Source organism: Streptomyces sp. NPDC033178 (assembly GCF_055577685.1).
Map to the genome: position 1 here is coordinate 168,006 of NZ_JBVIPT010000020.1, position 57,421 is coordinate 225,426.

51 protein-coding genes and 1 tRNA gene (2 of these 52 only partly in view) are annotated in these 57,421 nt (G+C 70.8%); 24 read left to right on the forward strand and 28 right to left on the reverse strand.

The window, feature by feature from the left end; all coding sequences use genetic code 11:
* Positions 1–47 carry the 3' end of a 1-phosphofructokinase gene (gene pfkB, locus ACZ5VQ_RS39250; RefSeq protein WP_469109183.1) on the forward strand. 901 nt of this gene lie to the left of the window's left edge, so 47 of the gene's 948 nt are visible here — the last part of the coding sequence; its start codon lies off the left edge, out of view; it ends in the stop codon at positions 45–47.
* Positions 48–318: 271 nt separating this feature from the next.
* On the forward strand, positions 319–2,454 hold the full coding sequence (locus ACZ5VQ_RS39255) for a PTS fructose transporter subunit IIABC (protein WP_469109184.1): 2,136 nt from the start codon (positions 319–321) through the stop codon (positions 2,452–2,454).
* A 199-nt stretch (positions 2,455–2,653) separates the two neighbouring features.
* On the opposite strand, the gene ACZ5VQ_RS39260 is transcribed toward ACZ5VQ_RS39255, so the two are convergent.
* From ACZ5VQ_RS39260 to ACZ5VQ_RS39280, 5 genes are all read right to left on the reverse strand, one after another.
* Positions 2,654–3,412, reverse strand: a complete 759-nt coding sequence (locus tag ACZ5VQ_RS39260) for a DUF6227 family protein (RefSeq protein ID WP_469109185.1) — start codon at positions 3,410–3,412, stop codon at positions 2,654–2,656.
* Between the two features lie 157 nt (positions 3,413–3,569).
* Positions 3,570–4,796 (reverse strand): L,D-transpeptidase, encoded by a 1,227-nt coding sequence (locus ACZ5VQ_RS39265; RefSeq protein ID WP_469109186.1) that lies wholly within the window; start codon positions 4,794–4,796, stop codon positions 3,570–3,572.
* 147 nt (positions 4,797–4,943) lie between these two features.
* A complete protein-coding gene (locus ACZ5VQ_RS39270; RefSeq protein WP_469109187.1) occupies positions 4,944–5,234 on the reverse strand; it encodes a hypothetical protein in 291 nt (96 codons plus the stop codon).
* Positions 5,235–5,287: 53 nt separating this feature from the next.
* Positions 5,288–6,316 (reverse strand): P1 family peptidase, encoded by a 1,029-nt coding sequence (locus ACZ5VQ_RS39275; RefSeq protein WP_469109188.1) that lies wholly within the window; start codon positions 6,314–6,316, stop codon positions 5,288–5,290.
* A 20-nt stretch (positions 6,317–6,336) separates the two neighbouring features.
* Positions 6,337–7,587, reverse strand: a complete 1,251-nt coding sequence (locus ACZ5VQ_RS39280) for a low temperature requirement protein A (protein ID WP_469109189.1) — start codon at positions 7,585–7,587, stop codon at positions 6,337–6,339.
* Positions 7,588–7,856: 269 nt separating this feature from the next.
* On the opposite strand from ACZ5VQ_RS39280, the gene ACZ5VQ_RS39285 reads away from it, so the two are divergent.
* The gene (locus ACZ5VQ_RS39285) at positions 7,857–8,051 is read left to right on the forward strand and encodes a hypothetical protein (protein ID WP_469109190.1); all 195 of its coding nucleotides are present in this window, start codon (positions 7,857–7,859) and stop codon (positions 8,049–8,051) included.
* Positions 8,052–8,154: 103 nt separating this feature from the next.
* Here ACZ5VQ_RS39285 and ACZ5VQ_RS39290 read toward each other — a convergent pair whose 3' ends face one another.
* The 6 genes from ACZ5VQ_RS39290 to ACZ5VQ_RS39315 all read right to left on the reverse strand — a co-directional run bounded on the left by ACZ5VQ_RS39290 (position 8,155) and on the right by ACZ5VQ_RS39315 (position 13,995).
* Entirely contained in the window at positions 8,155–8,583 is a 429-nt protein-coding gene (locus tag ACZ5VQ_RS39290) for a large conductance mechanosensitive channel protein MscL (RefSeq protein ID WP_362083319.1), read from the reverse strand.
* Positions 8,584–8,772: 189 nt separating this feature from the next.
* A complete protein-coding gene (locus tag ACZ5VQ_RS39295) occupies positions 8,773–9,330 on the reverse strand; it encodes a hypothetical protein (protein WP_469109236.1) in 558 nt (185 codons plus the stop codon).
* Between the two features lie 197 nt (positions 9,331–9,527).
* On the reverse strand, positions 9,528–10,370 hold the full coding sequence (locus ACZ5VQ_RS39300; protein WP_469109191.1) for an S-methyl-5'-thioadenosine phosphorylase: 843 nt from the start codon (positions 10,368–10,370) through the stop codon (positions 9,528–9,530).
* 93 nt (positions 10,371–10,463) lie between these two features.
* Positions 10,464–10,808, reverse strand: a complete 345-nt coding sequence (locus tag ACZ5VQ_RS39305; protein WP_469109192.1) for an FmdB family zinc ribbon protein — start codon at positions 10,806–10,808, stop codon at positions 10,464–10,466.
* Positions 10,809–10,876: 68 nt separating this feature from the next.
* Positions 10,877–12,166, reverse strand: a complete 1,290-nt coding sequence (locus ACZ5VQ_RS39310; protein WP_469109193.1) for an MFS transporter — start codon at positions 12,164–12,166, stop codon at positions 10,877–10,879.
* A gap of 320 nt (positions 12,167–12,486) precedes the next feature.
* Positions 12,487–13,995: a potassium/proton antiporter gene (locus ACZ5VQ_RS39315; RefSeq protein WP_469109237.1), complete on the reverse strand. Its 1,509-nt coding sequence runs from the start codon at positions 13,993–13,995 to the stop codon at positions 12,487–12,489.
* 303 nt (positions 13,996–14,298) lie between these two features.
* Here ACZ5VQ_RS39315 and ACZ5VQ_RS39320 point away from each other — a divergent pair, with 303 nt between their 5' ends.
* Positions 14,299–17,061, forward strand: coding sequence for a penicillin acylase family protein (locus ACZ5VQ_RS39320; RefSeq protein ID WP_469109194.1), 2,763 nt, complete (start codon positions 14,299–14,301; stop codon positions 17,059–17,061).
* 51 nt (positions 17,062–17,112) lie between these two features.
* On the opposite strand, the gene ACZ5VQ_RS39325 is transcribed toward ACZ5VQ_RS39320, so the two are convergent.
* Positions 17,113–17,739, reverse strand: a complete 627-nt coding sequence (locus ACZ5VQ_RS39325) for a 5-formyltetrahydrofolate cyclo-ligase (RefSeq protein WP_469109195.1) — start codon at positions 17,737–17,739, stop codon at positions 17,113–17,115.
* A gap of 94 nt (positions 17,740–17,833) precedes the next feature.
* Here ACZ5VQ_RS39325 and galU point away from each other — a divergent pair, with 94 nt between their 5' ends.
* The 7 genes from galU to ACZ5VQ_RS39360 all read left to right on the forward strand — a co-directional run bounded on the left by galU (position 17,834) and on the right by ACZ5VQ_RS39360 (position 23,609).
* Positions 17,834–18,736 (forward strand): UTP--glucose-1-phosphate uridylyltransferase GalU, encoded by a 903-nt coding sequence (gene galU, locus ACZ5VQ_RS39330; RefSeq protein ID WP_469109196.1) that lies wholly within the window; start codon positions 17,834–17,836, stop codon positions 18,734–18,736.
* 4 nt (positions 18,737–18,740) lie between these two features.
* A complete protein-coding gene (gene glp / locus ACZ5VQ_RS39335) occupies positions 18,741–20,063 on the forward strand; it encodes a molybdotransferase-like divisome protein Glp (RefSeq protein WP_469109197.1) in 1,323 nt (440 codons plus the stop codon).
* Positions 20,064–20,126: 63 nt separating this feature from the next.
* Positions 20,127–20,606: a cyclic pyranopterin monophosphate synthase MoaC gene (gene moaC / locus ACZ5VQ_RS39340; protein ID WP_143638866.1), complete on the forward strand. Its 480-nt coding sequence runs from the start codon at positions 20,127–20,129 to the stop codon at positions 20,604–20,606.
* Entirely contained in the window at positions 20,603–21,169 is a 567-nt protein-coding gene (locus tag ACZ5VQ_RS39345) for a MogA/MoaB family molybdenum cofactor biosynthesis protein (protein ID WP_469109198.1), read from the forward strand. The genes moaC and ACZ5VQ_RS39345 overlap by 4 nt, the downstream gene beginning before the upstream one ends.
* A 26-nt stretch (positions 21,170–21,195) precedes the next feature.
* Positions 21,196–21,825 carry a GNAT family N-acetyltransferase gene (locus tag ACZ5VQ_RS39350; protein ID WP_234048271.1) on the forward strand — a complete coding sequence of 210 codons (630 nt, stop codon included), beginning with the start codon at positions 21,196–21,198 and terminating at the stop codon, positions 21,823–21,825.
* Positions 21,826–22,002: 177 nt separating this feature from the next.
* A complete protein-coding gene (gene sepX, locus ACZ5VQ_RS39355; RefSeq protein ID WP_469109199.1) occupies positions 22,003–23,427 on the forward strand; it encodes a divisome protein SepX/GlpR in 1,425 nt (474 codons plus the stop codon).
* A gap of 108 nt (positions 23,428–23,535) precedes the next feature.
* Positions 23,536–23,609: transfer RNA gene (locus ACZ5VQ_RS39360), tRNA-Ala, on the forward strand.
* A gap of 70 nt (positions 23,610–23,679) precedes the next feature.
* Here the strand turns inward: ACZ5VQ_RS39360 and ACZ5VQ_RS39365 are convergent.
* Together ACZ5VQ_RS39365 and ACZ5VQ_RS39370 are read right to left on the reverse strand one after the other, a co-directional pair.
* A complete protein-coding gene (locus tag ACZ5VQ_RS39365; RefSeq protein WP_469109238.1) occupies positions 23,680–23,943 on the reverse strand; it encodes a hypothetical protein in 264 nt (87 codons plus the stop codon).
* A 434-nt stretch (positions 23,944–24,377) separates the two neighbouring features.
* Positions 24,378–24,854, reverse strand: coding sequence for a GNAT family N-acetyltransferase (locus tag ACZ5VQ_RS39370; RefSeq protein ID WP_469109200.1), 477 nt, complete (start codon positions 24,852–24,854; stop codon positions 24,378–24,380).
* Positions 24,855–24,972: 118 nt separating this feature from the next.
* Here ACZ5VQ_RS39370 and ACZ5VQ_RS39375 point away from each other — a divergent pair, with 118 nt between their 5' ends.
* Entirely contained in the window at positions 24,973–25,773 is an 801-nt protein-coding gene (locus ACZ5VQ_RS39375) for an exodeoxyribonuclease III (protein WP_469109201.1), read from the forward strand.
* A 204-nt stretch (positions 25,774–25,977) separates the two neighbouring features.
* Positions 25,978–28,239, forward strand: coding sequence for an ATP-binding protein (locus ACZ5VQ_RS39380; protein ID WP_469109202.1), 2,262 nt, complete (start codon positions 25,978–25,980; stop codon positions 28,237–28,239).
* On the opposite strand, the gene ACZ5VQ_RS39385 is transcribed toward ACZ5VQ_RS39380, so the two are convergent.
* Together ACZ5VQ_RS39385 and ACZ5VQ_RS39390 are read right to left on the reverse strand one after the other, a co-directional pair.
* Entirely contained in the window at positions 28,140–28,739 is a 600-nt protein-coding gene (locus ACZ5VQ_RS39385) for a hypothetical protein (RefSeq protein WP_469109203.1), read from the reverse strand. The genes ACZ5VQ_RS39380 and ACZ5VQ_RS39385 overlap by 100 nt on opposite strands.
* Positions 28,732–29,997: a hypothetical protein gene (locus ACZ5VQ_RS39390; protein ID WP_469109204.1), complete on the reverse strand. Its 1,266-nt coding sequence runs from the start codon at positions 29,995–29,997 to the stop codon at positions 28,732–28,734. Before ACZ5VQ_RS39390 ends, ACZ5VQ_RS39385 begins: the two co-directional genes overlap by 8 nt.
* Before the next feature lie 309 nt (positions 29,998–30,306).
* On the opposite strand from ACZ5VQ_RS39390, the gene ACZ5VQ_RS39395 reads away from it, so the two are divergent.
* Entirely contained in the window at positions 30,307–33,648 is a 3,342-nt protein-coding gene (locus ACZ5VQ_RS39395) for an AfsR/SARP family transcriptional regulator (protein ID WP_469109205.1), read from the forward strand.
* A gap of 134 nt (positions 33,649–33,782) precedes the next feature.
* On the opposite strand, the gene ACZ5VQ_RS39400 is transcribed toward ACZ5VQ_RS39395, so the two are convergent.
* Positions 33,783–33,998: a hypothetical protein gene (locus tag ACZ5VQ_RS39400; RefSeq protein ID WP_469109206.1), complete on the reverse strand. Its 216-nt coding sequence runs from the start codon at positions 33,996–33,998 to the stop codon at positions 33,783–33,785.
* A 153-nt stretch (positions 33,999–34,151) separates the two neighbouring features.
* Complete coding sequence (locus ACZ5VQ_RS39405; RefSeq protein WP_469109239.1) at positions 34,152–34,850, reverse strand: MerR family transcriptional regulator; 699 nt, start codon at positions 34,848–34,850, stop codon at positions 34,152–34,154.
* Between the two features lie 165 nt (positions 34,851–35,015).
* On the opposite strand from ACZ5VQ_RS39405, the gene ACZ5VQ_RS39410 reads away from it, so the two are divergent.
* The 4 genes from ACZ5VQ_RS39410 to ACZ5VQ_RS39425 all read left to right on the forward strand — a co-directional run bounded on the left by ACZ5VQ_RS39410 (position 35,016) and on the right by ACZ5VQ_RS39425 (position 38,668).
* Positions 35,016–36,545: a flavin-containing monooxygenase gene (locus ACZ5VQ_RS39410; protein ID WP_469109207.1), complete on the forward strand. Its 1,530-nt coding sequence runs from the start codon at positions 35,016–35,018 to the stop codon at positions 36,543–36,545.
* Positions 36,542–37,465: an alpha/beta fold hydrolase gene (locus ACZ5VQ_RS39415; RefSeq protein ID WP_469109208.1), complete on the forward strand. Its 924-nt coding sequence runs from the start codon at positions 36,542–36,544 to the stop codon at positions 37,463–37,465. The genes ACZ5VQ_RS39410 and ACZ5VQ_RS39415 overlap by 4 nt, the downstream gene beginning before the upstream one ends.
* Positions 37,462–38,346, forward strand: a complete 885-nt coding sequence (locus ACZ5VQ_RS39420) for an SDR family oxidoreductase (protein ID WP_469109209.1) — start codon at positions 37,462–37,464, stop codon at positions 38,344–38,346. The genes ACZ5VQ_RS39415 and ACZ5VQ_RS39420 overlap by 4 nt, the downstream gene beginning before the upstream one ends.
* 85 nt (positions 38,347–38,431) lie before the next feature.
* Positions 38,432–38,668, forward strand: coding sequence for a hypothetical protein (locus ACZ5VQ_RS39425; protein WP_362083157.1), 237 nt, complete (start codon positions 38,432–38,434; stop codon positions 38,666–38,668).
* An 88-nt stretch (positions 38,669–38,756) separates the two neighbouring features.
* On the opposite strand, the gene ACZ5VQ_RS39430 is transcribed toward ACZ5VQ_RS39425, so the two are convergent.
* Positions 38,757–41,984: a S41 family peptidase gene (locus ACZ5VQ_RS39430; RefSeq protein ID WP_469109240.1), complete on the reverse strand. Its 3,228-nt coding sequence runs from the start codon at positions 41,982–41,984 to the stop codon at positions 38,757–38,759.
* Positions 41,985–42,345: 361 nt separating this feature from the next.
* On the opposite strand from ACZ5VQ_RS39430, the gene ACZ5VQ_RS39435 reads away from it, so the two are divergent.
* From ACZ5VQ_RS39435 to ACZ5VQ_RS39445, 3 genes are all read left to right on the forward strand, one after another.
* Positions 42,346–42,936 (forward strand): TetR/AcrR family transcriptional regulator, encoded by a 591-nt coding sequence (locus tag ACZ5VQ_RS39435; RefSeq protein ID WP_469109210.1) that lies wholly within the window; start codon positions 42,346–42,348, stop codon positions 42,934–42,936.
* A 143-nt stretch (positions 42,937–43,079) separates the two neighbouring features.
* Positions 43,080–45,326, forward strand: coding sequence for an MMPL family transporter (locus ACZ5VQ_RS39440; RefSeq protein ID WP_469109211.1), 2,247 nt, complete (start codon positions 43,080–43,082; stop codon positions 45,324–45,326).
* Between the two features lie 210 nt (positions 45,327–45,536).
* The gene (locus ACZ5VQ_RS39445) at positions 45,537–46,091 is read left to right on the forward strand and encodes a cysteine hydrolase family protein (RefSeq protein ID WP_469109212.1); all 555 of its coding nucleotides are present in this window, start codon (positions 45,537–45,539) and stop codon (positions 46,089–46,091) included.
* On the opposite strand, the gene ACZ5VQ_RS39450 is transcribed toward ACZ5VQ_RS39445, so the two are convergent.
* Positions 46,081–46,902: a methyltransferase gene (locus ACZ5VQ_RS39450; RefSeq protein ID WP_469109213.1), complete on the reverse strand. Its 822-nt coding sequence runs from the start codon at positions 46,900–46,902 to the stop codon at positions 46,081–46,083. The two genes, ACZ5VQ_RS39445 and ACZ5VQ_RS39450, sit on opposite strands and share 11 nt — an antisense overlap.
* Positions 46,903–47,102: 200 nt before the next feature.
* On the opposite strand from ACZ5VQ_RS39450, the gene ACZ5VQ_RS39455 reads away from it, so the two are divergent.
* Positions 47,103–47,609, forward strand: a complete 507-nt coding sequence (locus tag ACZ5VQ_RS39455; protein WP_469109214.1) for a YbaK/EbsC family protein — start codon at positions 47,103–47,105, stop codon at positions 47,607–47,609.
* Positions 47,606–48,451, forward strand: coding sequence for an EamA family transporter (locus ACZ5VQ_RS39460; protein ID WP_469109215.1), 846 nt, complete (start codon positions 47,606–47,608; stop codon positions 48,449–48,451). The genes ACZ5VQ_RS39455 and ACZ5VQ_RS39460 overlap by 4 nt, the downstream gene beginning before the upstream one ends.
* 107 nt (positions 48,452–48,558) lie before the next feature.
* Here the strand turns inward: ACZ5VQ_RS39460 and ACZ5VQ_RS39465 are convergent, their stop codons facing one another.
* The 6 genes from ACZ5VQ_RS39465 to ACZ5VQ_RS39490 all read right to left on the reverse strand — a co-directional run bounded on the left by ACZ5VQ_RS39465 (position 48,559) and on the right by ACZ5VQ_RS39490 (position 53,487).
* Positions 48,559–49,743, reverse strand: a complete 1,185-nt coding sequence (locus ACZ5VQ_RS39465) for a serine hydrolase domain-containing protein (protein ID WP_469109216.1) — start codon at positions 49,741–49,743, stop codon at positions 48,559–48,561.
* Positions 49,744–49,834: 91 nt separating this feature from the next.
* Positions 49,835–50,284 carry an organic hydroperoxide resistance protein gene (locus ACZ5VQ_RS39470; protein ID WP_469109217.1) on the reverse strand — a complete coding sequence of 150 codons (450 nt, stop codon included), beginning with the start codon at positions 50,282–50,284 and terminating at the stop codon, positions 49,835–49,837.
* 102 nt (positions 50,285–50,386) lie between these two features.
* Positions 50,387–50,818: a MarR family winged helix-turn-helix transcriptional regulator gene (locus tag ACZ5VQ_RS39475; RefSeq protein ID WP_469109241.1), complete on the reverse strand. Its 432-nt coding sequence runs from the start codon at positions 50,816–50,818 to the stop codon at positions 50,387–50,389.
* A gap of 83 nt (positions 50,819–50,901) precedes the next feature.
* Positions 50,902–51,687, reverse strand: coding sequence for an energy-coupling factor ABC transporter ATP-binding protein (locus ACZ5VQ_RS39480; protein WP_469109218.1), 786 nt, complete (start codon positions 51,685–51,687; stop codon positions 50,902–50,904).
* A complete protein-coding gene (cbiQ, locus tag ACZ5VQ_RS39485) occupies positions 51,675–52,436 on the reverse strand; it encodes a cobalt ECF transporter T component CbiQ (protein ID WP_469109219.1) in 762 nt (253 codons plus the stop codon). The genes ACZ5VQ_RS39480 and cbiQ overlap by 13 nt, the downstream gene beginning before the upstream one ends.
* Position 52,437: 1 nt before the next feature.
* Positions 52,438–53,487, reverse strand: a complete 1,050-nt coding sequence (locus ACZ5VQ_RS39490) for an energy-coupling factor ABC transporter permease (protein ID WP_469109220.1) — start codon at positions 53,485–53,487, stop codon at positions 52,438–52,440.
* Between the two features lie 178 nt (positions 53,488–53,665).
* Here ACZ5VQ_RS39490 and ACZ5VQ_RS39495 point away from each other — a divergent pair, with 178 nt between their 5' ends.
* Positions 53,666–54,007 (forward strand): SsgA family sporulation/cell division regulator, encoded by a 342-nt coding sequence (locus ACZ5VQ_RS39495; RefSeq protein ID WP_307522214.1) that lies wholly within the window; start codon positions 53,666–53,668, stop codon positions 54,005–54,007.
* 60 nt (positions 54,008–54,067) lie between these two features.
* On the opposite strand, the gene ACZ5VQ_RS39500 is transcribed toward ACZ5VQ_RS39495, so the two are convergent.
* Positions 54,068–55,765, reverse strand: coding sequence for a penicillin-binding transpeptidase domain-containing protein (locus tag ACZ5VQ_RS39500; protein WP_469109221.1), 1,698 nt, complete (start codon positions 55,763–55,765; stop codon positions 54,068–54,070).
* Between the two features lie 125 nt (positions 55,766–55,890).
* Positions 55,891–57,421, reverse strand: the 3' portion of a protein-coding gene (locus ACZ5VQ_RS39505; RefSeq protein WP_469109222.1) for a penicillin-binding transpeptidase domain-containing protein. The gene runs 107 nt beyond the window's last position; 1,531 of the gene's 1,638 nt are visible here — the last part of the coding sequence; its start codon lies off the right edge, out of view; it ends in the stop codon at positions 55,891–55,893.

Consider the following 57,421-nt stretch of genomic DNA (forward strand, 5'->3'; position numbering starts at 1 on the left):
CTTCCGAGATCCCCGTGGACCGCGTACTGACGGAGCCGGTGTCATGACCGGCCGCCGACTCCCGCGTACGGGCTGTCCACTTCCGCGCACGGGCTTGCGCGCGACCCCCGAACCGGCCCTGATGCGGCGGGGACTCCCCTTACCCGCCGCAGCCGCCGCCGCACGGAGGCGGGGCCTCCCCGGCCCTGTCCCCGGCCCCGGCCCCGTCTCAGCACACCCCGTAGTCCCCGTAACCGTCGCGGTTCCCGACCGCGGCACCCCCGTCCCCACCCTCGCCCACAGATCTCCCCGGGCGATACGCGTGCGAAGGAGCCCGCGATGAGCGAGATGATCACCGCGGACCTGGTCGATCTCGACCTGTCCGCCGATACGAAGGAAGCGGCGGCCCGCGCCCTCGCCGAGCGCATGGTGTCCCTGGGCCGGGTGACCGACCTGGACGGCTTCCTTGCCGACGTGGCCGCCCGTGAGGCCCAGATGCCGACCGGCCTCGACGGCGGCATCGGCATCCCGCACTGCCGCAGCGAGCACGTCACCGAGCCGACGCTGGCCTTCGGGCGCAGCACGGCCGGGATCGACTTCGGCGCGCCGGACGGCCCGGCCGACCTGATCTTCCTGATCGCCGCCCCGGCCGGCGCGGACGACGCCCACCTCACGATCCTGTCGTCACTGGCCCGCCAGCTGATGAACGCCGAGTTCACCTCGGCGCTGCGGTCGGTGGGCGACGCGGCGGGGGCTGCCGCCCTGATCAGCGGCGAGGAGCCCGCGACCGCGACCGCATCCGCGGCCGGGACTACGGCTGCGGCTGCCGGGTCGGGGGCCGACGGCTCCTCCGAGGGCTCCGGTGACCCGGACGCCTCCGAGGCGGCGTCCGGCACCGCCCCCGCGCCTGCCCCGGCCCCCGCACCCGCCGGTACGGACGACGAGGGTGTCGCCGACGGGAAGGGCGGGCGACCGTTCCGTATCGTCGCCGTCACCTCCTGCCCCACCGGTATCGCGCACACCTACATGGCAGCCGAGTCGCTGGAGAACGCGGGCCGTGACGCCGGAGACGTCGAGATCGTCGTCGAGACGCAGGGCTCGGCCGGTTTCACCCGGCTCGACCCGGCCGTCATCGCCGCGGCGGACGGCGTGATCTTCGCGCACGACATGCCCGTACGGGAGAAGGACCGCTTCGCCGGGAAGCCCACCGTGGACGTCGGCGTGAAGGCGGGCATCAGCAAGGCCGCCGAGCTGATCACCCAGGTGCGCGGCAAGGCCGAGCGCGGCGAGGTCACGGCGGCCGCCGGGCCACGCGGCGGTACGCCGGTGGAGCGGGCCGGCGAGCCCGGTGAGGGCTACGGCACGAAGCTCCGCAAGTGGCTGATGTCCGGCGTGAGTTACATGGTCCCGTTCGTGGCCGCGGGCGGTCTGCTGATCGCGCTCGGGTTCGCGATCGGCGGCTACCAGATCAACGAGGCCAAGCCGGTCACCGAGGTCTTCGACTGGGGACAGGTCGACAGCTGGGCCGCGCTGCTCTTCCAGATCGGCGGCGTCGCCTTCGGCTTCCTGATCCCCGTCCTCGCCGGCTACATCGCATACGGCATGGCCGACCGGCCAGGTCTTGTGCCCGGCTTCGTCGGCGGCATGATCTCGGCCAACATCGCCGCGGGCTTCCTCGGCGGTCTGGCCGCGGGGCTGCTGGCCGGTGGTGTCGTCCTCGCCATCCAGCGGATCAAGATCCCACCGGTGCTGCGCGGCATCATGCCGGTGGTCGTGATCCCGCTGATCTCCTCGATCATCGTCGGCTTCCTGATGTTCATCGTGATCGGCAAGCCCATCGCCGAGGCGCAGAAGGCCATGACGGACTGGCTCTCCGGCCTCTCCGGCACCAACGCCGTCCTGCTCGGTGTGCTGCTCGGCCTGATGATGTGCTTCGACCTCGGCGGCCCGGTCAACAAGGTCGCGTACGCCTTCGCCACGGGCGGTATCGCCGTCCAGGACCCGAGCGGGTCCGCGATGAAGATCATGGCGACGGTGATGGCGGCCGGCATGGTCCCGCCGCTGGGCATGGCCCTGGCCACCACGATCCGCAAGAAGCTGTTCACCACGGCGGAGCGGGAGAACGGCAAGGCGGCCTGGGTCCTCGGCGCCTCCTTCATCTCCGAGGGCGCCATTCCGTTCGCGGCGGCCGACCCGCTGCGGGTCATCCCCGCCTCGATGGCGGGCGGCGCGGTCACCGGCGCCCTCACCATGGCCTTCGGCTCGACCCTGCGCGCCCCGCACGGCGGCATCTGGGTCACCTTCCTGATCGGCAAGCCGTTCCTCTACCTGCTCGCCATCGCGATCGGCACGGCGGTCACGGCGGGCCTGGTCATCGTCCTGAAGGGCATGCGCAAGCAGACCCCCGAGGGCGAACCGGACAAGACCCCCGAGACCCCGACGACCACAGAGAAGAAGCAGCCGATAGCGGCCTGAACGCTCCGCCGAGAGCAACAAACACTGTGGGCCGGGACTGAGAAGTCCCGGCCCACAGTCACGCTCTTTCAGGGACGCGGCGCTGCCTGTTCAGGCGAGCAGCGGCCTTTTCAGGGGTGCGGGGCTGTGTCGATCCGCGGCTCCGCCGCGTGTGGGCGCGGCCGGCCACAACGAACCCGCGGACGACCCACCGGCCTTGCTAAGCCGCTGAACTGCCGGAGGCAGACGCCCGCCGTTCCATGGCGTCCCGCGCATCCTCCTCCGACGGATACACCTCACACATGTGCCGCCCATCGGGCGTAGCCGTGTGCTCGACCTCCCACAGGGACAGCTCCTGCCCGTCGTGGAGCAGAAACGCGTGCTCGTAGAGCGAGAAGCACATCCCCCGCTCACCGGCCCGGCACGGCCGCCCGAAGGCCTGGGTGATCTGGTGCGCGAACGCCGTCCGCAGCAGATCCGCCATGTCCTCGCCCGGCCGGTCCGAGTTCTCCGCGCGCCGCAGCAGCCGCCGCCCGTGATCCGCGGAGTCGTCGGGAACGTACGCGTGCAGCGGCTCGGGGACGTGCGACACCCGCACCAGCACCGGCAGTTCGAAGTCCGGCGCGTCCGCCGGAAGCGGCAGGCGGCTCGTCGCGGTGCGCAGCTCGTCCTCGTCCTCGTACACCTCGTGCTGCGTGTCGCGGCCCGGTGCGGTGTTGTGGACGAGCTCCCAGAGCGTGAGCGCGCTCCCATCGGCCAGCAGCCAGGTGTGCCGGTACGTCTCGCGGTGCAGGCCCGCGCTGTGGTGCGCGGAGTGCAGCGAACTGTCGTGGGCCAGTGCCCGGTCCAGCCGCCGTATCGTCTCGTCCGGCAGCTCGAAGGAGTTCAGGGCACGGCCGAGGAGTCGCGCGAGATGCTCCTCCGGAGACTCGGGCGACTCGGCTGGCTCGTACGCTGCCGTCTCGTACGGAACGCTCAAGGCTTCTCCCGGCGTTGCTGCATGTCACCTTGTGGGTGCATACCGTAGCCCCTCGGGCGGACATCATGTCCGGGAACCGAGAAAACGTACGCACAGAAAACGCCGGGGCCGTGTGAGGAGTTCCCACACGGCCCGCCGAAACGTCAAAACCCCTTGGTCAGAGGGCACTTCCCGCGGTCCAGGCACTCCATGCCATGTTCCAGCCGTTGAGACCGTTGTCCGGTGCGACCGTCGTGTCGGGGGAGTTCTCGACGGTCACGACATCCCCGACGAGCGAGTTGTCGAAGAACCACTTGGCGACCGTGTCGCCGCCGGCGCCCTGCACGTCCGCCATCCCCACGCAGCCGTGGCTGGTGCCCTGCTTCCCGAAGGGCGGATTGCCCTTGTTGTACCAGTAGTTGCCGTGGATGAAGGTCCCCGAGGTCGTCAGCCGCATCGCGTTCGGCACATCCGCGATGTCGTACTCGCCGCCGTAGCCGACCGTCGACCCGTTCATCCGCGTCTGCCGGAACTTCTCCGAGATCACCATCTGCCCGTTGTACGTGCTGTTGTCCGGGCTGCCCGCCGAGATCGGGATCGTCTTCACGGTCCTGCCGTCCCGAACCACCGTCATGGTCTGCGTGTTGACGTCGACCGTGGACACCTGGGAGCGCCCGACCGTGAAGGTGACCGTCTTGTCCTGCACCCCGTAGACACCGTTCGCGCCCTCGACGCCGTCCAGGTCGATCTTCATCGTGACCTTGGAGCCGGCCTTCCAGTACGCCTGGGGCCGGAAGTCCAGCCGCTGCGCGCCGAACCAGTGCCCGACCACCTTCTGCCCGCTGCTGGACGTGACGGTGATGTGCGACTGCACGTCCTTCCTGAACTTCCCGTCGCCGATCGCCTTGTCGAAGGTGAACGACACCGGCATCCCGACGCCGACCTTCGCGCCGCCGTCCGGCGTGTACGTCCCGATGAAGCTGTTGTCCGTGGACACCGTCGTGAAGATGGAGTTGGCCGCCGCCGGCTTCCCGTCGCCGTCCTTCGCGGTGGCCGATATCTGGTACTTGGTCCCGCGCTCCAGCTGCTCCTTCGGCTTCCAGCTCTTCCCGTTCGCCGCGATCGAACCCGGTACGGCCGCCCCCGTGGCCGACGCCTTCATCGCCACCTCGGTCAGCCTGCCGTCGCTGACCTTCACCCCGGTCGAGTTGATCGACGCCGCCGTCGAACCGTCCTTCGCGGAGATGAGGATCTTCGCCGCCGAGGTCTTGGTGTCGCCGTTCTTGTCCTCGGACCTGTTGTCGGCATTGGCGTCGCCGCCGCACGCGGTGAGGGTCAGGGCGCCGACCATCAGGGCGGCACAGGCCACCAGCGCGCGCCTCGCTGTTGTGTCCGGCGTTGTCACGGGCTGCTCCAGTTCTCGCGGTTGTGGGTGATCCGCTCCGTTCCGTGGAGAAAGATCGGATCCATGGAGAAGGAGGGGAACATCGCCCGCCCGGGTTCCCACAGCCCGCCATCAACACCATCGCGTGACAGATTCGGGACAATCGCCTTATGCGGCGGGGGCCTTGGTGGGGGCGTCGGCGGGGGCCTTGTCCGCGATGCGCAGCGCCTCGACCAGATCGCGGTAGAGGGAGTCCGTGGTGAGCAGTTCGTCATGGGTGCCCCGGGCGCGAACGCCGCCCGCGTCCATCACCACGATCGTGTCCGCGTCGATCACCGTCGACAGCCGGTGGGCGATCGTCACCACCGCGTGCTCCCGCGCCCGTCGCCGGACACAGTGGTGGACCGCCGACTCCGTGAGCGCGTCGAGCTGGGCCGTCGCCTCGTCGAGCAGCAGCACGTCCGGCTCCCGCCCCCGCCCCCGCCCTTCCGGCCTCCGCCCATCCCCTCCCGCTACGGCCGCCCGTACAGCTCCCCGTACGCCGGCCACCTTCCTCCCGGTCCCTCCACCGGCTTGGCGGCCCGTGCCGCTCGGACGATCGCGCGTGTCACGAGGTCCGCGCCGGCGGCGAGGATCTCGTTGAGGGCGAGCGGGTTCTCCTCCGCGAGGGGGCGCGCTCCTGTGGCGAGCGCGAACACCGTGTCACCGTCGTGGAGGAGATGCACCGGCCGGACGGCACGTGCGATGCCGTCGTGCGCCGTGCCCGCCAGCTTCTGGGCCTGCGCCTTCGACAGGTCGGCGTCGGTGGCGACCACCGCGAGGGTGGTGTTGAGCGGGGGAAGGCTGTTCTTCGCTGCGGCCTCGGCGAGCCGCGCCCGCGCCGCCTCGTGAACCTCCTCGGCCGGACAGCTCAAGATCCCCTGGACCAACTCCCCGTACAACGCCCCCGTCTCCGGCTCCACCACCGACCCCGCCGCGTTGGCCACGACCAGCGCCGCCACCGTGACACCCGATTCGAGCACGGCACTCGCGGTGCCGACCCCTCCCTTCATCATTCCGACGGCCGCCCCCGTCCCGGCACCCACGGACCCCTCCTGAACAGGCGCGCCCGGCTCGCTCGCCGCCGCGGCCTCCACCGCCTCGCGCCCGACCGCCGCGTCCGGCCTGGCCCGGAAGTCGCCGCCCCGGCCGAGATCGAAGACACAGGCCGCGGGCACGACGGGCACCACCTGCCGCGGATCGGGCCCGACCCGCACCCCGCGCCCTCGCTCCTCCAGCCAGGCCATCACACCCGTCGCCGAGTCCAGCCCGTACGCGCTGCCACCGGTCAGTACGAGTGCCTCGATCTTCCGCACCACATTGCGCGGATCGAGCGCGTCGGTCTCCTTGGTACCCGGCCCGCCACCGCGCACGTCCACCGCGGCGACCGCGCCACCTTCCGGGGCGAGGACAACCGTCGTACCGGTGAGCCAGCCGTCACCGATCCTCGTGGCGTGCCCCACTCGCAGCCCGGCCACATCCGTCAGAGCGTCAACTGTCATACGCCCAGTGTCGACCCGACCTACATGGCCGACGCGCCCGCCACGGCATCCTCGCGCTCCTCCCGCGCGGCCATCCGGGCGGTCAGCGTCACCCCCACGACCACCGCAAGCGCCGCCACGACGCCCGCCGAGAGCACCGCCCAGTCACCCAGGAACGTGCACAGGGCCACCGCCAACGCCGTGACCGGCAGCACCAGTTGCTGCGCCGTGCCCACCTTGTAGTGGCGGGCGTGCAGCGCCCAGACGGTCAGGAGGAACAACGCCGTCGGAAGTGTCACCGCGGCCGACGCCGCCGGAGTGGAGATGTGCGCCTTGCCGACCGTCTGCTCCACCGCGACCTCCAGCCCGGCACCGATCGCCGCCGCCGACGCGAAGATCACGTAGTGGCCGTACCCCCACAGGAACGCCTTCCTGCTGGAGCTGAGATGGCCGTGGATCGGCACGACGAAGTAGATCCACCACGCGGCGAAGATGATCAGTAGCCCGCCCGAGGCGATCGGGAGGAGCTCGCCCAACGCGTCGTTCTCGTCCACCCCCACCTTCACCGCGATCGTGGCCGCGGCGATGGTCTCGCCGAGGACGATGATCGTGAAGAGCCCGTACCGCTCGGAGATGTGGTGCGGATGCCAGACCGTGCTGAACTCCCTCTCCGCCAGCAGCGGGACGCACATCTCGGCGATCGCCATCACCAGGAACAGCCACGGCCGGCCGGACTCCGGCAGGAGCACCAGCCCCACCCAGCCGACCTGGCACACCACGACCCCGCCCGCGTACCGCAACGCCATCCGCCGCTCGGCGCCGTCCGCGTTCCGGGCCACGCGCAGCCACTGCACGGTCAGCGCCATCCGCATGATCACGTAGCCCAGCAGGACCAACAGGAAGTCGTGGTCCTCGAACGCCTGGGACACCCCGGCGGCCAACACCAGCACACCGGCGATCTGGATCAGGGTGACGACCCGGTACAGCGCGTCGTCGTTGTCGTACGCCGACGCGAACCAGGTGAAGTTCATCCACGCCCACCAGATGGCGAAGAACACCATGGCGTAGTTCAGGATGCCCTCGGCCGCGTGCGCCTCCGCGACGGAGTGCACCAGTTGCACTCCCGCCTGGGCGATGGCCACGACGAAACACAGATCGAAGAACAGCTCCAGCGGCGACGCCACCCGGTGCGCCTCGTCGCGACTGCGCGCGGTCATCCTGCGCAGCGGTCGGGAGGAGGGGACAGTTCGAGAGCGGTGAGGAGCGGCTTCGGAAGAGGCATCGGGCGTCATGCGACCAAGCACACCAGAAACGCCCCAAAAATCCAGAAGCACGCCGAGACCCGCACCCTGAGTCCGGACAGCGCCCGCACCCCGGGCCCGGCCCCTGCCCAGGACCGTGCCCGCACCCAGAGTCCGGGCCGAGCCCAGGACCGTGCCCGCACGCATAGTCCAGACCGCACCCAGATTCCGGACCGAGCACACGACCGTGCCCGCGCCCGGAAGCCAGTTCGCACCCAGAGTTCCGACCGAGCCCAGAGCCGGACCCGTACCCTGGACGTATGAGCTCTACCCCCGCCCCGCCCCCTCGCCCCGACGCCGAACCACGTGACCCCAAGGCTGCGCTGGTCTTCGACGACCCGCTGAGCCGGCCGTCCGCCGACGACACGGACCGCGGTTGGGGTGAGCGGCCCCCCGGCGACAGCGCGGCGGACCTGGCCCGCTTCCTTGACGAGAAGCCGCCCCACCACATCTGACCCCCGCACCACCCCCGAGCCCGGCGGCCCGCAGCCGCTGCGAGGCCCCGACGGACGGCCACCAGTACGGCAGATACCGCGGCCAGTACCGCGTCTGCCACGACTACTGCTCGTTGTGCCCCGAGCCGCGCTGGGCCACCAGGGCGTCGCGGATCTCCTTCAGAACCTCCAGCTCGCTCACCTCGATCACTTCCTGCGTACCCTCCTTCGCCTTCTGGCGGGCCGCCTGCTTGGCGAGGTACTTGGACATCGGCAGCACCATCAGGAAGTAGACGACGGCCGCGGTGATCAGAAAGGTCAGCGTCGCGCTGAGGACCGTGCCCCACATGATGGGGATACCGCTCGTCGCGGTCCCCGTCGCCTCGTCGAACCGGCACGGGTCCTTCAGGCACGAGCTGTACTGGTTGAGGTCCTTGGTGCCGAAGGCGCCGACCAGTGGATTGATCACGCCCTTGACCACGGAGTTGACGATGTTGGTGAAGGCGGCGCCGATGACCACCGCGACAGCCAGATCGACGACGTTCCCGCGCATCAGGAAGGCCTTGAAGCCGTCCCAGACGCCCGGTTCCTTCTTCTGCTCGCTCACCAGGGAGCCCCTCTTCAGCCGCACAAACTGTGGAATCAACAGCTCCGCAACCTACGTCAGGGCGTGGCAGCGCTGTCCAATTCTGTAACTCCAACGAGGGGCTTGACAGCCTGACGGCAGCCATCCTGGCCATGGTCAGCACAGGGTCACCGCCAACCGTGAGGTCGCGCCCGCCCCGGCCAGCAACGTAGCCGTCCGCCGCGGCACGGACAGGACGACCAACGCCCCACCCTCGGAGACACTGTCCGGCGACTCGGGAACTGTCGTCACGCGCGCACCGCGCGCCACGACGTGCGCGTCACCCGGCCCCACCGCGCCCTGCTCAGCGGCGACGACGTCCACCCGGTCACCGGGCCTGAGCAACCGCACGGTCGCACCGTCGGCGATCCGCACCGGCGCCGTAACCATCTCGACGGGCCGTCGCTCCCGCACCGCATCCGCCACCGGCCGCCCCTGGGGCGGTCCGGCCCCCCGCGCCTCCGTATCCCTGTCCCTGGGCCCTGCCGCGACGAGCGCCACGGCGGTCACCGCGAGACCGACCGCCAAGGCCCGCCTCCGATGCCGAACGAGACGCCGCACCTGATACCGCCCACCGCGCACCCGCACAGGAGCGAAATGCGGCACCTCACATGTGCCGGGCACGTCCGTGCCCAACGGGCGCGGGAAGGAGGAGAGCTGCGACACGGGTACCACCGCCTGTGGTCGAAAGATCGGCTTGCGACCCCAGCCTGCGGCCTCCTCCGGAATCCCGCCGAGCCCGGTGGACGACCACTCGGTTGTGGACAACTCCCTCACCCGAAGGGACAGTTCCGCCCCCACACGACCGGAGGCCACGTCAGGAGCCCATGACGGGACCCCACGACACGGCCACACGGCACGCGGCGCACCACCTACGGCAGCTCGACCCCCGGATCCATCCCACCCAACGCGCTCGTGCACAGGCAGTCCCGCGAAGCGTTCGCAGGCAGCCCCGCCACCGCGTCGAACAGAACGCCCCGCAGCCGATCCACATTCGCCGCGAACACCTTGAACACCTCGTCGTGCGAGACGCCCTCCCCGCTCTCGGCGCCCGCGTCGAGGTCGGTGACCAGCGTCAACGACGTATAACAAAGCTCCAGTTCACGAGCGAGCGCCGCCTCCGGATGCCCGGTCATGCCCACCACGGACCACCCCTGCGCCCGATACCAGAGGGACTCCGCACGGGTCGAGAACCGCGGCCCCTCGATGACCACCAGCGTTCCGCCGTCCACCGGCTCCCAGTCCCGCCCGCGCGCCGCGTCCAGCGCGACCTTGCGCCCGGTGGGGCAGTAGGGGTCGGCAAGGGACACGTGCACGACGTTCGGCACTTCACCCCCGGGCAGCGGCAGCCCGTCGAAGTACGACTGCGCCCGGGACTGCGTACGGTCCACGAACTGGTCCGGCACGAGCAGCGTCCCCGGCCCGTACTCGGGCCGCAGCCCGCCGACCGCGCACGGCCCGAGCACCTGACGCGCCCCGAGGGACCGCAGCGCCCACAGGTTGGCGCGGTAGTTGATGCGGTGCGGCGGCAGATGGTGGCCGCGCCCGTGGCGGGGGAGGAAGGCGACCCGCCGCCCGGCGATCTCGCCGAGGAAGAGGGAGTCGCTGGGCGGCCCGTACGGCGTGTCCACCTGTATCTCGGTCACGTCGTCGAGGAAGGAGTAGAAGCCCGACCCGCCGATGACGCCGATCTCGACGTTCTCCGTGTTCACCATGAACGGCACCCTAGCCGGGCCCGGAAACGCCGAAGACCCTGCCGTCGTACGACGACAGGGTTCGTGGGCGAAGATCCGTTGTGCGCGAGAGCGTTACGCGGCGTTGCTGCTGCCGGAGGACGAGCTCGTGGACGACGACTTCGAGTCCGAGGACGACTTGGAGCCCGACGAGGACGAGGAGTCCGACGAGGACGACGTCTTCGAGTCGGACGATCCGGTCGACGACTTCGTGGCCGGCGCCGGGCTGCTGCTCGACGACGAACCGCGGCTGTCGTTGCGGTAGAAGCCGGAGCCCTTGAAGACGATGCCGACCGCGGAGAACACCTTCTTCAGGCGTCCGTCGCAGCTCGGGCACACGGTGAGGGCGTCATCGGTGAACTTCTGCACCGCCTCGAGGCCCTCGCCGCACTCGGTGCACTGGTACTGGTAGGTCGGCACTTGTCTTCCTCCTGGCACTCTCACTCAGTGAGTGCTAACGACGGTCCATAGTGACGTATTCCTCGGGATCAGTCCACTGCCACCGGCACTCGGTGACCCACGCCACGTGCGACGGTCCGGCTCACGACCCGGGGCGAGAGCCGTGAACGCAGGGTCACGAGGGTCGCCAGGGCCAGCAGAGTGCCGCCCATCGGGACGAGGAATCCGGCACCGTCCCACAGGCGGTCCTCCATCTGCCCGGCGACCGTGACGGCCACCGCCTGCCCGAGCGCGACCGCTCCGGTGAGCCAGGTGAAGGCCTCGGTCCGGGCGCCCGCCGGCACCAGTCCGTCGACCAGGGTGTAGCCGGTGATCAGGGCGGGAGCGATGCACACACCGACGAGGAGGCCGATGCCCGCGAGGACGGTCACCGACTGGGCGGCCCACAGCCCGGAGGCGGCCAGGCCCAGGGCGGCGTACGCGACGACGAGGCGGCGGCGCGGGGCGACCTTCCAGGCGATCGCGCCGCAGACGACGCCGGAGAGCATGTTGCCCGCGGCGAACGTCCCGTACAGGACACCGTTCAGACCGGGCTCGCCGATGGACTCGCTGAACGCGGCGAGCGAGACCTGCATGCCGCCGAACACGGCGCCGATGCCGAGGAAGGCCACGATCAGCACCCGCACGCCGGGGACGGACAACGCGGAGGCGTGCTTCACGCGCGCGTGCCCCTTGAGACCGACGGCCGGCTGGGTGCCGCGCTGGGCGGCGAACAGCAGACCGCCGACCAGGGTCAGCGCGGCCTCCGTGAGCAGACCCGCGGCCGGGTCCACGGCGGTGCACAGCGCTGTCGCCAGCAGCGGCCCGAACACGAAGGTCAGCTCGTCGGTGACGGACTCGAAGGCCGCCGCGGTCGTCATCAGCGGCGAGTCCTGGAGCTTGACGCCCCAGCGGGCCCGCACCATGGGCCCGATCTGCGGCACCGAGGCGCCCGTCGGCACCGCGGCCACGAAGAGTGCCCACAGAGGCGCGTCCGAGAGCGCCAGCGCGGTCAGGGAGAGACCCGCCAGCGTGTGGACGAGGACCCCGGGCAGCAGCACGGCCCGCTGGCCGTGACGGTCGGCGAGGCGGCCGGTGAACGGCGCGAACAGTGCCAGGGAGACACCGGTCACGGCGGCGACGGCGCCGGCGGCCCCGTACGAGCCGGTGGTGTGCTGGACGAGCAGGACGATGGAGATGGTCAGCATCGCGAACGGCTGCCGCGCGGCGAAGCCGGGAAGCAGGAACGTCCACGCGCCGCGCGTACGCAGCAGTTGTCCGTATCCCGGGCGGGAGGAGACAGGAGTCCCGGGGGACTCCGAGGTGACCGTGGATGCCACGGCCCGTGCCTTTCTGCCGCCTGGTAGCGCGGCCCGTGTTACGGGGCCGGAGGCGCCGAGAGCTGTCCTCTTGCGCGGAACTGCGGTAGATGCCGGGCCGCCCGGAAAGAGGGCACCGCGGCCGCCATACGGTCGCGCCAGCTCTGCGTCAGGCAGAGTTGGTTAGATCAAGATGCGCCTTGATGATACAGGCACAGGCGACTCCGCCCCTGTGAAACCCAGCACTCTCCTGGTCGACGCCTGCGATTCGGCACCGATGGCGACTCGCCAACGATCACTCGCCAATGACCGCACGCCAGTGCCGGCGCTCAACCCCCCGCTCAATCCTCCGCCCCGTTCCCACCCGTACCCAGCCACCCCGCCAGCTTGCCGCCCTGACCGACCGCGCGCAGCCGCTGTTCGGCCGCGTCCCGGACGGGATCGGTGGCCACCACGAGCAGCTCGTCACCGCGCCGCAGCACGGTCGTGGGAAGCGGAACGAACGATTCTCCCCCGCGGACGACCAGCGTGACGGCGGCGCCCGCGGGCAGCCGCAGCTCGTTGATCTCGACGCCGTGCATCTTCGAGCCCTCCGGGATCGCGACGGACAGCAGGTGTCCGCGCAGCCGCTCCAGGGGTGCCGACTCGATCCCCAGGTCGGCGGTCTCCGACGGGGCCTTGGACACGCCCAGTTTCCGGGCCACCCAGGGGAGCGTGGGCCCCTGGACGAGGGTGTAGACGACGACAAGTACGAAGACGATGTTGAAGATGCGGCGGCTTTCCTCGACGCCGCTCACCATCGGGATCGTGGCCAGGATGATGGGCACCGCACCGCGCAGCCCGGCCCACGACATCAGGGCCTGCTCCTGCCAGCGCATACGGAACGGCGCCAGCGCCACCACGACGCTCAGCGGCCGCGCCACCATGGTCAGCACCAGCCCGATGACGAGCGCGGGCCAGATGTCGTCACCCATCTCGTGCGGCGTGACCAGCAGCCCGAGCAGCACGAACATGCCGATCTGGGCGATCCAGCCGAGCCCGTCGGCGAAGCCGCGCGTGGCGGGCCAGTGCGGCAGCTTCGCGTTGCCCAGCACCATCGACGCCAGATACACCGCGAGGAAGCCGCTGCCGTGGGCCAGCGCCCCGGCCGCGTACGCCGTGACCGCGATCGCCATCACCGCGATCGGGTAGAGGCCGGAGGCGGGCAGCGCCACATGCCGCAGTCCGTACGCCCCCAGGAAGCCCACCGCGAGGCCGATGGCCGCTCCGATGGACAGCTCCAGCGCTATCTCGCCGAGCAGGTGGTACCAGTGCTCCACCGGACCGGCCATGGAGAACGAGACGACGAGGATGACCACCGGGGCGTCGTTGAAGCCCGACTCGGCCTCCAGGATGCCCGTCACGCGCGCGGGGAGGGGCACTTTCCGCAGCACGGAGAAGACCGCCGCCGCGTCCGTCGAGGACACCACCGCGCCGATGATGAGCGCCTGCCGCCACTCCAGCCCGATCAGGTAGTGGGCCGCTGTCGCGGTGATGCCGACGCTCACCGAGACACCGACCAGCGCCAGTGAGGAGGCAGCCGGCAGCCCGGGCCTGATCTCCTTCCACTTCGTGCCGAGGCCGCCCTCGGCCAGGATCACGACCAGGGCCGCGTACCCGATGACCTGGGTCAGTTCGGCGTTGTCGAAGTGGATGTCGCCGATGCCGTCCTGGCCCATGGCGACGCCGATGCCCAGGTAGACGAGCAGGCTGGGGAGCCCGCTGCGCGACGAGATCCGAACCGCTGCCACCGCGACGAGCAGAACGAGCGAGCACACGAGGAGGAGCTGGTTGAGGTGGTGGACAGTCAGCGGCTGTTCCCTTCTCGCCGTTCCGGGTGGATCACTTTGACCAGTTGGACCGCTTTGATCGGCTGGATCACCTTGTTCGGTGCAACCGTGGCCGGTTCAGCCGGCTCGATGGTTCAACTACTTCGTTACCTTACCTAACTCTTGACGCTTTCTTGACACTCGGCAAGGCAAGATCGAACTCCCGTCCATCCGGGTTCCCGACTCCGCGTCAAGCCCGAGTTGGCCCTGCGCCTATGGTTGCTCCAGCGCTCAGTCAAATGGACATGCCCGCCTGCCGCTCGCGTGAGGACAGCAAGGACAGCGATGCCCCCCAACACCACCGCATCTTCCGGTCAAAAGCCCGGCAAGTCCGGCAGGAAGAAGGGGCGCAGAGCCCGTCTGATCCTGATCGTCCTGGTTCTGGCCATCATCGGCGGCATCGCCTACGGGTCGTTCTGGAGCATCAGCACCGTCCGTGCCTCCTTCCCCCAGACCAAGGGTTCCATCACGCTCGACGGCCTGTCGGGCCCCGTGGACGTCAAGCGTGACGGCTACGGGATCCCGCAGATCTACGCCTCGACCGACGCGGACCTGTTCATGGCGCAGGGCTACGTCCAGGCGCAGGACCGGTTCTACGAGATGGACGTACGCCGTCACATGACGGCCGGCAGGCTCTCCGAGATGTTCGGCGAGAGCCAGGTCGACGAGGACGAGTTCCTGCGCACGCTCGGCTGGGACCGGGTCGCGGAGAAGGAGTACAACACCACGCTCTCCGCGGAGACGAAGAAGTACCTGCAGGCATACGCCAAGGGGGTCAACGCGTACCTGAAGGGCAAGGACGGCGCGGACATCTCGCTGGAGTACGCGGCCCTCGGTTTCTCCAACGACTACAAGCCCAAGGAGTGGACCCCGGTCGACTCGGTGGCCTGGCTCAAGGCGATGGCCTGGGACCTGCGCGGCAACATGCAGGAGGAGATCGACCGCTCCCTGATGACCAGCCGCCTGGGTCCGCAGCAGATCGCCGACCTGTACCCGCAGTACCCGTACGACCGGAACAAGCCGATCGTGCAGGAGGGCCAGTACGACAGCACCACCGGGGAGTACGAGCAGGACAGCGACACCGGCACCGGTACCGGCGGTACGCAGTCCTCGGCGGGCACCGGGCTGGCGAACAACGCGGAGGCCCCCTCCGGGCTGCAGAGCCAGCTGTCGGGCCTCTACAAGGCGCTCGACGACGTCCCTGAGGCCGTCGGCGTGAACGGCAACGGCATCGGTTCGAACTCCTGGGTCGTCAAGGGCACCCACACCATCACCGGCAAGCCACTGCTCGCCAACGACCCGCACCTGTCGCCCTCGCTGCCGTCCGTCTGGTACCAGATGGGCCTGCACTGCAGGAGCGTCTCCGAGAAGTGCCAGTACGACGTCTCCGGATACACCTTCGCGGGCATGCCGGGCGTGGTCATCGGCCACAACCAGTCCATCGCCTGGGGCATGACCAACTCCGGGGCCGACGTCACCGACCTGTACCTGGAGAAGCTCACCGGGAAGGGCTACGAGTACGACGACAAGGTGAAGGCCTTCACCACCCGCGAGGAGAAGATCAACGTCGCGGGCGGTGACGCCAAGACCATCGTCGTCCGGGAGACCAACAACGGGCCGCTGCTTTCCGACCGCGACGACGAGCTCGTGAAGGTCGGCAAGAAGGCCACCGTCGACAGCGCGGCACCCGACCGCGGCGACGGCTACGGCATCTCCCTGCGCTGGACCGCCCTGGACCCGGGCAACTCGATGGACGCCGTGTTCGCGATGAACAAGGCCACCGACTGGACGGAGTTCCGCAAGGCGGCCGCCCTGTTCGACGTGCCCTCGCAGAACCTGGTCTACGCGGACACCGAGGACAACATCGGCTACCAGCTGCCGGGCAGGATCCCGATCCGCGGTGAGGGCGACGGCTCGCTCCCCTCGCCCGGCTGGGACTCCAAGTACCGCTGGACCGGTTACATCAAGCAGGCCGAGCTGCCCTACGAGTACAACCCGGAGCGCGGCTACATCGTGACCGCCAACCAGGCAGTCGTCGACAAGGACAAGTACCCGTACACGCTCACCACGGACTGGGGCTACGGCACCCGCAGCCAGCGGATCGGCGATCTCATCGAGTCGAAGATCAAGGGCGGCGGCAAGATCTCGACCGACGACATGCGCCAGATGCAGCTCGACAACAGCAGCGAGATCGCCAAGCTCCTGGTGCCCAAGCTGCTCAAGATCGACGTGGCCGACAAGCACGTCCGTGAGGCGCAGAAGCTCCTGGAGGGCTGGAACTACACCCAGGACGCCGACTCCGCCGCGGCCGCGTACTTCAACGCGACCTGGCGCAACATCCTCAAGCTCGCCTTCGGCAACAAGCTGCCCAAGGAGCTGCGGGTCGAGGGCCAGTGCCTGAACGTCGAGCCGGTGGACTCCACCGGTCCCGCCGACGAGGACCAGCGGGTGCGCGAGTGCGGTCAGCGCGATGCCGACAGCGCGCAGCCGGACGGCGGCGACCGCTGGTTCGAGGTGGTGCGCAAGATTCTCGACGACGAGGACAACGCCTGGTGGTCGGCGCCGAAGACGCGTACCGACAAGGCCGTCGACACCCGCGACGAGCTCTTCAAGCGGGCCCTCACGGACGCCCGCTGGGAGCTCACCGCCAAGCTCGGCAAGGACATCGACAGCTGGAACTGGGGCCGACTGCACCGGCTCTACCTCAAGAACCAGACCCTGGGCGTCGAAGGCCCCGGTTTCCTGCAGTACATGCTCAACCGCGGCCCGTACAACATGGGCGGCGGCGAGGCGGCGGTGAACGCCACCGGCTGGAACGCCGCGGGCGGCTACTCCGTGGTCTGGGTGCCGTCGATGCGCATGGTGGTGAACCTGGAGGACTTCGACAAGTCGAAGTGGATCAACCTCACGGGTGCCTCCGGGCACGCTTACAGCGCCCATTACATCGACCAGACCGGCAAGTGGATCAAGGGCGAGCTGCTGCCCTGGGCCTACAAGGAGCGGGCGGTCGACGCGAAGACGTCGGACACGCTGGTCCTGAAACCCTGAGTGCCACCTGAGAACGGCCCTCCACGCACGCGTGGAGGGCCGTTTCGCGCACTACGGAGAGGGCCGGCGGAAGCGGTGTACTCCCGAAGGGGTCACCACCGCGTGCACGGGCCGGTCGTGCGGCTCCTCGGGGACGCGGTCGACCACTTCGGAGTCGTACAGCAGCACCACAAGGGCCGGATCGGCGCCCGCGCGGTCGAGCCGCGCCAGCACCCGGTCGTACGATCCGCCGCCGCGGCCCAGCCGCATCCCGCGCGCGTCCACGGCCAGCCCCGGCAGCAGCACGGCGTCGGCCGCGAGCACGGCGTCCGGGCCCAGGCGCTCGCCCGCGGGCTCCAGGAGGGCCATCTTTCCGCGGTGTTGTACGGCGACGAGCGAGCCCTCTCCGGAGTACGCGCCCCAGTCCAGGTCGTTGTCCGCGAGCAGTGCCGGGAGCAGGACGCGCACGCCGCGCGCGCGGAGTACGTCTAGGAGCGCACGGGTGCCCGGTTCGCTCCCCACGGACACGTAAGCTGCCACCGTGCGCGCGTGCGCCAGTTCGGGCAGCTCCAGGGCGCGGGCGGCGAGTGCGGCCCCGGTCTCCCGCACGTCATCGGCCGTATACCGGCTTCTCACCGTGAGGAACTCTCGCCGCAACACTCGCTTGCCAGACTCGGGTTCGGGTCCCAGGTGGCTCATAGGCTTGTTCCGTACCCTTCATAATGCGCTCATATGAGAGCGAATTAACCGGAGCCACAGATTCCATACAAAGGCACCGGATATGGTGTCGGGCATGACTCAGGCACACCCCAGGATCAGCAAGGCTGTCATCCCCGCAGCAGGCCTCGGCACCCGGTTCCTGCCGGCCACCAAAGCCACTCCCAAGGAGATGCTGCCGGTCGTCGACAAGCCGGCGATCCAGTACGTGGTCGAGGAGGCCGCGTCCGCGGGCCTCGATGACGTCCTCATGATCACGGGCCGCAACAAGCGCCCCCTCGAGGACCACTTCGACCGCAACTACGAGCTGGAATCGGCCCTTCAGAAGAAGGGCGACGCCGACCGGCTCGCCAAGGTGCAGGAGTCCAGCGACCTCGCGACCATGCACTACGTCCGCCAGGGCGACCCCAAGGGCCTCGGCCACGCCGTGCTCTGCGCCGCCCCGCACGTCGGCCACGAGCCCTTCGCCGTGCTCCTCGGCGACGACCTGATCGACCCGCGCGACCCGCTGCTCAAGCGCATGGTCGACGTCCACGAGCAGTACGGCGGCAGCGTGATCGCCCTCATGGAGGTCGCGCCCGAGCAGATCCACCTCTACGGCTGCGCGGCCGTGGACGCCACCGACGACAGTGACGTCGTCAAGGTCCACGACCTGGTCGAGAAGCCGGCCGCCGCCGACGCCCCGAGCAACTACGCGATCATCGGCCGCTATGTCCTCGACCCGCACGTCTTCGACATACTGCGCGAGACCGAGCCCGGCCGCGGCGGCGAGATCCAGCTCACCGACGCCCTCCAGCAGCTCGCGGCCGACGAGAAGGTGGGCGGCCCGGTGCACGGCGTGATCTTCAAGGGCCGCCGCTATGACACCGGTGACCGCGGCGACTACCTGCGTGCCATTGTCAGACTCGCGTGCGAACGTGAAGACCTGGGCCCGGACTTCCGGACCTGGCTTCGCAGTTACGTCACCGAGGAGATGTAGCAATTTGAGCAGCGCCGCGACCCGCGTCACCGGCCAGGACCACCTCTGGTCGGTGTCCGAGCACCTGGAGGACATCCTCGCGACCGTCCGCCCCCTCGAAGCCATCGAGCTGCAGCTCCTGGACGCCCAGGGCTGCGTCCTGGTCGAGGACGTCACGGTGCCGGTCTCCCTGCCGCCGTTCGACAACAGCTCGATGGACGGGTACGCGGTCCGGGTCGCCGATGTCGCGGGCGCGAGCGAGGAGTACCCGGCCGTGCTCACGGTCGTCGGTGACGTCGCGGCGGGCGAGTCCGAGCTGCTCCACGTGGGACCCGGCCAGGCCGCCCGCATCATGACGGGCGCCCCGCTGCCGCCCGGCGCCGAGGCCGTCGTCCCCGTGGAGTGGACCGACGGCGGCCTGGGCGAGGGCCCCGTCTCCGGGATGCGCGCCCGCAGCGCGTCCCCCGAGGGCGCCTCCGGCCAGGTCCACGTCCACCGCTCGGCACCGGCACGCGCGCACGTGCGCGCCAAGGGCAGCGACGTGAAGGCCGGCGACCGCGCCCTCTCCGCGGGCACGGTCCTCGGCCCGCCGCAGATCGGCCTGCTCGCCGCGATCGGCCGGGGCACCGTCCGGGTGCGCCCGCGCCCGCGCGTGGTCGTCATGTCCACCGGCAGCGAACTGGTCCAGCCCGACGAGCAGTTGGGTACCGGCCAGATCTACGACTCCAACAGCTTCGCGCTGTGCGCCGCCGCCCGTGACGCCGGCGCGATCGCCTACCGCGTGGGCGCGGTCGCCGACGACGCCGAGACACTCCGCGCCACCATCGAGGACCAGCTCATCCGCGCCGACCTCGTCGTCACCACGGGCGGCGTCAGCGTCGGCGCGTACGACGTCGTCAAGGAGGCCCTGTCCTCCGTCGGCGACGAGGACGAGGCGGGCAGCGGCATCGAGTTCCGCAAGCTCGCCATGCAGCCCGGCAAGCCCCAGGGCTTCGGCTCCATCGGCCCCGACCACACCCCGCTGCTCGCGCTCCCGGGCAACCCCGTGTCGTCGTACGTGTCCTTCGAGCTGTTCGTGCGCCCCGCGATCCGCACCCTGATGGGCGTCGACGACGTCCACCGGACCATGACCAGGGCGTCCCTGCGTACGGACAAGGCGCTCACCTCGCCCGCCGGACGCCGTCAATTCCTGCGCGGACGGTACGCGGACGGGGAGGTCACCCCCGTCGGCGGCGCCGGATCCCACCTGATCGCGGCCCTCGCGCACGCGAACGCGCTGATCGTCGTCCCCGAGTCCGACGAGTCCGTGGAGCCCGGCACCGAGGTCGACGTGGTCCTCCTCGGCTGAAGCCCTCGACTTGGGGGTACCGTGTCGCGCACAACAGGCCCGACCGGGAGCGCCCCAGCCATCATGAGTACGCAGGACCGACTGACCCACATCGACGAGGCGGGCGCCGCCCGCATGGTGGATGTGTCCGAGAAGGACGTGACCGCCCGCACGGCCCGCGCGAGCGGTCGCGTCCTCGTCTCGCCCCGCGTGATCGAGTTGCTGCGCGGCGAGGGAGTGCCCAAGGGTGACGCCCTCGCCACCGCGCGCATCGCGGGCATCATGGGCGCCAAGCGCACCCCCGATCTGATCCCGCTCTGTCACCCTTTGTCGGTGTCGGGTGTCAAGCTTGATCTGTCGGTCGCGGACGACGCCGTCGAGATCCTGGCCACCGTGAAGACCACCGACCGCACGGGCGTCGAGATGGAGGCCCTCACCGCGGTCACCGTCGCGGCTCTCACCGTCATCGACATGGTCAAGGCGGTCGACAAGGGGGCGGTCATCACGGACGTGCGCGTGGAGGAGAAGACGGGCGGCAAGTCGGGCGACTGGAGCCGGGCATGACGGCGGGACCGACGGGACCCGCGGCACCGGCCGAGCCGCCGATCGGCGGCGCCCTCACCGCCCCGTACAGCGCCCTCGTCGTGACGGCCTCGAACCGGGCCGCGGCGGGTGTCTACGAGGACAGGGGCGGGCCCCTGATCGCGGAGGGGCTCCAGAAGTTCGGCTTCGCGGTCGACGGGCCATGGGTGGTCCCCGACGGGGACCCCGTCGAGAACGCCCTGCGGGTGGGCGTCACGGCCGGGTACGACGTCATCGTGACCACCGGCGGCACGGGCATCTCACCCACCGACCGCACCCCCGAGGCCACGCGGAAGGCGATCACGTACGAGGTGCCGGGCATTCCCGAGGCCATCAGGGCGTTCGGTAGGGAGAAGGTGCCGACGGCGGCGCTCTCCCGGGGGCTCGCCGGGGTCGCGGAGAGGACACTGATCGTGAACCTTCCGGGTTCCACCGGCGGGGTGCGGGACGGTCTGGCCGTCCTCGAACCCCTCCTGATGCACGCCGTCGAGCAGATCCGCGGCGGCGACCACCCCAGACCCGGCGGCAGTGGGGGTGTGAGCTGAACAGCCCATCCTGGCCGGTCGAGCTGGTGGACGGCGATGTGGTCCTCCGGCCCATAAAGCTGCGCGACCAGCGGGCCTGGCGCGACGTGAACCGCCGTAACCGGGACTGGCTGCGCCCCTGGGAGGCGACCATCCCGCCGCCCACGCCCAGCGGGCCGATCGCCCACCGGCCGACCTATCGCCAGATGGTCCGGCATCTGCGCGCCGAGGCGAACTCGGGGCGGATGCTGCCGTTCGTCATCGAGTACCAGGGGCGGCTCGTCGGGCAGTTGACGGTCGCCGGAATCACCTGGGGCTCGATGTGCTCGGGCCATATCGGCTACTGGGTGGACGAGGCGGTCGCCGGTCGCGGAGTGATGCCGACGGCCGTGGCGCTTGCGTCCGACCACTGCTTCCGAACCGTTGGTCTGCACCGCATCGAGGTCTGCATTCGGCCCGAGAACGGGCCGAGCCGACGGGTCGTGGAGAAACTCGGATTCCGTGACGAAGGCCTTCGTCCACGTTATCTCCACATCGACGGCGCCTGGCGTGACCACCTGGTCTTCGCGCTCACGGCCGAGGAGGTACCCGAAGGACTGCTGGCCCGCTGGCGCCGGACGCGCTCGCGGAACACGTCCGAAAACTCACCGCGGGACACGCCTCGAAACACCGCGTAAATGAAATGGGTGTTCGAAAATGATCGACGATCGACCATCCTCGGGCATTAATTTCGCGCTCCCGGCAGCCTGCTGATCGCATCGGTCACAAAAAAAGCTCGAAATATCAGCCAGATCGTGCGACACACCGGCTCAATTGGCAGATGGCCTCACGCAAACCCCTCTACCGTGTGAGGCGTGAGCAGCAGCGGCCTCATCTACGCAGTCATTGTCGGGGCCTGGGCCGCCTACTTGGTGCCTATGTGGCTCCGTAGGCAGGACGAGCTGAATGAGGCCCGTCCGACGGAACGCTTCAGCACCGCCATCCGGCTTCTGTCCGGCCGGGCGGGCATGGAGCGCCGGTACGCCAAGGACCTGCGGGCGCGCTCCGCCGAAGAGGGGGAGCACCACGCCGACCCGGACGGCGTCACCGACTCGGTGGACGTCCGGGCCTTCGCCATGCCTCCGACGCGTCGCGAGGCACGGGCCGACGTCGACGACGTACGGGATGCACGAGACGTACGGGATGCACGAGACGTGCGTGACGGACGGGACGTTCGGGACGGAGCGCGGTCCGAGGGGCAGGCGCAGGCGCAGCCCGCTTCGAAGCAGGCGCCCAAGCAGGCGTCGAAACAGGCATCGGAACAGGCGGCGCGGCAGGCGTCGAGACAGGTGTCCGCGACGGTGCCGAAGCCCGGCTCCCCGGCCGGCGCCGCCCACCCCGCGGCGAAATCCGGCCGTACGGCGGACGGTCGGCCGGTGCCCCGGCAGGGCGCCAAGCCGTCGTCGAACGGAGCGTCCGCGCCTTCCGTCTCCTCCGCGTCGTCCCCCGCGAGGCGGGCCGCGGCCGCGGAGGCCGCAGCGCGCGCCCGGCGCTCGAAGGTACTCGCGCGCCGACGGCGTACGACGATGATGCTCTTCATGGCCTTCACGCTCGGCGCGGTCGTCGCGGCGGTCGGCGGACTCGCGTTCCTGTGGGCGCCCGGCGTGCCCGCGGTGATGCTGAGCGTCTACATCGCCTATCTGCGCTCCCAGGAGCGGCGGCGCTTCACCTACGTGATGGACCGCAGGCGGGCCGAGGTCGCGGCGCAGCGGCTGCGGGAGCGGCAGCCCAGGCGGCGGCCGCCCACCGACCCGGGTGCCGCGGACGAGCCGGAGGACGGACCCGAGGCCGACACCGATCCCGGTCTGTCCGCGCTCGCCGCCGACCGCCGTGCCCTCGTCGAGCAGACCGACCACGCCGAGTGGGTCGACCAGCAGCGCGAGCGCCGCAGCGGCCCCGCGGGCGGCGACAGCTGGGACCCCGTCCCGGTGCCGCTGCCGACGTACGTGACCGCCCCGGTCGCCCCGCGCGCCACGTCCGACGTCGACCTGGGCGGGCCCGACGCCTGGAGCTCGGCCCGGTCCAGCACGGTCGAACCGAACGCCGACAGTTCGACGGCCGAGGCGGGGGAGGAGTTCGGCGAGTTCGGTGAGTCCGACGCGGACGACACGGACGACACCTCGGACAGCGCCGCGGACGCCCGGCGCGCGGCCTCGGCCCGGCGCGCCCGCGAACGGGGCCGCACGCCCCTCTTCGACCAGTACGAGGACGGCGACCGGCCGCGCGCGGCCAACGAGTGACGGTGCCTCAGAACTCCCGTCGCGGGCCCGCTCCTGACCAGCGGGTGAGGGCCCGGGAACGGATTTCCAAGCACCCTGACGGGGATGCTAGAGTTTCACTCGTTGCAAGGGCCTGTGGCGCAGTCTGGTAGCGCACCTCGTTCGCATCGAGGGGGTCTGGGGTTCAAATCCCCACAGGTCCACGCACAGATCAGAGCCCCAGTCGGTATCACCGACTGGGGCTCTGACGTGTTCGCCGCTCGGCCCGGTTCGCTACTTCGCGTCGACCATCTGCAGGTGGTGGCCCGTGACGCGGATGTCCGTGCCGGACGCCGGGACAACAGCCATGGTGATCAGGGAGTTCGTGCGGGTGAGGCCGCTCGTGCTGGTCCTGCCGTCCAGGTAGATGTCCGTGACCGTGGGCAGGTCGTCGATGTTCAGCTGGGTGGCACAGCGGGGTCCCTCGGCCTTCGGCCAGTTCCGGTAGTCGATGCCGAAGTCGTAGAGGGCAAGGGCGCCGCCGTCGGTGGTCTCCAGACCGTACGCAGTCTCGGCCGCGGTGAAGCCGGGCCGCGTTGGCCGCGTTGTTGACCTTGGCGTAGTTGAGCAGGACGGCCTGCGCCGACTTGAGGGAGATGACGCCCGCCGTGGCGGAGGAGCCGCCCTTGTCGTCCGCGCCGGACGCCTCGCTTCCGCCGTCGGAGCACGCGGTGAGGGTGAGTGCCAGGGTGGCGACGGGCACGGCGGCTCGCAGAAGTCCGGGCGTGCGGCGGCGCGAAGTCATGGGTCCCCTGTCGTGAAGCGTTGTGAAGTGCCGGTGGTGCCGGTGGTCGGTGGTGCGGGTCCGGCGGTCCGGTGCCGTCCGATGCCCGTGGTGCGGGTCCGGCGGTCCGGTGCCGTCCGGTGTCCGTGGTGGACCGGGCCGATGATCATGACAGGCTAGTGGCCCCGCGCGCGCCGGGCCGGTGTCCTCACAGAAGCTTCGCGAAGCAGCGGCTGTCCTCGTGGAAGCGGTAGTGGCCGAACTTGACGCACGGCTCGTAGCCGCTGGAGGCGTAGAGGGCGATGGCCTCGGGCTGCTTGTTGCCGGTCTCCAGGACCATGCGGATGCGGCCCGCCGCGCGGGCGTCGTCCTCCAGGGCGGCCAGGATGCGGCGGGCGAGCCCGTTGCCCCGGGCCTCCTCGACCACGTACATCCGCTTCAGCTCGGCGTCGCCGTCCGAGTAGCCCTCGTCGTTCTCGTCCTGGGTACGCCAGCCGCCCGTGGCCACTGGGTGCCCCTGGACGTCGTACGCCATCAGGTACAGGCCGACCGGCGGCGCGAACATCGACGCGTCGAGCGGGGTGACGTCGCCCTCGTCCCCGTAGCGCACGGCGTACTCGGCCTGCACCTGGTCGTTGAGCTTGACGGCGTCGGGGTGGTCGAAGGCGACCCGGCGTATATTCATGCTGGTCATCGTACTTCTATGCGATGGATGGGATGGTCGTGTGTGGTGCGTCCGCCCGTCCATGCGAAGGGCTCGGGCGGGCGCTGTGCACGTACCAGTGTGCCGGTATCGTGCCCGGGTGCTGACTGTGACCACTGTGAATGTGAACGGGCTCCGGGCCGCCGCCAAGAAGGGCTTCGTGGAGTGGCTGGCGGAGACGTCCGCCGACGTGCTGTGCCTCCAGGAGGTACGGGCCGAGCCCCAGCAACTCCCGGAAGGCGTACTGCAGCCCGAGGGGTGGCATGTCGTGCACGCGCCCGCCGCCGCGAAGGGGCGGGCCGGCGTCTCCCTCTACACGCGCCGCGAACCCGACCGCGTCCAGGTCGGCTTCGGGTCCGCCGAGTTCGACGGCAGCGGACGGTACGTCGAGGCCGACCTGCCCGGCGTCACCGTCGCCAGCCTGTATCTGCCCTCCGGCGAGGTCGGCACCGAGCGGCAGGACGAGAAGGTCCGGTTCATGGACGAGTTCCTCGTCCACCTCAAGGACCTGCGCAAGCGCGCGGCCGCCGACGGGCGCGAGGTCGTCGTCTGCGGCGACTGGAACATCGCCCACCAGCAGGCGGACCTCAAGAACTGGCGCGGCAACCAGAAGAACTCCGGCTTCCTGCCCGAGGAGCGGGAGTGGCTCGGCCGCGTCCTCGACGAGACGGACGGCGGGTACGTGGACGTCGTACGCGCGCTGCATCCGGACGTGGAGGGGCCGTACTCGTGGTGGTCGTACCGGGGGCGGGCCTTCGACAACGACACCGGCTGGAGGATCGACTACCAGGTCGCCACGCCCGGTCTCGCGGCCCGGGCCGTCAAGGGGCTCGTGGAGCGGGCGGCCACGCACGGCGAGCGGTGGTCCGACCATGCGCCGGTGACTGTTGTGTACGAGTAGTCCTCGCTCCCCGCGTGACTCCGCGCGGCCGCTGCGGGAAACGGCACGACGAGACTGCTCCGTGAGACGGCTTCGAGCGGTGGAATCACGGGCTCCGGACGCGGGGTGCACCGGACGCCGTTTTCGAGCGTGTGTGCGGACGTGCGTGCGCGGAAAGGCTCCTCCCCATAGGACGGTACTTACCGGTCGGTCATAGGGGGACGCGTGCGGGGGCAGGAGTGGGGCGGCCACAACGAACTGAGCGGCGTCGTTCACGGTCCCAGCGTCCAGGCCGCCGTCGTGCACGGCGACGTCCACATCCGCACCGGTGAGACGGCGGAGCAGCAGTTGCCGTGGCAGCTTCCGCCGGCCGTTCGCCTCACCGACCGCACCGCGGAGGTGGAGCGGCTCGAACACCACCGGGCTCTCGCCGCACAGCGGGACCACCCTGCCCTCGCCACCGTGAGCGGCCTCGGCGGAGTCGGCAAGACCGCGCTGGCCCTGGCCTGGCTGCACGGGCTGCGCCCGGACTTCCCGGGAGGCCAGCTGTACGCGGACCTCTGCGCGCAGGCACCGACCGGCCCCGTCGAACCGGCTCACGTGCTGGGCAGTTTCCTGCGTGGGCTCGGTGTGCCGCCGCAGCAGGTGCCGGACGGCGTCGCCGACCGGGCCGCGTTGTACCGCTCGCTCACCGTCGACCGTCGGATCGTGGTGCTGCTCGACGACGCGGCGACGGCGGCGCAGGTACGGCCGCTGCTGCCGGGCGGGTCCAGCGTCACGCTGGTGACCAGCCGTCGGCGGATGTCCGGGCTGGCCCTCGAAGGCGGCTACCAGGTGCATCTGGAACCGCTCGCCCCCGAAGCGGCGGTCGAACTGCTCGCGGCCACCCTCTCCGACGACCGCGTGGCCACCCAGCCGGACGACGCCCGCGCCCTCGTCGGGCTCTGCGCCGGGCTGCCGCTGGCCGTGCGGGTCGCCGGGGCGCGGCTCGCGGCGCGGCCGCAGCGCCGGATCACCACGATGGTCCGGGCCCTGACCGCGGAACGGGGGCGGCTGGACGCGCTGGCCATCGACGGCGACCACGGTGTACGCGCCGCCCTCGATCTCTCCTACCAGGGGCTGCCCGGGGAGGCCGCCCGGCTCTACCGGCTGCTCGGCGTGCATCCGGGGATGGAGTTCGGGGGAGGGGTCGCGGGGGCGGTGCTGGGGGCTGGAGGTGGGCATGTCGGTGGGGGCGCCGGTGTCGCAGGGGGGTTTGCCGCCCGCGGAGACTCCGGCTCCTGCGAGGGTTCCGGCGCCTGCGAGGGTTCCGGCTCCGACGAGGATCCCGGTCCCGCTGAACTCCTCGACGTCCTCCACGACGCCAACCTGCTCATCGACATCGGCGAGGACCGCTACCGCTTCCACGATCTCGTACGGCTGCACGCCATGGGGAAGGCCGCGGAGGACGAGTCCGCGGCGGAGCGGGCGGCGGTGTTCCGGCGTATCGCCGACCACTATCTGGCCACCGCGACGCGGGCCGAGCGGGCCATCGATCCTCGACACCCCTTACGGGAACGTTCCTACGGGCCCGGCCCGGTGATCACCGAGGACTTCGGCGACGGCACCAGGGCGGCGCTGGACTGGCTGGAGCGGGAGCTGCCCAACCTGATGGCGGTGATACGGCGGGCCGGGGCGACGCGTGAGCGGGACATCAGCTGGCAGCTCGCCGACGCCCTGGGCCCCTTCTTCCTGCGGCGCAAGCACTACGACGCCTGGCACACCTCGCATGCCGAAGGGCTCGCCGCGGCAAGGGAGTTGGGGGACGGACCGGCCGAGTGCCGGATGCTCACCTCCGGCGGACAGGGCGAACTGGGCAGGGGAGACACCGCCCGCGCCCTGGAGATGTTCGAGGAGGCGGCCCGGCTCTTCGCGGCCGCAGGGGACGAGCTGGGTTACGCGCGTACGTCGAACTACCGCGGGCTGGCCCATCAGCGCGCGGGCCGACTGGACGAGGCGGCCGAGCTGTTCGAGTGGGCCGCCGTGGAGCTTCCCCGCTGCGGGGACCTCCGGGCCGGCGGGCTGGCCCGGCTCAACGCGGCCGATGCCGAGTTCGCCCGAGGTCGGCTTCCACGCGCTGCCGAGGGCGCTGCCGAGGCACGTACGACATTGCTGGCGGCCGACGACTCCTACAACGCCGCCCGTGCGGCCACCCTGCTGGGCAGGATCTGTCTCGGCGACGGCCGGCCCGACGAGGCGGAACGCTGGCTCTCCGGCGCGCTGGCCGTGCTGCGCGAGGTCGCGGCCCACTACGAGACGGCCCGGGCCCTGGATGCCCTGGGCGAGGTCGCCGAACTGCGCGGACAGCGCGAACTCGCCCAGGGGCACTACCGGGAGGCGCTCGATCTCTACGTCGGCGTGAACCGGCGTGGACCGGCCGACGTCGTACGGGAGCGGCTGCGGAGGCTCGACGAGGGCGGGACCGCCGATCCAGGAGCCCACGGCTGAGGAGCTCCCGAGAACCGAGGAGTTCCCGCGTGGGCGACCAGCCAGGCGTGCGCGAGCGAGGCCCAGACGGGCCAGGGATGCAGGGCGGCATGGCGTGCGGTGAGCGTCAGCGCGAGCGGTGCGGGGGTGGTCCCGGAGCCGTACGGGCCGAGCCGCAGCCGGCACAGACCAGTCCCGTGGTGCACCGCGACCACCGCGGCGCCCGGATGGTCGGCGGCCAGCGCGTTGGCCGCCGTGTCTCCCGTGTCTCCCATGCCTCCCGCACCCGGTGCGCCCGGTGCAAGCAGCACGTCCGCCAGCGATGGCCAGGGACTCGGGGTGGCCGGGAGCGCGACCCGCAGATGCCGGTCCACGAACGGGCGGTCGTGCCCCGGCAGCGCCAGCGTGACCTCGACGTCGTGGAGCGAGGGCGCCCGCAGCCGCTCGTCGAACGACGCGACACAGGAAGCGACGAAGGAAGCCGCACAGGAAGCGACGAAGGGAGCGGGGAAGTCACTCATGTGCCTGTGCCCCCGGGTCGTCGCAGCGCACGACGACCGGCAGCCGGGCCCGTTCCGCGGTGGGCGTCGCGGCCGGTGGGCGCAGACGGAGCCGGCGGTACAGCAGCGCGCGCATCCGGCGGGCGAACCGGCCCGGCTCCGAGCTGAGCCGGCCCGCGATCCGCGTGTACAGCTCCGAGCGGTACGCGGCGGAGCTCTGCCGCAGTTGCCTGCGCAGCGGACGGTCCGTACGGATCCGGGGCGCCAGGGACCGCAGTTCGGCCATCGGCGAGGAGGGGTCCAGTTCCGTGTCCGGGGAACCGGCCGTCAGGATGCGCGCCCCGGTCATCGCGCCGTACAGCGACACGGAACCGTGGTCGCTCACGATGTAGTCGGCGGCGACGACCGCCCCGCACCACTCGGAGTGCTGGCCGACCAGCCCGACGCCGGACCGGTTCAGCCGGGCGAAGGCGCTGCGGATGTGCCATTCGCTGTGTGCGTTCCAGACGTTGGAGTGCAGCATGACCACGATGCGGAACTCCTCCCGGGGAAGTTCGGCGGCCAGCCGCTCCAGCAGGTCCCACTGCTGCCCCAGCAGCGAGTCGGGTCCCCAGGTGGAGCAGACGAGCACCAGTTCCTGACGAGGCCCGGTCCGCAGGGCCTCCCGGTACAGGGCCCGCGAGGGCAGGCTCGCCGCCACGCGGTCGTAGCAGGGGTCGCCGACGACCTCCGCCACGGGCAGCGCCTCGGGGCACTCGCGGCCGAGGCGTGCCCGGTCGTCCTCGTGTGCCAGCACGATGGCCGACGGGACGACCACACCGTCCCTGACCAGCCACTGCCGGCCCAGTCCGTACACCTCGCGCTCCGCCACGGCCCGCCCACGGTGGTCGCCGGGCGCGGAGACCCGTTTGTTGTACGAGGCGCCGTGCGGGAGCACGATCACCGGGACGTGCAGTTCGTGCAGACCGCCGTAGCTCGCGGCCAGCGCGAGGTCGAACCGGGTGTGCACGGCCTGGCTCCAGGGCACGACCAGCGCCCGTGTGTCCTCCAGGAACGCGTCCACGCCATGGTTGAAGACATCCGCGGCCGTCGTGAAGACCACTTGCACCCTCGGGTCGCCCTCCAGCAGCCGGACCGCTTCCAGCAGTCGCCGCGCGGAGGTCACCGTGTGCACCACGGCGAGCACCCTCTTGCGTATCCGGAAGGTGGCCCAGCGCTCGACGTCCAGACGCAAGGGCACCGCCAGACGCCGGTCGGCATCCGGCATCGTCATACTCATACGAACTCCCCCGTCACGCCAACTCCCTTGTTGGCTCAGTGAGTTGAAGCGAGTTGGCTCAGTGAGTTGAAAGGGGCCACCCGCTCGCGGCAGTGCGGCCCCACCGTCCGTGTCTGCCCCGGTGGCTGGACGCCGGGCTTGCAGAAACCTTGCAGTCCCCGCACGGGGCAGCCGGCGGATCACCCGAGGGGAGTGCGCGGCCTTTGCATGCGCCCCTCACGCGCCTGTGCGCCCCGTTCCGCTCCCTCCGGCCGTTCCGGCAGTGCCCTGACAGTGAGTGGGAGGAAGCGGCTGAACCATCTGGGGGAGATGGTGGACCTCCTTGCGCTGGGGCCTCTCGAACTGTGGCACCAGGGACGTCAGTACGCGCTCGGCTCCCTGAAGGAGCGACACGTCCTCGCGATCCTGCTCCACTCCCGGGGAGCCCCGGTCTCCGTAGACACGCTCGTCGAGCGGGTCTGGGACGACGACGATCTGCCCGCGGCTCCCGTGGAGGCGCTGCGCACCTATCTCTCGCGGCTGCGCACCAGACTCCACCGCGCCGTCGGCGACGACGCGCTGGTCGAGCGGGCGGCGCCGCGCCGCTACCGGCTGCGCGTCGAGCGCGAGGACGACGTGGACTTCGTACGCCTCGAACTGCTGCGCGCGCAGGCCCGTGCGGCGGCCGGGCGGGGCGACACGGAGTACGCCGTGGGCCTGCTGCACGCCGCTCAGGCGCTCTGGCGCGGGGAGCCGTTCGCGGAGTTCACCGGCGCCTGGGCCGGCTCCGCACGGGCCCGGCTGACCGAGGACCACCGGCGGGTACGGGAGGAACGCATCCGCCTGGAGCTGGAGTTGGGCCGCCACGCCGACCTCGTCGGCGAACTCCACGAACTGGTCTCCCTCGACCCGCTCGCCCAACAGGCCGTCGCCGCCCTGATGCTGGCCCTCTACCGCTCGGGGCGCGACGGCGAGGCGCTGGCCCTCTACCGGGACACTCGTGGCCGTCTGGCCGACGAACTGGGCATCGATCCAGGGGTCGACCTGCAGGAACTGCACCACCGCGTCCTCAGGCAGGACCCCGGCCTGCGGGATCCGGCGCCGCGGGATCCGGCCCCGCGGGATCCGGCGCCGGGCACCTTGTCGGTCCGTACCGGCTCCGGCGAGGTGCCCGAGCCGGTCCCTGCCGGCTCCGGCGAGGCCTCCTCCGTACGAAGCCAGGGGGCGGGCGGCGAGGTGCGTGACCCGCGACAGCCGGCGGCCGCCGCGGACAACGGGCCCGTGGGGAGCAGCCTGCCTCGTGACACCAGGGACTTCACCGGCCGAGGGAGCGAGCTGGAGGCCATGCTCGCCGCGACCGTTCCGGCCCCGGGCGGAGGCGGGACAGCCCTTCCCCTCACGGTCGTGCACGGCATGCCCGGCGTCGGCAAGTCGGCGCTGATCATCCATGCCGCGCACCGGATGAGATCCCGCTACCCCGCGGGACAGTTCTACGTCGACCTGCGCGGTTACAGCGACCAGCCGCCGTACGAACCGGCCGACGCCCTGGCCTTCCTGCTGCACACCGTCGGCGTGCCCGATCCGCTTCCCGAGACGCTCGACGAACGGACCGCGCGCTGGCGGGAGTGGACCGCCTGCCATCGCGTCCTCGTGGTGCTCGACAACGCGCGCGACGCCGAGCAGGTACGGCCGCTGCTGCCCGGCTCGCCGGAGTGCCACGTGATCGTGGCCAGTCGCAATCGGCTCGCCGGCCTCGACGGCGCCATGTCCCTCCCGCTGGACGTGCTGCCGGTGTCCGAGGCGGCCTCGCTCTTCGCCCGGATCGCGGGCGCGGCGAGGGTCTCCGACACCTCCGCACTGCGCCGCGTCGTGGAGTTGTGCAGCTGCCATCCGCTTACGGTCCAGTTGCTCGCGAGCCGGTTCCGGCACCGGGACACCTGGGACCTGGAGTACGTGGCCGACCGGCTGGCGCGCGCCGGTGACCGGCTGGACGAGTTCGACCAACGGGTCGCCGCGGCCTTTCAGCTCTCCTACACGGATCTCGACGCCTCCGCACGACTGCTCTTCCGTCACTTGGCGCTGCACCCGGGCCCCGACATCACGCTGGAGGCGGCGACCGCGCTGTGCGGGGGCACCGCCACCGATGAGGTCCGCCGCGCAGCGGACGACCTCCTCGACCGGCACCTGCTCAACGAGCCGGTGCGCGACCGCTATCAACTGCACGACCTGGCGCGCGCGTTCGGCGGGCGATTATGCCGCGCCGAGGACCCGCCCACGGCGCGGGACGGAGCGCTCCGCCGCCTGATGTCCTACTACCTCACGGCCGCCGACCGTGCCGACCGGCTCGCGTATCCGCGTCGCCGGAGACGGCCCATCGGCCAGGAGCGCCTGTCTCCCTGCGCACCGGACTTCACCAGTGCCGAACCCGAACCCGAACCCGAGGCCGAGTCCGAAGCGGTCGACGCGGCATCGGCCTGGCTCACGTTGGAGCGTGCGAACCTGCTGGCAGTGGCCCGTACGGCCGCTGCCGGCCTTCCGGACTTCGCCGCGCTCTTTCCCCATGTACTGGCCTATGCGCTCAAGTTGTGGGGTGCCCGGGATCTCACGGCCGAACTCCACGGCGCCGCCCTGGCTGCCCTCCGCGCCGGGGACGACCACCAGGCGCTGGCCCAGACCCTGGTGGAGCGAGCAGGTGTACTGGCCCAGGAGAACCACGGCGAGGCGCTCCACTGCGCGTCCGAGGCACTGTCCCTCTTCGAGGAACTGGACGATGTGCACGGTCGTGCCGACGCTCTCTTCGAGATCGGCCGAGCCCATCTCGCGGCGGGGCGGGGCGAGATGTCCTTGCACGAACTGGACCGCGCTCTCGCGCTCTACCAACAGGTCGGTGACCGCTACGGCGTGGCCGAGAGCCTCAACGTGCAGGGAGCCGCCCTGATCTTCGGAGCCGAGTACGCCAGAGCGATGCAACGCTTCAGGGCCATGCTGGAGATCCACCGGGATCTTCAGGACGCGCACGGTCAGGTGAAGGCCCTGAACAACATGGGCGAGATCTACTTCGCCGAGGGACTGTACGAAGCGGCACGCAGTCACTACGAGCAGTCCCTGGCCCTGGCACGACGCTTCGGCGGGCGCCAGGCGCTGGCCATACTCGATACCAACCTCGGCACCGTCCATCGCGTCACCGGCAGGCCGGAACTGGCCCTGGTCTGCTTCCGACGCGCCCTCGCCAGCCACCGGGCCAGTGAAGACGCCGTCGGCGAAGTGAACGCGTTGAACAGTCTTGGCGCGGCCTGTGCCGAGTCCGGGCGGACGGACGAGGCACTGCGTCACTTCAGCACGGCGGAGAGGGTCTCCCGGCGGATCGACAATCAGTACGAGCGTCAGCGCGCCCTTGTCGGTATCGCCGACACACAGCGCACGGTGGGCCAGTTGGGCATCGCACTGGAGACATACGGGAGCGCACTGGAGATCGCGGAGAAGTTCGGCTTCCCTCTCGGCTCGGCACACGCGCTGGCCGGACTGGCCCGAACGCGCCTTCACACGCGGGGAATCGACTCGGCCCGACCGGACGCCGAGCGTGCGCTGGCGCTCTATCAGAGACTCGGCGCAGCCGTAGAAGCAGAGGAACTGCGCTGTCTCCTCGCCAGTTGGGGAGCCACCGGCTCCTGAACCGAACACGGCAACTGCCGACGGAGCCTTGATCCCCTGCGGCCCCTCGCGGCGGTCGGCGACCGGCTTACCCGACCCACGAGGAGGGGAACCCCGGTCGCCGCACGCTGATCCTCAGTCGTTCGTCACCTGTTTCACCACATCACCTGCTGGGGCTTTACCAGCTGGCCGGACCACATCACCTGCTGGGGCTGCAACCCCTTGCTGGACCACATCACTTGGTGGTCCACAGCCTGCGTCGTGCGCTGGCCGCCGGCCGCCGTGACGGGCTCGTCGGCGGCAGACGCCGGCGTCGCGGCCAAGGCAAGGAAGGCGGCGGTGGTGCAGAGGATGGGTGATTTGCGCCTCAAGTTCGGAGTTCTCCCTACTCGTTCTAGGTGGAGTTCCCGTCGGGGTGACTGGGTGTCATGAACCTATGGCCCCACGGCCGTCCCTCGTACCTATGTTCCCTGTAGTCACTCGAAAGGGTGAACTTCATGGCGTTTGTGGGAGGTTGAGACGGTTCAAGGTGCTTCGTGCGTGGATCGGCGCGCCTTCGCTGCGCGAGGCGGAGCCTGCTCCTCGGGTCCGACAGCGCCCGTCAGCTTCCCCAGCTTCCGGTCCAGCGCCATCGACACCTCCGCGTCCACCACACTCTTCGCCAGAGGGCGCAGTCGCTTGAGGTCGTCCGTCGTGCGGCCGCCCTGCGTAAGGACGAGGTCGGTGAACAACTCGGCGAGGGCGTCGGCGTGGTCGCGGACGCGGCGGGCCGCTGCCAGGACGTCTGCGAGCGGGATGCCCTCGCGGACCAGTGCGGCCGATGTGTCCAGGAGGCGCCGGCTCACGTGGACGATCTCGCCGCCGTCCGTGCCGAGGTAGCCCAGGTCGAGCGCGGCCGACAGGTTCTCCGGCGTCGCCTCCTCGCCGAACACGTCCGCCAGTTCCTCCGGCGAGAGGCGGACCGGGATCTCCTCCGTGGGCGCGCCCAGGCCCAGGAGTTCGCCGACGTCGCGGCCGTGGTCGAAGGCCTCGGCGAGTTCGGCGATGCCGTTGAGGGTGTGGCCGCGTTCCAGGAGGGCGGCGATCGTACGCAGGCGGGCCAGGTGGTCCTCGTCGTACCAGGCGATCCGGCCCTCGCGGCGCGGTGGCGGGATCAGCTTGCGCTCGCGGTAGAAGCGCAGCGTGCGCACGGTGATGCCGGCCTCCCTGGCCAGCTCCTCCATTCGGTACTCCCGCTTGTCCGCCACGCCGGAAGCCTATGCCGTACCGTCGGTAACTTTCCTTCCTCCTGACCCCTACCCATCGGTATGGAGCTGCTCTACGCTCCCATTGCGCCAGTGTTCACTGGCGGAGTCGGCAGCGTCGTACGCGGCAATGGAGGCGTCGGGATGACCGAGCACGAGCATGTACGGGTGGCGGTGATCGGCTCCGGATTCGGTGGGCTCGGAGCCGCTGTGCGGTTGCGCCGCGAGGGCGTCACCGACTTCGTCGTCCTGGAGCGGGCCGACAGCGTGGGCGGGACCTGGCGGGACAACAGCTATCCGGGGTGTGCCTGCGACGTGCCGTCGCACCTGTACTCGTTCTCGTTCGCGCCCAATCCCGACTGGCCGCGCACCTTCTCCGGGCAGGAGCACATCCGTGCCTATCTGGAGCACGTCGCCGACGTCTTCCGGCTCCGGTCGCATCTTCGCTTCAACTCCGAGGTCAAGATGATGACCTGGGACGCGGAGCGGCTGCGCTGGGTCGTCGAGACCAGCAGCGGGACGCTCACCGCCGACGTCGTCGTGTCCGCCACCGGGCCGCTCTCCGATCCCAAGGTCCCGGACGTTCCCGGCCTCGACACGTTTCCCGGCAAGGTCTTCCACTCGGCCCGCTGGGACCACGACTACGACCTGCGTGGCAAGCGGGTCGCGATGGTCGGTACGGGGGCCTCGGCCATCCAGATCGTGCCGAGCGTCCAGCCGGACGTCGCGAAGCTCACCCTCTTCCAGCGCACCCCGCCCTGGGTGATGCCCCGGGTCGACCGGCCCATCACCGGCGCCGAGCGCTGGCTGCACCGGCAGCTGCCCTTCACCTCGCAGGCCCGGCGCGGACTCCTATGGGGCCTGCGGGAGTTGCAGGTCCAGGCGTTCACCAAGCGACCCAACGAGCTGGGGCTCGTCGAGCGGTTGGCCAAGCGGAACATGGCCCGGGCCATCAAGGACCCCGAGCTCAGGGCCAAGCTGACACCTTCGTACCGCATCGGCTGCAAGCGCATCCTGCTGTCCAGCACGTACTACCCGGCCCTCGCGCAGCCCAATGTGGACGTGGTCGCGAGCGGGCTCGGCGAGGTCCGCGGGTCGACCGTCGTGGCCGCCGACGGGACCGAGGCCGAGGTCGACGCGATCGTCTTCGGCACGGGCTTCCACGTCACCGACATGCCGATCGCCGAGCGGGTCGTCGGGGCGGAGGGCAAGACGCTTGCCGAGGCGTGGCAGTCCGGCATGAAGTCCCTGCGGGGCGCGACGGCGGCCGGGTTCCCCAACTGGATGACGATCATCGGGCCGAACACCGGCCTCGGGAACTCCAGCATGATCCTGATGATCGAGTCCCAGCTGAACTACATGGCGGACTACGTACGGCAGTTGGATGTGCTTGGCGGCCGAGCCGCCCTCGACGCACGGCCCGGCGCGGTCGACGCCTGGAACCACCGCGTCCAGGAGCGCATGAAGCGCACGGTCTGGAACACCGGCGGCTGCACCAGCTGGTACCTCGACGACAACGGCGTCAACACGACCATCTGGCCCGGCACGACCACGGAGTTCCGCGGTGCGACCCGGCGCGTGGACCTGGCGGAGTACGACCTGCTGCGGCCGCCGCCCGAGCCGGAGGCGGCGCCGAAACGTCGTACGGAGAAGAGGGTGGAGGCGGGCGCGTGAGCCGGCTGATGCATGTGGACTCCGGTCCGTACGCGCCGCCCGTGCCCGTGCGCGAGCTGACCGCGGTCTCCGCCGACGGGGCCCGGCTGCACGTCGAGGTGCACGGGCCCGAGGGCGCGCCCGCGGTGGTGCTCTCGCACGGGTGGTCGTGCTCGACCGCCTTCTGGGCGGCGCAGATCAGGGACCTCGCAGCCGACCATCGCGTGATCGCGTACGACCAGCGCGGGCACGGGCGCAGTCCGGTGAACCCCCTCTGCAGCGCGGACGCGCTCGCCGACGACCTGGAGGCGGTGCTCGCCGCCACGCTCGCGCCCGGGGAGAAGGCCGTTCTGGCCGGGCACTCCATGGGCGGGATGACGCTGATGGCCGCGGCCGGGCGGGACCGGTTCCAGGAGCACGCGGGCGCCGTGCTGCTGTGCAGTACGGGCAGTTCACGGCTGGTCGCCGAGTCGCTGGTGGTGCCGATGCGGTCCGGGCGGTCGCGGACCTGGCTGACCAGGAAGGTGCTCGGGTCACGGGCTCCGCTCGGGCCCGTCACACCGCTCGCCCGGCGGATCCTCAAGTACGCCACGATGGGGCCCGGTTCGGCGCCCGGCATGGTCGAGGCGTGCGCGCGGATCGTGCACGCGTGCCCGCGCAAGGTGCGGCACGCCTGGTCGCACGTGCTCGACACGCTCGATCTCGACCATCGCGTACGGGAGTTGAGCGTGCCGGCCGCGGTCGTCGTCGGCACGGCCGACCGGATGACGCCCGTCGTGCACGCGCGCGCCCTCGTCGCAGCGCTGCCGAACTGTGTCGGTTCCACCGAACTGCCCGGGCTCGGGCACATGACCCCGGTCGAGGCGCCCGAGCTGGTCATCACCCGGATACGGGAACTCGTCTCCACGTACGTACGGATCCAGCAGAAGGAGGGCGCATGAGCAGGGTCAGCCTGGAAGGGCAGGTCGCCGTTGTCACGGGGGCCGCGCGGGGCGTCGGGGAACTCCTCGCCCGCAAGCTCTCCGCCCGTGGTGCCACCGTCGCGCTCGTCGGTCTGGAGCCGGACGCGCTGAAGCAGGTCGCCGAGCGGCTGCACGGCGAGAGCGGGCACTGGTACGCCGACGTCACCGATCACGAGGCGATGGCGCGGGTCGCCGCGGAGGTGAAGGAGCGGTTCGGGAAGGTCGACATCGTCGTCGCCAACGCCGGGGTCGCCAACGGGGGGCCGTTCGTCGACTCCGACCCTCAGGCGTGGCGGCGGGTCATCGAGGTCAACCTCATCGGGTCGGCGATGACCGCGCGGGCGTTCCTGCCCGTGCTGATGGAGAGCCGCGGCTATCTGCTGCAGATCGCCTCGCTCGCCGCGATCACGCCCGCGCCGATGATGACCGCGTACTGCGCCTCCAAGTCGGGCGTCGAGGCGTACGCGCACAGCCTGCGGGCCGAGGTCGGGTACAAGGGCGTCCGCGTGGGGGTCGGGTATCTGTCGTGGACCGACACCGACATGGTGCGCGGGGCCGATCAGGACGACGTCATGCGGGAGTTGAGGCAGCGGTTGCCGTGGCCCGCGAACAAGACGTATCCGCTCGGGCCGGCCGTCGACCGGATCGTGGCCGGGATCGAGCGGCGGTCCAGCCATGTGTACGGGCAGTGGTGGCTGCGGGGGATGCAGGGCGTACGCGGGTACCTGCCGGGGATCATCGGGTCGGTGGGGCAGCGGGAGATGCGGCGGTTCGCTCCGCGGGCCGGGCAGGTGTCGAAGGGGCTGGTCGGGGCCGGGGGAGAGGCCGATGAGCAGGCACGGGGCACTCTGCGTAACTGACCGTTACTGATCGAAATGCGCGCTTTGTCGGTCCGTGTGAATCTGGTTGAGCCCCCAATCCCCACCCACTACGGGAGTGAATCTCATGGGCATGAAGGACCAGTTCCAGGACAAGGCCGACCAGCTCGACGAGCAGGCGCGTCAGCGTGCCGGCCAGGGCCGGGACGAGGAGCGTGAGCGCGGGCAGCAGCCGCGTGAGCCGCGCGAGCCGCGTGAGCGGGCGCAGCGCGAGCGTCAGGAGCCGGGGCGGCAGACGCCTGACGAGGCGCAGCGGGCGTCGCGCGAGGAGCAGGAGCGGTTCGATCAGGACTACGACATCTGATCGAGTGGTCTGAGCGTGGGGTGCCCTTCCTCGGGAGGGCACCCCACGTTTTTGTGTTGAAGGCGAACGGCCTGCTCGGCGCCCCCTGTCACGAAGCCCTCGGAGGTAGCTTCGGGCGGGTTCTGTCGGGGGTTGGTTCGTTGGTCGGTGGGGTTGCCGCGGGGTGGAGGGACAGGAGGTCCAGGGCGAGTCGGACCGCGTCGTCCAGTTGGGCGTGGCGGCCTTCTGCCCAGTCCAGGGGGGTGCGGAGGATTTCGAGGTCGGGGGTCACGCCCTGGTTCTCGATGGACCAGCCGTACGCGTCGAACCAGGCGGCGTTCATGGGGACCGTGATGACGGTGCCGTCGCCCAGGCGGTGGCGGCCGGTCATGCCGACGACGCCGCCCCAGGTGCGCTGGCCCACCACCGGGCCCAGTTTCAGGAGTTTGAAGGCCGCCGTGATCATGTCGCCGTCGGACGAGGTCATTTCGTCGGCCAGGGCCACCACCGGGCCCCGCGGGGCGTTGGACGCGTACGACACCGGCTGGGCGCCCCGGGTCAGGTCCCAGCCCAGGATCGTGCGGGTGAGTTTCTCCACGACCAGCTCGCTGATGTGGCCGCCCGCGTTGCCGCGTACGTCGACGATGAGCGCGGGCCGTGACACCTCCATGCGCAGGTCGCGGTTGAACTGGGCCCAGCCCGAGCCGCCCATGTCCGGGATGTGCAGATAGCCGCAGCGCCCGCCGCTCAACTCCCGTACCACCGCACGGCGTTTGGCGACCCAGTCCTGGTAGCGCAGGGGGCGTTCGTCGACCAGGGGAACCACCGCGACCCGGCGCGAGCGGCCCTCGCCCTCCGCCGGGGTGAACGTCAGCTCGACCGTCGTGCCGCCCGCGCCCGCGAGGAGGGGGAAGGGGCCCGCGACGGGGTCTACCGGGCGGCCGTCCACGTGGGTGAGGACCGCGCCCTCGCGGATGCCCGTACCGGCCAGCGGGGAACGGGCCTTGGAGTCGGACGAGTCGCCGGGGAGGATGCGCCGGACGAGCCAACCCTCCCCGCGCCGCACGAAGTTGGCGCCGAGGAGGCCCTGCGCCCGCTGGTAGTGCGGCGGGCCCTCGTTGCGGCGGGCGGCGGTGACGTACGCGTGCGAGGTGCCCAGTTCGCCGAGCACCTCGCGGAGCAGGTCGGCGAACTCGTCGGGGGAGGCGACCCGTTCGACGAGCGGACGGTACTGCTCCAGGATCCCGTCCCAGTCGATGCCGCACATGTCGGGGGCCCAGAAGTAGGCGCGGATGAGACGGCCCGCCTCGGCGTACGCCTGGCGCCACTCCGCGGCCGGGTCCACCTCGTGGAGGATGCGGCGGAGGTCGATCCAGACGGTCGTGTCGCCGTCGCCGGACTCCGTGGAGGGGACCGCTCGCAGGTCGCCCTCGTCGACCACGACCAGCCTGCTGCCGTCGCCGCTCAGCGCGAACCAGTCGAGGTGCTCGACGAGTTCGGACTTCTTCGCCTTGGCGATGTTGAAGTACTCCAGGGTCGGACGGCCGCTCGTGTCGTCCGGGTTCGCGAACGTCTCGCCGAGCGCTCCCGAGATCGGCCAGCGCAGCCAGACCAGGCCGCCGCCCGCGACCGGGTACAGCGCCGAGTACTTGGAGGCCGTGACCGGGAAGGGGGTCACCCGGCTCTCCAGGCCCTCGATCTCCACCGTCACCGTTCCGTCGCCGGTTTCGTCCTCGACCGGGTCCAGGCCGCCCGCGGCCGGGCGGCCCTCGGGGTTCAGCGCGAACGGTGACGGCGTCGCCGAGGACAGGGGGACGAGGTACGGGCGGCAGCCCAGCGGGAAGGAGAGGTCGCCGGTGTGGACGTCGTACACCGGGTCGAAGCCTCGCCAGGAGAGGAAGGCCAGGAAGCGGCCGTCCCGGGTGAAGACCGGGTTCTCGTCCTCGAAGCGGCCGTTGGTGACGTCGACGATCGTGCGCGCGCCGGGCCCCTCGATCCGGGCCATCTTGATCTGGCGCAGGGTGCGGCCGATGCCCGGGTGCGACCACGTCAGCCAGGCCCCGTCCGGGGAGAAGGCCAGATCGCGCACCGGCCCGTTGATGGACCGGATGAGCTCGGTAACGTCTCTGTTCGACTTCTCCGTCGCGTCGAGCAGCAGCAGCCGCCCGTCGTTCGACGCGATCGCGAGGCGCTCGCCCTTCGGGTCCGAGACGAGTTCCAGTACGCGGCCCAGCTCGCCGGAGGCCAGCCGGCGCGGCTCGCGTTCGCCGCTCGCGCGCGGCAGATAGGCGATCTCGACGGCGTCCTCGCCCTCCGCGTCCGTCACGTACGCGACCTGCCCGCCCGAGCCGAGCATCTCGGGCAGCCGGACACGCACACCCGGGGTGTCCGCGATCGTGCGCGCCGGCCCGTCGCGGTGCGTGAGCCAGTACAGGCTGCCGCGTACGACGACCGCGCCGGCCCGGCCCGTCTCGTCCACGGAGATCCCGTCGACGTGCTGCGCGGCCGGCACCTGGTACGTACGGCGTCCGGCCCGCGGGCCGCCGAGGCGTACGTCCAGGCGGCGGGGGAGCGATCCGGGGGACAGGTCGTCGACGATCCACAGGTCGCCCGCGCACTGGTAGACGACCCGGGTGCCGTCGCTGGACGCGTGCCGGGCGTAGAAGGTGTCGTGGTCGGTGTGGCGGCGCAGGTCGGAGCCGTCGTGCAGACAGGAGTAGAGGTTGCCGATGCCCTCGTGGTCGGAGAGGAAGGCGACGCGGCCGCCGACGAACATCGGCGAGTCCAGGTGTCCGTCGAGATCTGCGAGGATGCGCCGCCCGTGCAGCCAGAGCCGGCCGGTGGCACCGCCGCGGTAGCGCTTCCAGGCGGCGGGCTCGTGCGGGGGCGTGCCGGTGAGCAGCAGTGTCAGGCGCTCGCCCGCGAAGTCCTCGACGGCGATGTGGGAGACCGGGCCCCACGGGAGCTTGCCGCCGGGGCAGCCGTCGACGGGCACGCTGTAGGCCCAGGTGAAGTACGAGAAGGGCTCGCCGTGCGAGGCGACGGCGAGGATGTCGCCGTCGGGGGACCAGCCGCAGACCTGGGTGTCGGCGTTCCCCCAGTAGGTGAGCCGCCGGGCCGGACCGCCGTCCACCGGCGCCAGATGGATCTCCGGCACGAGGTTGCGCCAGGTCGTGTACGCGAGGTGGCGGCCGTCGGGCGAGAAGCGCGGATGGCTCACCTTCGTACGGTCGACGGTCAGCCGCCAGGCCCGGCCGGGGGTGTCGAGGGGGGCCACCCAGAGGTCGTCCTCGGCCGCGAAGCACAGGCGGTCGCCGCTGAGGTGCGGGAAGCGCAGGTAGGCGGCGGAGCCCTGGCCGTCCCCGGCCGCCCCGTGGTCCGCGGCCTCTCCTGCCGGGGGCCCGTCTCCGGTCGCGTTCTCGTACTCGTCGCTCACTCACCCATGCTTTTCCGGTGGGCGGGCCCCGGCAACTCGTGGTCCGGCGGAACGGGCGTGCCGCGGCCCGGGCGAGGCCGTCGGTGGAGACCGCCGGTGGGGCGCGAGTGGGGATGCCGGTGAGGGGTCGGCGAGAGGTCGGTGAGAGGTCGGTGGGAATCCGTGACGCAGCACACGTACGAAACGGTTTCGTTTCGCTTGGTGATGGGGTACCTTCATAGGAGTACGAGACAGTTTCGTTCGAGCGGGAATGGTGAGTGGCATGGCTGAGACAGCAACGACGCGTCGCAGCCGGATCACGCCCGAGCGCGAGGCCGAGCTGTACGAGGCCGTGCTCGACCTGCTCCGGGAGGTCGGTTACGACTCCCTGACCATGGACGCGGTCGCCACCCGCACCCGATCCAGCAAGGCCACGCTCTACCGCCAGTGGGGCGGCAAGGCCGAACTGGTCGCGAGGGCGATCCGGCACCACAAGCCGGTCGACCCCTCCGCGATCGACACCGGGTCCCTGCGAGGGGACTTCCAGGCGATGACACATCGCCAGGACGACTGCCAGATGGAACAGGACTCCGCGCTGATGCGGGTCCTCGGCACGGCGGCGCACACGAACCCCGAGCTGCTGACCGCCCTGCGCGAATGGCTGATCGAGCCTGAGCTGGCGGAGATGCGGCGCGTGGTGCAGCGTGCCGTCGACCGCGGTGAGGTCCGTGCGGACAACCCCGCGATCGAATACGTGCTGCACATGATCATCGGCGCCTTCGTGGCGCGGACGCTGATCGACGAAGAGCCACCGACCCAGGCCTTCGTCGCCTCGTACATCGACGCTGTGGTGATCCCCGCCCTCAGCGCCTGATCCGTCCCTCGATTCCCCGAGCCTCCCGCCCCGAGGCTCAACCCCTTTATGCACGACCCCAGTTGCACCTGACGCGACCGCTCACGTCGTCGGGCCGATGACTCACGCCCTGCCATCACCGACCTGACCGGGAGTACGCCCTCGTGGCCACGTTCCTCTACAACCTCGGCCGACTCGCCTTCCGGCGACGGCATTTCGTCGCACTGATATGGGTGGCGCTGCTGACGCTCGCGGGCGTCGGAGCGGCGAGCGCACCCGCCGCCGGAACCACCTCCTTCTCGATCCCCGGCACCGAGGCGCAGAAGGCCTTCGACCTGCTGGAACAGCGGTTCCCCGGCGCCAGCGCCGACGGAGCCACCGGACGCATCGTCTTCAAGGCGCCCGACGGCCAGAAGATGACGGACGCCGACAACAAGGCCATCGTCGCGAAGACCGTCAAGGAGCTGGGCGGCGGCACCGAAGTCGTCTCCGTCACCGACCCGTTCACGACGAACGCCGTGAGCAAGGACGGATCCGTCGCCTACACGTCGGTGAAGTACGAGGTCCCCGGCATGGAGCTCGCGGACTCGACCAGGGAGTCCCTGGAAGCCGCTGGTGACGACGCCCGGTCGGCCGGGCTGACCGTCGACGTCGGAGGTGACGCGCTGGAGGCCGGCGCCGAACCCGGAGCGGTCGGTGAGATCGTCGGCATCGCCATCGCCGCGGTCGTCCTCGTCATCACCCTGGGCTCGCTGGTCGCGGCCGGACTGCCACTGCTGACGGCCATCATCGGTGTGGGCATCGGAGTCTCCACCATCACCGCCCTCGCCAAGGCGCTCGACCTCGGCGACACCACCTCCACGCTCGCCCTGATGATCGGCCTCGCGGTCGGCATCGACTACGCGCTGTTCATCGTCTCCCGCTACCGGAACGAACTGGCCGAGGGCCGCGACCGCGAGGAGGCGGCGGGCCGCGCCACCGGCACCGCCGGCTCGGCCGTGGTCTTCGCGGGTCTCACGGTCGTGATCGCCCTCGCGGGCCTCGCGGTCGTCAACGTCCCGATGCTGACCAAGATGGGCCTCGCGGCGGCAGGCACGGTCGTCATCGCCGTCCTCATCGCGCTGACCATGATCCCGGCGATGCTCGGATACGCGGGCAGGAGGATCCGCCCGGCGGGCGAGAAGCGCAAGTCGTCCAAGGAGCGCAAGTCCTCCGACGCCGCCACCTCCGAGAAGCAGGCCAAGCCCAACATGGGCACCCGCTGGGCGAGCTTCGTCATCCGCCGCCCGGTCGCCGTGCTGGTGCTCGGCGTGGTTGGTCTGGGCGCGATCGCCCTCCCCGCCACCCAGCTGGAACTGGGCCTGCCCGACGACGGCTCGCAGCCGACGTCCACGACCCAGCGCCGGGCGTACGACACGCTGTCCGAGGGCTTCGGCCCCGGCTTCAACGGCCCGCTGATGATCGTGGTCGACGCCAAGAACAGCGACGACCCGACGGCCGCCTTCGACGACGTGGCCGACGGCATCAAGGGCCTCAAGGACGTCGTGACGGTCACCCCGCCGGCGCCCAACAAGGCCGGCGACACCGCGACGATCACCGTGATCCCGAACTCCAAGCCGTCCTCGACACAGACCGAGGACCTGGTGCACGCCATCCGTGACACCAGCTCCGACATCAAGGCCGACACGGACGCGGAGGTACTGGTCACCGGTACCACCGCGATGAACATCGACTTCTCGCAGAAGCTGAACGACGCGCTGGTCCCCTACCTGGCGCTGGTGGTCGGTCTCGCCTTCCTGCTCCTGATCGTGGTCTTCCGCTCCATCCTGGTCCCGCTGAAGGCGGCCCTCGGCTTCCTGCTCAGCGTGCTCGCCGCGCTCGGCGCAGTGGTCGCGGTCTTCCAGTGGGGCTGGTTCTCCGGCCTGATCGGTGTCGAGGAGACCGGCCCGATCATGTCGATGATGCCGATCTTCATGGTGGGCGTGGTCTTCGGTCTCGCGATGGACTACGAGGTGTTCCTCGTGACCCGCATGCGGGAGGCGTACGTCCACGGCGAGACGCCGAGCCAGGCCGTGGTGACCGGTTTCCGGCACAGCGCCCGGGTCGTGGTCGCCGCCGCGATCATCATGATGGCCGTCTTCGGAGGCTTCATCAGCTCCGGCGAGTCCATGATCAAGATGATCGGCTTCGGTCTCGCGATCGCCGTCTTCTTCGACGCCTTCGTCGTCCGCATGGCGATCGTCCCGGCGGTCCTCGCGCTGCTCGGCAAGAAGGCCTGGTGGCTGCCGAAGTGGCTGGACCGCGCCCTGCCGAACGTCGACGTCGAGGGCGAGGGCCTGCGGGCCCACGACGACCGGACGAAGGGCTCGGGCTCCGGCTCCGACGAGGACCGGGAACTGGTGCGCGTCTGAGAACCGGGAGGCGGTACGCGTCCCGTGCGCGGGAGCCGGTACGCATCCGAAGTGCGGCCGACGCGCAGGTGACGTGCCGGCTCCCGTGAAGAACCAGCCGGTGAGGGCTCCGTGGGGACGGGCGGCCCTCACCGGCTCCATGTGTGCCGTGGGCGTAATCGGCACACCGGGCCGGGGCGGTTGTCAGTGGCGCGGTCTAGCGTGAGGGGCATGACGACTTTCTCCGAACGACCCCACACGGCCCTGATGGTGATCGACGTCCAGAAGGGTGTCGTGGCCGGCGCCCACCAGCGCGACACGGTGGTCGCGAACATCGCCGCTCTCGTCGACACGGCACGCGCCCAGGGCGCCCCGGTCGTCTGGGTCCAGCACTCCGACGAGGGCCTGGAGAAGGGCAGCGAGGACTGGGAGTACGTTCCCGAACTGCCCCGCCGGGAATCGGAACCGCTGGTGCACAAGACGTACGGCGACTCCTTCGAGGGCACCGACCTGGAGGAGGTACTGGCCGGGGCCGGCGTCGGACACCTGGTGGTCACCGGCGCCCAGACGGACGCCTGCATCCGCTCCACGATCCACGGCGCGTTCGTCCGGGGCTACGACGTGACACTCGTCGGAGACGCCCACACGACGGAGGACCTGAGCCGGTGGGGCGCCCCGCCGCCGGAGCAGGTCATCGCGCACACGAACCTGTACTGGCAGGAGCAGTCGGCACCGGCCCGCAAGGCCGGGGTGGTGGAGACGAAGGACGTGACGTTCAGCGGCTGAGCCAGGGCCCGTCCGACAATCCCTGGGGGCGGCGGCCCCGCGTGCTGATCAGGGGCAGGGAGTTGACCACGAACGCCGGGTCCGCCAACAGAGCCTGGAAGCGGTCCAGTTCGCCGTCCGTGAGCCCCTCCGACCGCAGCCGGTCGGCCATCTGCTGCGCGTTGACCCGGTGCAGGCCGATGCCCGTACCGCCACCCGCCCACGACTCCGCGTACGTCGTCGCCGTGACGTCCGAGAGACCGGCACCCAGCATCGCGCCGGGCACCCGGCTGCCCCACGCCGGGTCCAGGCCCGCCTTCTCCAGCTGGACCCGCAGGGCGGTGTGGACGCGTTCGAAGAGGGCGGCCCCCTCCTCGTCGGGGGCGGCCAGCACCGGCATCCAGTGGGTGTCGAACTCCTCCAGCACCAGCCAGCCGCCCGGCCGCAGCGCCCCCGCGAGCCGCGCCAGGACGTCCAGCCGCTCCGGCAGGTGCTGCAGCACCAGCCGGGCGTGCACCAGGTCGTAGTCGGCGGCGGGCAGTGGGTCCCGGACGATGTCGTGGCGCAGGAGACGTACGTGCGGCGGCCGGGGGCGGGACTCGGCCCACCGCAGGTCGAGGTCGGTGATCGTGACCTCGCCGTCCGGGCCGGCCTGTTCGCCGAGCCAGTCGCCCAGCGAGCCGCCCCCTCCGCCGACCTCCAGGCACCGCCAGCCCCGGGCGATCCCGGTCAGCTCCACCTGGCGACGGGAGAAGGGGTCGTAGCAGGACTCCAGCGCGAAGAAGCGGCCCTTGGCCTGGTCGGCGCTGTTGTCGAACACATAGCGGGACATGGGGGAGGCCTCTCCTTCGCGCACGGTGCTTCCTCGCACACGGCGGTTCCATCGTCACCGTCGCGGCGCCCGACGGCACGGCGGCAGGGCGGGACGGGTGACGTGAGCGTGGGGGCTTGCGGGGGCGCGCCGCGGCGGGGGAGTGCGCCGTCGTGGAACTCGTTCGCGTGTCCCGTACACCCACCGCTAGCGTGCCGTGCATGACGACGAGCGCAGCTGAAGAGTCCGGAGCACACCCCCGTTTCGCCGAAGCCCTGAGCGAGCTGGGTCTCGACGATCTGCACCCGCGGATCCGCCGCTTCCCGGACGGCGCCCGTACGGCCGTCGAGGCCGCCGAGGCGATCGGGTGCGAGCTGAGCCAGATCTGCAAGTCGCTGATCTTCGCGGCGGACGGTGTGCCGGTCCTGGTCCTGATGGACGGCTCGTCCCGGGTCGACGTCGAGCTCGTACGCCGGGAACTGGGCGCCGAGAAGGTCACTCGGGCCAGGGCGGAGCTGGTCAGGGAGACCACGGGGTACGCGATCGGTGGCGTACCGCCCTTCGGGCACCGCACCAGGACCCGTGTCCTGGCGGACCGCTCGCTGCTGGACCACGACACGGTGTGGGCCGCCGCGGGCACCCCGCACACCGTGTTCCCCATGGACCCGAAGACCCTGATCGCCCACGCGGGCGCCACGCTGGTGGACGTCCGCGAGCAGACCACGTGACCCCGCTGGTCACCGCCGCCGTCCTGCTCGCCGCGGTCACGCACGCGAGCTGGAACGCCATCGCCCACCGGATCACCGACAAGCTCGTCGGCTTCACGCTGATCGCGGGCGGCGGGATGCTGATCGGGCTCGCGATGGTGCCGTTCGTGCCGTTCCCGGCGGCGGAGGCGTGGCCCTATCTGATCGCCTCGGCGGTCATCCACGTCGTCTACTACGTGCTGCTGATGAAGTCCTTCCGGCTCGGCGACTTCGGGCAGGCGTATCCGATCGCGCGCGGCACCGCCCCGCTGGTCGTGACCGCCTTGGCCGCCGTCTTCGCCCACGAGGTCCCTGACGGGTGGGCGTCGGCCGGCATCGCGGTGTCCTGCGCCGGACTGACCGGCGTCGCCCTGTGGGGCCTGCGCGGACACCGGCCCAACTGGGCCGCGATCGGCGCGGCGTTGGCGACCGGCCTGTCCATCGCCGCGTACACGGTGGTCGACGGCCTCGGCGTACGCGCCTCCGGCTCCTCCCTCTCCTACATCGCCTGGCTGATGGCGGTGGAGGGCGTGGCGGTCCCCGCGTACGCGCTGTACCGCTGGCGTGGCGAACTGCTCGGCGTCCTGCGCCCGTTCGCCGCCGTCGGCCTCCTGGGCGCGGCTCTCTCCGTCGCGGCGTACGGCTTGGTCCTCTGGGCCCAGACGAAGGCGGAACTGGCGCCGATCGCGGCCCTGCGGGAGTCGTCGATCATCGTCGGCGCGGCGATAGGAGCGATCTTCTTCAAAGAGAGGTTCGGCGCACCACGCATCGCCGCGGCGGGCCTCCTGGTGGTGGGCATCGGCCTGATGCTCCACGCCGCGTGAGCCTGCGGCCCGGGCCCGGTGGGGGTGGGTGTCTGGTGTCGTGGGTTGGCCACGGCCCAGTGCGGTCCGCACACAGCACCGGGCCACCGGCCCGCCAGTGGCACCCCCTACAACGAGGCCCTCAAGCCGCGTACCAGTGCCTGCGCCCGAGGGTCCGCCGTCACCGTCTTGCTGAAGCCGTTCGTGACGTAGCCGAAGGCGATGCCCGACTCGGGGTCGGCGAAGCCGAGGGAGCCGCCGCGGCCCGGGTGGCCGAAGGAGCCGGCGTCCAGGAAGGGGGAGGCCGAGCCGTGGAGCATGTAGCCGAGGCCGAAGCGGGTGTTGATCACCAGGACCCGGTCCGGGCCGGCGGACTCCTCGGTGCGGGCCGCCGCCAGCGTCCCGGGCGTGAACAGCCGCGGGCCGCCGTCCACTTCACCGATCAGTGACGCGTAGAAGCGCGCCAGCCCGTCCGCCGTAGCGATCCCGTTCGTCGCGGGAAGCGCGGCCGCCCGGTACGCCGGATCGTTCTGGTCGGGGAACGGGGTGATCGCGGCGAAGGCCCGACGGGTGAGGGAGGCCGGATCGTCGTAGGCCTCGGCGACCGACCGCTTCGGGCGCGACCGCAGGCCCCCGGCGTTCCCCGGTGCCTCCACGCGGCCGGCCACGCCCACCCGGCCCACCTCCGCGGCGGGCAGCCCGACCCACAGGTCGGCGCCGACCGGCCCGGCGATCTCCTCGGCGATCCAGTCACCGACGCCACGGCCCGTGACGCGCCGCACCAGCTCACCGATCAGCCAGCCGTACGTCAGCGCGTGATAGCCGTGATCGGTGCCCGGCTCCCACACGAGCCCCTGGCGCGCGACCGCCTCGGCACCGCGCAGGGGGTCCAGCGCCTCCTCGGGCGTCAACGGCCGGTCCAGGACGGGCAGTCCGGCCCGGTGCGACAGCACGTGCCGCACCAGCACCCGCTCCTTGCCCGCCGCCTTGAACTCGGGCCAGTACTCGCCCACCGGAGCGTCCAGGTCCAGCAGCCCCCGCTGGTGCAGCAGAAGGAGCGTTGCCGCGGCGACACCCTTGGTCGCCGAGCGCACGATCTGGGCGGTGCCGCGCTCCCAGGGCGCCGAGTCGGTCCTGCCGTCGACATCCTTCGTACCGTCGACGTCCTTCGTGCCGGCCCACAGGTCCACGACCCGGCGCCCGTCCCGGTACACGGCGACGGCCGCACCCCGGTCCCCGAGCACCTCGAAGTTCCGTACGAACGCTTCCCCGACCGGCTCGAAGCCCTCGGCCACAGTGCCGTTCACGTCCACGCCCGTGCTCCGTCCAGTCCTGTTCCGCCTGCTCCGCAAACGGACTGCCCCGCAAACAATCGGTGCAACACGCACCCACCGCCCGCGATTCCTAGCCCAGCAGGATCGTGACCTCGATGTTGCCGCGTGTCGCGTTCGAGTACGGGCAGACCTGGTGGGCGGCGTCCACCAGCTTGGACGCGACCTCCTGGTCGAGGATCGGCAGCGAGACGCTCAGGGCGACCGCGAGGCCGTAACCGCGCTGCTTGTTGGGGCCGATTCCGACCTTCGCCGCGACCGTCGAACCGGACAGGTCGAAGCCCTCGCGGCGGCCGACCAGGACCAGCGCGTTGTGGAAGCAGGAGCTGAAGCCGGCCGCGAAGAGCTGCTCCGGGTTGGTGCCGTCACCGTCGCCGCCGAGGGCCGGAGGCATCGCGACCCTCAGCTCCAGCTGGCCGTCCTGGCTGGTCACGTAGCCTTCGCGGCCCCCGTGTGCGGTGGCCTCGGCCACGTACATGATCTTCGTGGGACGGCTGTCGAGCTCAACAGCGGCGTCGGTCATGGATCGCCTCACCCCCAGGCACGCGAGAACGCGGAATCAGAGTGCAGAAACAGAGTGCACAAACACATCGCACACAATGTATCCACCGATTCAGGCCACTTATTACTTGGGGGTAGAAACTGCCGGTAACATCGAGGTCAGCCGCCGCAGGTCCTCGCGCAGCCGCTCCACCTCCTCCGCCGTCAGCCGCGTCCCGGCCAGCAGCGCCGACGGCACGCACTCCGCGCGCTCCCGCAATGCCTCGCCCCGCCCGGTGACCGCGACCAGCACCGACCGCTCGTCCAGCGCGGAGCGTTCCCGGCGGACGAGACCGGCCGACTCCAGGCGTTTGAGCAGCGGCGACATGGTCCCGTAGTCGAGCCGCAGGGTCCCGGCCAGCTCCTTGACGGTGAGCTGCCCGCGCTCCCAGAGGACGAGCATGACCAGGTACTGCGGATAGGTGAGCCCGAGCGCTTCGAGAAGCGGACGGTACGCGCCGGTCACCGCACGCTGGGCCGCGTACAGCGCGAAGCACAACTGGTCGTCGAGCAGCAGCGAACCGGCCGGCGCGCACTCGTCGGGCGAACCCGCTGCCGGACCCCCGTCGGGCGAACCCGCCGTCGGAACCTCTTCGTTCGTCACGCGCCCATTGTCACGGAGCGCGGGTCGAAGCCGAACGGCAGCTCCAGACGGTGCTCCCGCATCAGCTCGTCGTCCGACAGCAGCTCGCCGGTCCTGCCGTCCGCCGCGATCACGCCGTCGCTGAGGATCAGGGCCCGCGGGCACAGTTCGAGGGCGTACGGCAGATCGTGCGTGACCATGAGCACGGTCACGTCCAACGACCGCAGGATGTCGGCGAGTTCGCGCCGCGAGGCGGGGTCGAGGTTGGACGAGGGCTCGTCGAGGACCAGGATCTCCGGCTCCATCGCGAGGACGGTCGCGACCGCCACCCGGCGCCGCTGCCCGAAGGAGAGGTGGTGCGGCGGGCGGTCGGCGAAGGCCTCCATCCCGACCCGCTCAAGGGCGGTGCGCACTCGCGCCTCCAGTTCGGGCCCCTTGAGCCCGGCGGCCGCGGGCCCGAAGGCCACGTCCTCGCGCACGCTCGGCATGAACAGCTGGTCGTCCGGGTCCTGGAAGACGATGCCGACCTTCCGCCGGATCTCCGCCATGTGCTTGCGGCCGACGGGCAGACCGGCCACCGTCACGGTCCCGGCGCCGCCGGTCAGGATGCCGTTGAGGTGCAGCACGAGGGTCGTCTTGCCGGCCCCGTTCGGCCCGAGCAGCGCCACGCGCTCACCGCGGCCGACGGTGAAGTCGACGCCGAACAGGGCCTGATGCCCGTCGGGGTACGCGAAGGCGAGTCCGGAGACTTCGAGCGAAGGTGCGGTCACAGGGGGCACGGAGGAGGTGGTCACAGAGTCCATCCCAGCAGACACACGACGAGGGCGGCGGACGGCAGGGCGAGCGCGTACGACCACTGCGCCCGGGACGCGGTCACCTCGTCGATGACCGGCATCGAACCGGCGTACCCCCGGCTGATCATGGCGAGATGCACCCGCTCCCCGCGTTCGTACGAGCGGATGAAGAGCGCGCCCGCGGACTTGGCGAGGACGCCCCAGGACCGGACGCCGCGGGCCTCGAAACCGCGCGACTCCCGCGCGATCTTCATCCGCCGCATCTCGTCCGCGATGACGTCCCCGTACCGGATCATGAAGGACGCGATCTGTACGAGGAGCGGCGGCAGCTTCAACCGCTGGAGTCCCAGCAGCAGTTCGCGCAGTTCGGTCGTCGAGGCGAGCAGCACGGACGCGGCGACGCCGAGCGTGCCCTTGGCCAGCACGTTCCAGGCGCCCCACAGCCCGTTCACGCTCAACGACAGGCCGAGTACGTCGACCCGCTCGCCCTGCGCCACGAACGGCATCAGCACCGCGAAGGCCACGAACGGCACCTCGATCAGCAGCCGCTTCAGCAGGAAACCGGCCGGTACCCGGGCCGCGTACGCCACGGCTCCCAGCAGCAGCGCGTACAGCCCGAACGCCCACATCGCCTCGCGCGGGGTCGACACGACGACCAGCACGAAGGCGAAGACGGCGGCGAGCTTGGTGTGCGGCGGCAGGGCGTGCACGGGCGAGTGCCCGTGCCGGTAGAGCCGGTGCGCGTGTCCCGCACCCATGTCAGACGGATTCCCCGACCTCGGAGGGCGACGTCTCGGACGTACGGCGCTTGCGTACGGCCCAGAAGACGCCCGTGCCCGCGACGACGGTGACGCCCACGCCGATCACGCCCGCGAGGCCGCCGGAGATCCGGGAGTTCGTGAGGCCCTCGACGCCGTAGTCGGCGAGCGGGGAGTCGGCGGCGGCGTGGTCCTCGGCCTTGGCGTCGATGCCCTTGTCGGCGGCGACCTTCTCCAGGCCGTCGGGGTTCGCGGAGGCGTAGAAGCTGACGAAGCCCGCGAGGACGAGGGAGGCGGCGAGGCCCGCCAGCCACACCGGGCGGTGGGACCGTGCGGCGACCGGGACGGGCTCCGCGGAGGGCGTGTCCACCAGCTCCCCGCCGACCCGCAGCTTCAGCGGCGCGGTCAGACCGCGGGCCCCGTACACGAGGTCCGGTCGTACGGCGATGACGGCGCCGACCGTGAGCGCGGTGATCGCGGCCTCACCGATGCCGATCAGGACGTGGACGCCGACCATCGCGGTGAGGACCTGCCCGATCGGGACGTCCGTGGTGCCGCCGATCGCGTAGACGAGAGTGAAGGCCGCGGCGGCGGCCGGCACGGAGAGCACGGCGGCCACGAACGCCGAGACGGTAATGGATCGACGCTTCTTGGGCAGAAGTTTTACAAGACCGCGGAAGACGGTGTACGCCACCACCGTCGTGACCACCGCCATGACGGTGATGTTCACGCCGAGCGCGGTGAGTCCGCCGTCCGCGAAGAGGATGCCCTGCATGAGGAGCACGACCGAGACACAGAGGACCCCGGTGAAGGGGCCCACGAGTATCGCGGCCAGCGCGCCTCCGAGCAGATGTCCGCTGGTCCCGGCCGCGACCGGGAAGTTGAGCATCTGCACGGCGAAGATGAAGGCGGCGACGAGACCCGCGAGCGGTGCGGTGCGCTCGTCCAGTTCGCGCCGCGCGCCGCGCAGGCTCACGGCGACGGCCGCCGCGGCGACCACTCCGGTGGCCACCGAGACGGGGGCGTTGATGAAACCGTCGGGGACGTGCATGAGGGCTCCGCTTCCGGGGGCAGGCCGGCTGTCTATAACCGTTCGATGATAGTGGCTTAATGCGAACAGCTTGCAAGAGCGAGGTGACCTCGAATAATCCAGAAGCGCATTCCGGAAAATATGCGACATTGGAGAGGAAGCAGCTCAAACAAGGAGCAGCTCACAGAGGGAGCGATCGATGTCCGCCGTCGAGCAGTACGCGCGCGCCCACATCGTGACGGACGCGGCGCAGGATCCGCCCGCCGTTCCGGTGGCCCTTCGATACGACCCGGAGGCCGACCCCCGACGGGTGCACATCATGCTGCCCGGCCATCACGAGTGGGTTTTCGCCCGCGACCTGCTCGAACAGGGGCTACGGGCTCCGGCCGCCGCCGGTGACGTACGCATCTGGCCGTGCGGGCGGGTCCAGGCCGTCATGGAGTTCCACTCGCCGACGGGCGTGGACGTCGTGCAGTTCGACACGAGGACCCTGATCCGCTTCCTGCGTCGTACGTACACGGCCACCCCGGTCAGCAGCTGACGGGGTGCCCCCGCCGGGCGCGCCCCGCGCTCCCATGGGGCGCGGGGCCGGTCGCGGGTCTCAGCTGCCCGCCTTCAGCAGTGCCGCCACGATCGGGCCGGCCGTCTCGCCGCCGTGGCCGCCCTGCTGGACCACGCCCGCGGCCGCGAGGTCGCCCTTCCAGGCGGTGAACCAGCCGTTGGGCTTCTTCTGGCCGTCGACCTCCGCGGAGCCGGTCTTGGCGCCGTAGTCCGGGCCGAGACCGGCCATGGCCTCGGCCGCCGTACCGGCCGCCGCCGTGTACTGGAGGAGCTCCTTGAGCTGGGCCTGCGTGCCGGCGGACAGCGAGCGGGACGCCTTCGCGAGGGTGCGCTTGTCGACCGTCGGGGCCACCAGGTAGGGCTGGCGGAAGGTGCCCGTCTTGGCGGTGGCGACGACCGACGCCATGTTCAGCGGGTTCATCCGGACCCCGCCCTGGCCGATCAGCGAGGCCGCCATCTGGGCCTGCGACTGGACCGGCACCGAGCCGTCGAAGGTCGGCACCCCGATGGCCCAGTTGTCCATGCCGAGCCCGAACACCTGCTGGGCCTGCTTGGTCAGGTCGTCGTCGCTCAGCTCCTTGGCCTGGCTGATGAAGGCCGTGTTGCAGGAGCGCGCGAAGCTCGCCTTGAACGTGCCGCCCTTGATCTCGAACTTGTCGTCGTTCTGGAACTTCCAGCCGCCGTACGTCGAGTACTTGGGGCAGGGGTGTTCCTTGTTCGTCGACGCGAGCCCCTTGTCGATGAGCAGCGACGCCGTGATGATCTTCATCGTCGAGCCGGGGGCCAGGGAGCCCTGGAAGGCGGTGTTGAAGCCGTGGCCGGCGTTCGCGACGGCCAGGATCTCGCCGGTGGACGGCCGGATGACGACGGCCGAGGACTTGGCCTTCTTGGCCACCTGCTGCTCGGCACTCGCCTGGAGGCCCGGGCTGAGCGTCGTACGGACCGTGCCCGGGGTCCCCTTGCTCAGCTCCACCAGCGTCTTGTCGGGGGTCTCGTCCGAAGAGGTCTTGGCGGAGCCCTCGGTGTCCTTCGACTTGGCCTCGGCGCGGATCACCCGCAGCTCGATGCCCGCCTTGCCGCCCGCCGTCTTGCCGAACTTCTCCCGCAGACCGTCGAGGACCGTGCCGAGCGAGGGGTACTTGGCGGTGGTCAGCTCGCCGCCGTCCCGGTCGAGCGCCTTCACCGGCGGCGTCCCGGCCTCCCCGGTGACCAGCTTGTCGCCGTCCTTCAGGTCCGGGTGCACGACCGCGGAGTGCCAGTCGACCAGCGGTTTGCCGTCCTTGGCGCGACGGACGACGGTGAGCTCGGACTCGTACGCCAGGGGCTTGGTCAGGCCGCCCTTGTACGCGACCGTGCCCTTGACGGAGAACGGGACGGCGTCGCCGGAGCGCTTCTTGGCGGTGAGCGTCACATCCTTGATGTACGCCTCCTTGCCGTAGCCGGTGAGGAGGGTGCGGGCCGCCGCGGTGTCGTTCGTGGTGGCCGCGGCGGTCGTGACATCGCCGCTCTGCCAGGCCGTGAGGAACGCCGTGGCCGTCGACTTCACCTCGGTCGCCGACAGCGGGCCCTTCTTCACGGGCTTCGCGTCGGAGGCCGAGCTTGAGTCGTCGGCCGCCGCCCCGCCCCCGTACAGGGCGTACACACCGAACCCCGCGCCGCCCACGACAACGGCGATCATCCCGCCGATGACGGCGGGTTTCGTCCTGTTGCGCTCAGACGCGCGCCTTCTGTTCCCCACGGCTTCCGTTCCTTCGCTGCTTCCCCGGATACCTCACGGTCCCCTACAAGAACGAGAGTCACCACCCTAGAGTCCCGCCCTGTGAGGGTGAGTTCGGACACCTGTGTACCGGCGTCCTCTCGGGCTCAGCCCCCCGCCCGCAGGACCTGGGCCACGATCGGTCCCGCCGCGTCGCCGCCGTGGCCGCCCTCCTCCGTCATGGCCGCGGCCGCGATGTCGTTGCGGAAGCCGGTGAACCAGCTGTCGGAGGTCTTCTGGCCGTCGACCTCGGAGGAGCCGGTCTTGGCGCCGATGTCTCCGCCGAGCCCGCGCATGGCCTCCTGGGCGGTGCCGCCGGTGGCGGTGAGCCGCATCATCTGCTTCAGCTGGCCGACGGTTCCGCTCGACAGGCCGCGTGCGGTGGCCAGTCGGCGGTTGTCGAGCTTCGGCGACACGAGGTAGGGCTGCCGGAACTGGCCCGTGATCGCGGTCGCCGTAACCGACGCCATGTTCAGCGGGTTCATCTGGACCTCGCCCTGGCCGATCGCGTTGGCCGCGCGGTTCGGGCCGCCGGACGCGGGGACGCTGCCGTCGAAGGAGACGATGCCCGTCTTCCAGTCCTTGCCCAGGCCGAACCGCTCCTGGGCCTCGGTGGTGAGCGACTCATCGGTGAGCGGGCGCTCGTCGGTGCCGTCGATGAGCTTCACGAAGGCCGTGTTGCACGAGCGCATGAAACTGTTGGCGAGCGTGGCGCCCTCGTTGGGCTCCATACCCGTGAGGTTCTTGAACGTCTGGCTCTGCCAGGTCGCGGTCGACGGACAGGGCGCCGGGCCGTTCATCGAGGCCACGCCGTTGTCGATGAGGGTCGCCGCGGTGATGATCTTCATCGTGGAGCCGGGTGCGACCTCGCCCTGGAACGCCGCGTTGAACGCGTCCTCGCGGTGGTTCGCGACCGCCAGCACCTGCCCGGTGCTCGGCTGCACGGCAACCACTGACGACTCCGCGAACCGTGTGACCGCCTTCTCCGCCGCCGCCTGCACGTTCGCGCTGAGCGTCGTGCGCAGCTTGCCCGCCTCGCCCTTGGCGAGGGTCACCAGAGAGGTGTCCCCCGCGCTCTCGCTCTCGTGCCGGATCGCGAGCTCGACGCCGGGCGTGCCGCCCGCCTTGTCGCCGTACCTGTCGCGCAGCGTGTCCAGGACGGGACCGAGGGACGGGTACTTCTCCTTGGTCAGGACAACATCGTTGCGGTCCACGGCCTCGATGGGCGGGCTCGCGGCCTCGCCCGTGACCAGGGTGTCGCCGGTCTTCAGCTCCGGGTGCACGACGGACGGCTGCCAGTCGACCAGCGCCTTGCCCGTGGTCTTCCCGCGTACGACGGTCAGTTCGCTCTTGTACGCGAGGGGCTTGCTCTTCCCCTCGTACGACACCGTGGCCGACACCGAGTAGGGAACGGTCGTGCCCGTCGGCGTACCGGGCGTGATCTTCACCTTGGTGATGTGCGCCTGGCCGCCGTAGGCGACCAGCAGGGGCCCGGCGGCCTGCGCGTTGTTCGTCTCCGCCGCGGCCGTGGCCGCCTCGCCCTGCTCCCAGGCCGCGAAGAACTTCCTGCTGGTCTCCTCGACCTCGTCCCCCGACGGCGGCCCGGTCTCCTTCTCCGCCTTGGTCCCGGCCGAGCCG

Coding starts and splice junctions, on each gene's coding strand:
- ACZ5VQ_RS39425 (WP_362083157.1), top strand. CDS start 38,432: ATGGGCATGAAGGACCAGTTCCAGGACAAGGCCGACCAGCTCGACGAG.
- ACZ5VQ_RS39280 (WP_469109189.1), bottom strand. CDS start 7,587: ATGACGCCCGATGCCTCTTCCGAAGCCGCTCCTCACCGCTCTCGAACT.
- galU (WP_469109196.1), top strand. CDS start 17,834: ATGACTCAGGCACACCCCAGGATCAGCAAGGCTGTCATCCCCGCAGCA.
- ACZ5VQ_RS39370 (WP_469109200.1), bottom strand. CDS start 24,854: ATGAATATACGCCGGGTCGCCTTCGACCACCCCGACGCCGTCAAGCTC.
- ACZ5VQ_RS39410 (WP_469109207.1), top strand. CDS start 35,016: ATGACCGAGCACGAGCATGTACGGGTGGCGGTGATCGGCTCCGGATTC.
- moaC (WP_143638866.1), top strand. CDS start 20,127: ATGAGTACGCAGGACCGACTGACCCACATCGACGAGGCGGGCGCCGCC.
- ACZ5VQ_RS39450 (WP_469109213.1), bottom strand. CDS start 46,902: ATGTCCCGCTATGTGTTCGACAACAGCGCCGACCAGGCCAAGGGCCGC.
- ACZ5VQ_RS39320 (WP_469109194.1), top strand. CDS start 14,299: ATGCCCCCCAACACCACCGCATCTTCCGGTCAAAAGCCCGGCAAGTCC.
- ACZ5VQ_RS39420 (WP_469109209.1), top strand. CDS start 37,462: ATGAGCAGGGTCAGCCTGGAAGGGCAGGTCGCCGTTGTCACGGGGGCC.
- ACZ5VQ_RS39385 (WP_469109203.1), bottom strand. CDS start 28,739: ATGAGTGACTTCCCCGCTCCCTTCGTCGCTTCCTGTGCGGCTTCCTTC.
- ACZ5VQ_RS39285 (WP_469109190.1), top strand. CDS start 7,857: ATGAGCTCTACCCCCGCCCCGCCCCCTCGCCCCGACGCCGAACCACGT.
- ACZ5VQ_RS39255 (WP_469109184.1), top strand. CDS start 319: ATGAGCGAGATGATCACCGCGGACCTGGTCGATCTCGACCTGTCCGCC.
- ACZ5VQ_RS39290 (WP_362083319.1), bottom strand. CDS start 8,583: ATGCGCGGGAACGTCGTCGATCTGGCTGTCGCGGTGGTCATCGGCGCC.
- ACZ5VQ_RS39345 (WP_469109198.1), top strand. CDS start 20,603: ATGACGGCGGGACCGACGGGACCCGCGGCACCGGCCGAGCCGCCGATC.
- ACZ5VQ_RS39495 (WP_307522214.1), top strand. CDS start 53,666: ATGTCCGCCGTCGAGCAGTACGCGCGCGCCCACATCGTGACGGACGCG.
- ACZ5VQ_RS39435 (WP_469109210.1), top strand. CDS start 42,346: ATGGCTGAGACAGCAACGACGCGTCGCAGCCGGATCACGCCCGAGCGC.
- ACZ5VQ_RS39300 (WP_469109191.1), bottom strand. CDS start 10,370: ATGGTGAACACGGAGAACGTCGAGATCGGCGTCATCGGCGGGTCGGGC.
- ACZ5VQ_RS39275 (WP_469109188.1), bottom strand. CDS start 6,316: ATGACAGTTGACGCTCTGACGGATGTGGCCGGGCTGCGAGTGGGGCAC.
- ACZ5VQ_RS39490 (WP_469109220.1), bottom strand. CDS start 53,487: ATGCACGTCCCCGACGGTTTCATCAACGCCCCCGTCTCGGTGGCCACC.
- ACZ5VQ_RS39445 (WP_469109212.1), top strand. CDS start 45,537: ATGACGACTTTCTCCGAACGACCCCACACGGCCCTGATGGTGATCGAC.
- cbiQ (WP_469109219.1), bottom strand. CDS start 52,436: ATGGGTGCGGGACACGCGCACCGGCTCTACCGGCACGGGCACTCGCCC.
- ACZ5VQ_RS39470 (WP_469109217.1), bottom strand. CDS start 50,284: ATGACCGACGCCGCTGTTGAGCTCGACAGCCGTCCCACGAAGATCATG.
- ACZ5VQ_RS39405 (WP_469109239.1), bottom strand. CDS start 34,850: ATGGAGGAGCTGGCCAGGGAGGCCGGCATCACCGTGCGCACGCTGCGC.
- ACZ5VQ_RS39325 (WP_469109195.1), bottom strand. CDS start 17,739: ATGAGCCACCTGGGACCCGAACCCGAGTCTGGCAAGCGAGTGTTGCGG.
- ACZ5VQ_RS39395 (WP_469109205.1), top strand. CDS start 30,307: ATGGTGGACCTCCTTGCGCTGGGGCCTCTCGAACTGTGGCACCAGGGA.
- ACZ5VQ_RS39390 (WP_469109204.1), bottom strand. CDS start 29,997: ATGAGTATGACGATGCCGGATGCCGACCGGCGTCTGGCGGTGCCCTTG.
- ACZ5VQ_RS39480 (WP_469109218.1), bottom strand. CDS start 51,687: ATGGACTCTGTGACCACCTCCTCCGTGCCCCCTGTGACCGCACCTTCG.
- ACZ5VQ_RS39455 (WP_469109214.1), top strand. CDS start 47,103: ATGACGACGAGCGCAGCTGAAGAGTCCGGAGCACACCCCCGTTTCGCC.